The organism is Rhizobium sp. FKL33 (assembly GCF_005222915.1).
Classification (GTDB): domain Bacteria; phylum Pseudomonadota; class Alphaproteobacteria; order Rhizobiales; family Rhizobiaceae; genus Rhizobium_E.
On record NZ_STFX01000004.1, the window covers coordinates 1 to 55,281 of the forward strand.

Below are 55,281 nucleotides of genomic sequence, written 5' to 3' on the forward strand. Positions count from 1 at the left end.
CAGAACGCCGCGAAACGTCTGAAACCGAGTAGAATCAATGTCATGCGCCTTGTCCAGAAATTTAAACCGGACAGCAGTGGGCCTGTCCCGAGCATCTGCAACGCTTTGATTTTACTCGCTGGCTCAGATCCTCGGCACAAGGCCGAGGATGACGACGTAGCGGGGGAAAACCCCTCCCCAACCCCTCCCCACAAGGGGGAGGGGCTTATGCTGCCTCGCCCTCCGACCCCAATCGACCTTTCCTCCGCTAGACCGAGTTGTGGGACGCCACCATCTCCCCGGGTTAAGCCCCTCCCCTTGTGGGAGGGGTGGGGGAGGGCCTTCTCCAAAAAAAATCACCCTCTCGAAATTTTTTCATCCCCCACCATCCCACGCCCCTTATCCTGTCTCTCGTTCCATCATCGGCTACACCGCGAGGCGTCGCGGCGAGATGGGGCCGGCGCTGGGGGAAGGGGGACGACGTGAACCCTCTTTCTCCGGGGCTTCGAGAAACGACGACCCCCGAACACTGGGGACCTGGGCGTGAAAGCGTCCCCCAGAGTGGCGTCTCGCAAGGGACGTCATAGTAAGGCCCGCTTTAGAGGCGGATTACCCGCAGGCTCGACCTGCGGCGACGAGCGTCAAGTTCGAGGCACAAACCGCCGAATGCGGGGCGCGATGAGCGTCATACTAAAACTAAACAAACGAGGCGTTCTTCGCGCCCCGGCCGAGCCCGTATGGGCGAAGCGAAAGGATGAGGCAAAACTCCGGGCGGGAGCACGCGGCGGAGCGATTTGGCGCGTCCGCCGCTCTGCCTCACCCCAATTGCTTCTTCAGCGCATAGAGAGCCTCCAGCGCCTCGCGCGGGGTCATGTCGTCGGGATTGATCGCCTTCAGCGCCGCCTCGACTTCGGAGGCTTTCTGGGCCTTGGGCTCGTCGCGGCGGACCGCCGCCTGGAAGAGCGGCAGGTCGTCGATCAGCGTGGTCGCCGGGTTCTTGCGGTCGGCGTCTTCGAGCAGCGTCAGCACTTCACGGGCGCGGGCCACGACCGAATCGGGCAGGCCCGCGAGACGCGCCACCTGGATGCCGTAGGAGCGATCGGCTGCGCCGGGGCCGACTTCGTGCAGGAAGACCACGTCGCCATGCCATTCCTTGACGCGCATGGTGACATTGGCGAGCCGGGCGAGCTTTTCCGACAGCACGGTCATTTCGTGGAAATGCGTGGCGAACAGCGAGCGGCAGCGATTGACCTCATGCAGATGCTCGACCGCCGCCCAGGCGATCGACAAGCCGTCGAAGGTCGAGGTGCCCCGGCCGATTTCATCGAGGATCACCAGCGAGCGCGGCGTCGCCTGGTTGAGGATCGCCGCCGTCTCGACCATCTCCACCATGAAGGTGGAGCGGCCGCGGGCGAGATCGTCGGACGCCCCGACGCGGGAGAACAGCCGGTCGACCACGCCGATGCGCGCCTCCTCGGCCGGCACATAGGAGCCCATCTGGGCGAGAATGGCGATCAGCGCATTCTGGCGCAGGAAAGTCGATTTACCGCCCATATTCGGGCCGGTCAGCAGCCAGACGCCGCCATTTTTCTGGCCTGCCAGCGGCGAGAGATCGCAGTGATTGGCGACGAAGGGCGCGCCTTGCGCCTTTTTCAGCGCCTGCTCGACCACCGGATGGCGGCCGCCGCGAATGCAGAAATCGAGCGTGTCGTCGACATGAGGCCGGCAATAGGCCTGCTCGTCGGCCAGGGCTGCGAGGCTCGCCGAGACGTCGAGCACGGAAAGCGCATTGGCCGCCGCCTTGATCTCTTCTGCGGCGTCCACCACCGCTCTCACCATGCGATCATAGGCGGCAAGTTCGATCGCGAGCGCCTTCTCCGCCGCGTTGGCGATGCGGCTTTCGAGATCGGACAGCTCCACCGTGGTGAAGCGCATGGCGTTGGCGGTGGTCTGGCGATGGATGAAGCGGGCGCGGCGTTCGGGCGTTTCGGTCAGCGCGCCCGATGTGCCCGTAGTCATTTCGATGAAATAGCCGAGGACATTGTTGTGCTTGATCTTGAGCGATTTGACGCCGGTTTCCTCGGAATAGGAGGCCTGCAATCCTGCGATCACCCGGCGCGACTGGTCGCGCAGTTCGCGCAGTTCGTCGAGTTCGGGGATCGCGCCGTCGCGCACGAAGCCGCCGTCGCGTTTCAGGAGCGGCAGATCCTCCGCCAGCAGGCCGGCGAGAAGATCCTCGAGCGCGAAGGGCACGCCGCCGAGCGCCGACACAGCCTCACCGAGCTCCTCTGGCAGCGCGCGTCCGGCGAGGATGCCCGCGGCGCCACGGGCGGCGGCAAGACCGGAAAGAATGGCTGCGAGATCGCGCGGGCCGCCGCGATCGAGCGCCAGCCGCGACAACGCGCGCGGCATATCGGGCGCGCGCCGCAACTCGCTGCGGATCTCGTCGCGCAATCTCGCCTCGTCGAGGAAGAAGCCGACCGCGTCGAGCCGCGCGTTGATGATATCGGGCTTGGTCAAAGGCGACATCAGCCGCTCGGTCAGAAGCCGGGTCCCGCCGCCGGTCACCGTCCGGTCGATGGCTTTCACCAGCGATCCCTCGCGCGAACCGGACAGGGTGCGGGCGAGTTCGAGATTGGCGCGGGTGGCGGGATCGATGAACAGGGTGGAGGCGGTGCTTTCGCGCTCGGGCCGGCCGAGCGGCGGCCGTTCGGCGATCTGGGTCTTTTCGACATAGGCGATGGCCGCGGCGCCGGCGGCGAGTTCGGCGCGGGTGAAGCCGCCAAAGCCGTCCAGCGTGCCGACATTGAAATAGCGGGCGATGCGACCCTCCGCCGTGGCGCTGTCGAACAGAACGGACGGTTGCGGGCTGACCACCCGTCCCAGCACGTCGAACACGCCGCGCAGGTCGACATCGTGGAACAACTGGTCGGAGACGATCAGCTCCTTGGGGTCGATGCGCAGGATATCGGCGAGCAGTCGCTGCAATTCGCTTTCGGCAACGCGGAAGACGCCGGTGGAAATGTCGATCCAGGCCAGCGCATAGACGGGCTTGTCGCCGCCCTTGATGCGGGCGAGCGCCATCAGATAATTGCTGTCGCCGGGATTGAGGAGCTTCTCCTCGGTGATGGTGCCGGGCGTCACCAGCCGGATCACGTCGCGGCGCACCACGGATTTCGCCCCGCGCTTCTTGGCTTCGGCGGGGTCTTCGATCTGCTCGCAGACGGCGACGCGATAGCCGAAGCCGATCAGTTTCTGCAGATAATCGTCGGCGGCGTGCACGGGGACGCCGCACATCGGAATGTCCTGGCCGAGATGCTGGCCGCGCCGCGTCAGCGTGATGCCGAGCGCGCGGGAGGCTTCGAGCGCGTCTTCGAAGAACAGTTCGTAGAAATCGCCCATGCGGTAGAACAGCAGGCTGTCGGGATTGGCGGCCTTGATCTCGATGAACTGCTCCATCATCGGCGTGGCGGAAAGGCGGCTTTCCTCCGAGGCGAGCTGGGCGACCGTGAGCGCGTCGGTAATCGTCATGCTGTTCTTTTTGACAAAGGAGAAGTGGTGGCTGATAAAGCCAAGACACTAGACGGATTGCGTCCAAACACAATAAGGGCCGCGCCCGAAACGGGACGCGCCCACAGAAGCCTTGAGGGAGGAATTTTATGCCGAAAGAGACCAAGCGCGACCGCACCCTGCCCACCGTGACGCGGCAGGAAGCGCTGGATTTCCATTCGCAGGGACGGCCAGGCAAGCTGGAGGTGACGCCGACCAAGCCGATGGCGACGCAGCGCGATCTGTCGCTCGCCTACTCTCCCGGGGTCGCCGAGCCGGTCAAGGCCATAGCCGAAGATCCGGCGACCGCCTATGATTACACCTCGCGCGGCAATATGGTGGCGGTCATTTCCAACGGCACGGCGATCCTCGGCCTCGGCAATCTCGGCGCGCTGGCCTCGAAGCCGGTCATGGAAGGCAAGGCGGTGCTGTTCAAGCGCTTCGCCGACGTCGATTCCATCGATCTCGAGATCGACACCGAGAATGTCGACGAATTCATCAATTGCGTGCGTTTCCTCGGCCCCTCCTTCGGCGGCATCAATCTCGAGGACATCAAGGCGCCGGACTGTTTCGTCATCGAAAGCCGGCTGCGCGAACTCATGGACATTCCGGTCTTTCATGACGACCAGCATGGCACCGCGATTATTGCCGCCGCAGGCCTCATCAATGCGCTGGATCTCACCGGTCGCGACCTCAAGACCACCAAACTCGTCTGCAATGGCGCGGGCGCAGCCGCCATCGCCTGCATCGAGCTGATCAAGGCCATCGGCTTCAATCCCGCCAACATCATCCTCTGCGACACCAAGGGGGTGGTCTATCAGGGTCGCACCGAGGGCATGAACCAGTGGAAGTCGGCGCATGCGGTGAAAACCGACCGGCGCACGCTGGTCGAGGCGATGGATGGCGCCGATGTCGTGCTCGGCCTGTCGGCCAAGGGCGCCTTTTCGGCCGAGATGATCCGCTCGATGGCGGACAATCCGATCATCTTCGCCATGGCCAATCCCGATCCGGAAATCACCCCGGAAGAGGTCGCCCGCATCCGCGACGACGCCATCATGGCCACGGGCCGGTCGGATTATCCGAACCAAGTCAACAATGTGCTGGGCTTTCCCTATATCTTCCGCGGCGCGCTGGATGTGCGCGCCTCCACCATCAACGACGCGATGAAGATTGCCGCCGTGCGCGCGCTCGCCAATCTCGCCAAGGAAGACGTGCCGGACGACGTGGCCGCCGCCTATCAGGGCAACCGGCCGCGCTTCGGCGCCAATTACATCATCCCCGTGCCGTTCGATCCCCGGCTGATCTCGTCGATCCCGGTGGCGGTCGCTCAGGCGGCGATGGACACCGGCGTGGCGCGCAAGCCGATCACCGATCTCGACGCCTATGGGCGGTCGCTCAACAGCCGGCGCGACCCGATCGCCTCGACGCTGCAGCAGATCTATGAGCGCGTGCGCCGCCATCCCAAGCGGGTGGTGTTCGCCGAGGCCGAGGAAGAGCAGGTGATGCGGGCGGCCATCGCCTATGTCAACCAGCGTCTCGGCACCGCCATCCTGCTCGGCCGCGACGATGTGATCCTGGCCAATGCCGAACGCGCCGGCATCGATCTCAACCGTCCGGGCATCGAACTCATCAACGCCCGCACCTCGACACGCCGCGAGGCCTATATCGACTATCTCTATGCGCGGCTGCAGCGGAAGGGCTACCTGCATCGCGACGCCCAGCGGCTGATCAACACCGACCGCAACCATTTCGCCGCCTGCATGGTGGCGCTCGGCGACGCCGACGCCATGGTCACCGGCATGACCCGCAACTATTCGACCGCGCTGGAAGATGTGCGCCGCTGCATCGACGCCAAGCCCGGACATCGCGTCATCGGCGCGTCGCTCGCGCTCTGCAAGGGCCGCAACGTGCTGGTGGCCGACACCGCCGTGCACGACATGCCGTCGTCCGAGGAACTGGCCGACATCGCCGAGGAAGCCGCAGGCCTCGCACGCCGGCTGGGTTACGAGCCGCGCGTCGCCATGCTCGCTTATTCCACCTTCGGCCACCCCGAGGGCGAACGCTCCGAGCGGCTGCGCGAGGCGGTCAAGATTCTCGAAAAGCGCCGCGTGGATTTCGAATTCGACGGCGAAATGGCCGCCGATGTCGCACTCAATCCGAAGCTGATGGAGCAGTATCCGTTCTGCCGTCTCTCGGGCCCGGCAAACGTGCTCGTTATGCCGGCGTTCCATTCGGCCTCGATCGCCACCAAGATGCTGCAGGAACTCGGCGGCTCGACCGTGATCGGTCCGCTGCTGGTCGGCCTCGACAAGTCGGTGCAGATCGTCTCGATGGGCGCAAAGGACACCGACATCGTCAATATGGCGGCGATCGCCGCCTATAACGCCGGGACCTGAGATCCGATGGCGGCGTCCAGCGCCGCCATGCTCTCGCCGAGCTCCGCCTTCAGCCAGGCCCTGAAGGCTTTCGCCTTGGCCGTTTCGCGCCCGCCTTTCGCCGTCACGATATAATGGGCGAAACCGGTGCGGGCGCGGACGGGAAAGGGAACGGAGAGGCAACCGCCGAGAATCGCGTCGACGGTCAGCGTCTGCCAGCCCAGCATCACGCCCTGGCCCGAGATGACGGCGTCAAGACAGAGCGAGGCTTCATTGAGCCGATGCTTGGGGGTGATCGCGGCGCCCTGCAGGCCGACGGCGTCGAGCCAGACATTCCAGCCGAACATGGCCTGGCTGTCGATCACGGTGGGCACGGCAAGGAGATCGCGCGGCTCCTTGAGTTGGGTCGCCAGTGCAGGGGCGAGGACCGGGAAGATTTCCTGCTCCAGGAGCTGTTCCGCCTCGACGCCGGGCCAGTCGCCGCGGCCGACGCGGATGGCGAGATCGACGTCGGAGACGGCGGGATCGACCAGTCGGGTGGTGGCGTCGATGCGAATATCGATCTCGGGATGCAGGCGGAAGAAGCCGTCGAGCCGGCGCACCAGCCAGCGGGCGGCGAAAACGGGAGCGACGGAAATCGTCAGCGTCCGGTCATCGCCGCTGCGGGCCGACGCGACCGCGCTCGACAGCAGGCCGAAACCTTCCGTCAGCTTCGGCAAGGCGGCGCGGCCGGCTTCGGTGAGCGCAAGGCCCTTTGGACGGCGCTCGAAGATCTGTCTGCCGAGCTGCGCCTCGGCCTTGGCGATCTGCTGGCTGATCGCGCCCGGCGTGACCCCGAGTTCTTCCGCCGCGGCGAGAAGCGAGCCTGTGCGGCCGACGGCTTCGAGAGCCCTCAGGCCGTTCAGATGAACGAGGTTGAGATTGCGCATTTAGAAAACCTAAATCGACGACGTGAAGAGCTGCATTGAATGCAGGACTGCGAAGGAGAATATCTAAATCATCTCGTCAAAGCCAGATGGAGGCGACAAGATGATGGAGACAAGACGAAACGGGTTGGCGACGATTGTCGAGGCCGCATGGGCGGCGCTGTCGCGCGGCGCGGCCTGGCTGATAGAGCGCGATGAGCAGGAGGCGGATCCGTTTCTCGATCCGGTCTTTCGCCAGATGAGCCCGCGCGAGCTCGCGGATCTGCCTGTCGCTCCTTGGCCGGCGGAAGCCACTCGGCCGGCAGAAAAAGAAACCTCCCCGGTGCGGATTCCGGAGAGGTTGAAGAAAATGCCGGAGCGAACGGCCAGTCCGGCCCCGGGCCTGCCGAAGGATGGGGTGGATGTTCAGCAGGCAAAACGCTGCGCGTCTGCGCCGTAGTAATTGAGGTAGCGGGACGAGATCGCCTCGACCGGCAGCACGATCAGCACATCGGTCGTGCCGAAGGCGTGATCGACCACGGCGCCGTCGCCGACCATGGCGCCGAGGCGCAGATAACCCTTGATGAGCGGCGGCATGGCCATCAGCGCCCGCTTGGCGTTGACGGCTTCCGGCGGCATCAGGTCCATATGGCGATGATGCTGCGGCAGGGCGCTGACCGCCCATTCATCCTTGGCGAGATTGTTGTGATGCAGGAAGGACAGAGCCAGTGCATGCAGTTCCGGATAGCGGCCCGGAAACGAGCCGCAACCGAACATGACTTCGAGACCATGCTTGAGCGCATAGGCCCAGTTGCCCTGCCAGAGCAACTCCACCGTGCGCTTGGTGCGGTAGGCCGGCAATACGCAGGAGCGCCCGAGCTCCATGAATTTCTTGCCGGGATGGCGGGCGAGGAAGGGCGCGATGTCGAATTCGGAGGCTGAGTAAAAACCGCCATTGGCGAAAGCGACGTCATGGCGGAGGATGCGATAGGTGGCGACGATCTGCTCGTGGCTTTCGCCTTCGATGCCGGTGTCGAGCACGATCAGGTGATCGCAGATCTCGTCGAACGCGTCGATGTCGCGGCCGAGGCGCATGGCCGACGCCGGCAGTTCGGCGCCCATTTCCTCGACGAAGATCTTGTAGCGGATGGTCTGGGCAGCCTCGATCTCGCGGCGGGACACGGCAAGACGGGTCTCCAAAGCGCCAATACGGCCGAGAACGGGCTCGCGGGCGTTGAACAGCGAAGAAGAGGAAGGGTCGAGCGGCGGCGCGATGTCCGAATTGATCTGTAAGAGCTCCGCGGTCATGGCAGCATCCTTTGCGTCGAGATGCCGCTCTATAACCATATCTGTGAGACAATACGATGACGCAGACTGTCGACCGGCGGAGCCGCCGGTCTCTAAACGGCGGCGTCCAGCGCCGGCTTTCCGAGAAGCCTGAGGATCGCGCCATTGAGCAAATCGGGCTCCGCCGGCTTCAACAGCACGAGATCGGCGCCGCGCAGCAGAAGCTCCCGACGCGTGGCGTCCGAGGCGTCGGCGGTCAGCACGATCACGGGAGTGACCGGCCAGCCCTCGGCCGCTTCGGTCTCGCGCAGGCGGGCGATGAATTCGAGGCAGACGCCATCGGGCATATGATGATCGGTGAGGATCAGGTCGGGACGCTTTTCGACAAAGGCGGCGTCCAGCTTGCCGAATGTGTCGGCAAGACGGGCGCGGTGGCCGGCCTTTTCGAGAATGGCCTGAGAGATCATCGCATTGACCGGATCATCCTCGCCGATCAGGATCGAATAACCCGCTCCGGCCGGATGGGCCAGCGTCGGCTCTTCATCCTGCGCTTCGGCAGCGAGAACGGGGAAGTCGTCGTTTGCGGCGTCGCGGGCTTCGAGACCGCGGAGCTTGCCGGTCAACACATCGATCAGCGACTGTTCGCGGAGCGGCCGAATCAACCAGCCGTCATAGGCGCCGCCCGACATCTGGGCGGGACGAGATTCGGGATTGACGAGATAGACCCGCTTGGCCCCCGCAAGCCGGGGATCGCGGCACAGACCGGCGGTGAACTCGGCGTCCAGCCGGTGATCGACGATGATGCCAGTGAATTTCTCGCGCATGGTCAACAGCGTTTCGGCGTCGATGATCGAAGAGGCCGCATGCGTCTCTGCGCCGAGGCCCTGCAGCGTCTCGGCGAGCGCAGAGGCGGCGGGGCCGACGGGGGCGAGCAGCAGGATACGGCCGCCGGCCAGTTCCCGGCCGCTGCGCATGGGCTTGGTCTGCATGTCGGCGGGCATGCGGATGGTGAACACGCTGCCCTGGCCGAGGGTGCTCTCGACCGTGATGCCGCCGCCCATTTCGGCCATGATGCGGGCGGAGATCGCCAGACCCAGACCGACGCCGCCTTCGCGGGCGCGGCTGAGATCGCCCTGCTCGAAGGCGTCGAAGATGCGCTTGAGTTCGCCTTCGTTCATGCCGGGGCCGGTGTCGCGCACGGTGACGACCAGCTGACCCGCCTCGACGCCGACATGGACGATCACGCCGCCCTGTTCGGTGAATTTCACGGCATTGCCGACGACGTTGTAGATCACCTGCTTCAGGCGCGCCGGATCGACGCTGAGCAGTTCGGGCAGATCGGACGCCATGACGGCGCCGATTTCCACGCCCTTTTCATGAGCGCGGCTCGACAGAAGCTCGACGATGCTTTCGACCAGCGGACGGATCGGTTCGGTGCGCGGGCGCAGCCGGAAGCGACCGGCCTCGACGGTGGAGAAATCGAGGAGATCCTCGACCAATTGCGCAAGCGCTACGCCGGACGCGCGGATGCCGGCGAGGTAATTGGCCTGAACGGGCGTGAGCTCGGTGTTGGACAGCAACTGTCCCATGCCGAGCAGGCCGCTGAGCGGGGTGCGGATTTCATGGCTGACGGTGGCGATCAGCTGCGATTTCAGCCGGCTCTCTTCCTCGGCGCGCGCCCTCGCCTGCTCGCGGCTTTCGGCGTCGGAGCGTTCGGAGGTGACGTCACGGGCGATGGACTGGACGACCATGTCGCCCATGATCGGATCGCGGGTGACGATGTCGTGCCAGAGATAGGTGCGCAGACCGTCGCGCGTGCGGAAGCTCACATCATAGCAATGCTTGATCTTGCCGGGTTCGAAACGGATGCCGAGATCCTCGCAGGTGCGGCCCTCGGGCGTCTCGCAGCCGCTGACGCGGCGGAACGTGTTGTTGGCCGACAGGATGACGCCCTTGAGGCTGCGGCAGACGGTGATGTCGCCGAGCGCGTCATGGATCGCACCCATCAGGACGCCTGCGGCCAAACGGCTGTCGCCGGAGGCCGAGGACGGCTCTTCGGGCGGAGAAGCTTTTTGAAGCGAGGAAGCGGGCGTCGCGGTCCGCGACGCGGGCCGGCGCGCAGAGGAGCGGAAGAACAGGCTCGCAAGCGCTATCAGCGCCAGAAATCCGCCGAGGGCCAGCAAGCCGGCCTCCAAGCCGGAGGACAAGGCAAGAGCGGCGGCCACCAGCAGGCTGCCGGCGATCCAGTATTTTATCGCGCCCGGACCTTCGGTCTCCGAGATCGCCAGGAGCTCGTCGGGATCGGGTTCGAGGGGCGGCGAGAAGTCGCGCCGAGACGGATCTTTCACCGGATAACGCAAGTCCATAGGCTCCTCCTTCGGGCGAGGAGCCTCGGATAGGAATTCCATCGCAAGGCGATGCTGGAGTTTTTGCGGTTCGCTCATACACGATGGGCTAACACGCATCCGCTTTCAAAAGCCTTGCGGGACATTCTTAAGGCCGGGTTAATTCCCGTTCCGGGACGCTTTTGGCTGAAAAAAGATCTCCCAGACGCCGACGCAAGCGGCGCCCACCGAGATCAGCGCATCCGCCAGGTTGAAGACGGCGAAGGACCATGTCTCAGTATGAAACAACACATAGTCGACGACATGGCCGTAAACGAATCGATCGATGATATTGCCGATGGCGCCGGCGACGATCATCGCAAAGCCGAGATTGAGCAGGAAGGCCCGCCGGTCGGAGCCGCGCCACCACCACAGCACAACGCCGATGATGATGAAGCGCATGACGACGATCACCCAGCCGTCCATGTCGGACAGAAAGGAGAAGGCGACGCCTTCGTTCCAGGTGCGATAGAGCGCGAGAAACGGGATGACCGGCAGCGCCTCATGCAGCGGCAGATAAAGCTCCACCAGCGCCTTGATCAGCTGATCGAGCGCGACAGCAACGAGGATGAAGGGCAGGAAGGCGCGCGGCCGGGCGAACAGGCTGTCTTTCTCGTCCATGTCAGGCGTCCAGTTCGAGCAGGTGACGGCGCGCCTCGAACAGCATGACGGCGGTGGCGCAGGCAAGGTTGAGCGAATCCGCCTTGCCCTGCTGGGGGATCTTGACCCTGACATCGGCGGCTTCCGCCAGTTCGTCGGGGATGCCGGATTGTTCGTTGCCCATCAGGAGAACGACCGGGCGGCTCTTGTAATCGGCGCGACGGTAATCGATCGCGCCCTTGAGATGGGTGGCGACCATCGTGGCGCCGGACGTCTTGCGCCATTTGATGAATTCGGCCTGGCTGGCGCGGACGACGGGCATGGTGAAGATCGAGCCCATGGTGGCGCGCACGGTTTCCAGCCCATAGGGATCGGTGGTTTCGCCGACGAGGATCACGCCAGAGGCGCCGGCGGCGTCGGCGGTGCGGATGATCGTGCCGAGATTTCCGGGATCGCGGACGCGATCGAGCGCCACCCAGGTCTCGCCGGCCTTGGGCTTGATAGACGAGAGCGAAGTCCAGCGGGCATGGAAGATGCCGACCACCATTTGTGGATTGTCGCGGCGGGTGACGGAGGACAGCACTTTTTCGCTGACTTCGAGCACGAGACCGCCGGCGGCGACGGCGCGCGAGGCTGCCTTCTCAACCAGCGGCTTGTCTTTTGCGGATTTCGCGAAGATCAGCGTATCGATCTTCCAGCCGGTCTCCAGCGCATCGAGCACCAGCTTCAGCCCCTCGGCCATGAACAGGCCGCCAGCTTCGCGGTTCTTCTTCTGGCTGAGCGCCTTGATGTCCTTGATGATGGGATTGGCGAGCGAGGTGATTTCCTTCACCTGTCCCGGACGGCGCGGGCCGTCTTCATGGCGTTCGGTCATGGTCTGGTCCAGCGGCTGAAAAGCGAGGTGGAAAGGGCGCGGGCGGCTTGTCCCGGTTCGGACGGCGTTTCGCGGATGATGAGTTCGCCCGACTCCACCAGTCCGCCCATGCCGCGCATGGTCTCCATCATCAGCTCATGCATGGAATAGAAGCTCGCCCGGATGGAATAGGCGGTCAGCACCAGGCCGATCGGCTTGGGCGACAGGAGATCGCGGCAGATATCGAGCATGACGGGCAGATGGTCGAAAAGCTGCCAGACTTCGCCATCCGGTCCGCGGCCGAATTTCGGCGGATCGGTGAGGATGATGTCATAGGTGTTGCCGCGCCGGCGTTCGCGCTCGATGAATTTCATCGCATCGTCGAGGATCCAGCGGATCGGCTTGTCGGTCATGCGCGCCAGCTGCTGGTTTTCCTTGCCCCAGCCGATGGCCTTCTTCGAAGCGTCGACATGGGTGACTTCGGCGCCGGCGGAGGCGGCGATCAGCGAGGCGACGCCGGTATAGCCGAACAGGTTGAGCACCTTGACCTTGCCGCTGCGTTTGGCGACTTCGTCGCGCATCCAGCTCCAGTGCACGATCTGCTCGGGGAAGACGCCGGTGTGGCGAAACGAGGTGAAACGACCGAAGAAATCGACGCCGAGCAATTGCATGGGCCAGGTTTCGCCGATGGCGCGGCGCGGAAAGCGCCAGCGTCCCATGCCTTCCTCGTCGGTGTCGCCGGTGAAGATCGCATCCGCCTTGTCCCAATGCGCCTCGCCGAGCGATTTCGGCCAGAGCGCCTGCGCCTCGGGACGGACTACGGTGATGTCGCCGTAGCGTTCGAGCTTGACGCCCGCGCCGCTGTCGAGCAGGCGGTAGCCGTCGTCGCCTGACGTTTCCAGAATGAGCGGCGCGCGCTCGGCCGGCCGCGCCCCGGTTCGCAAGTCAAGCTGCGGCTGCGGTTGCGGCGCGGGCTTGGATTCACGCTTCTCCCGCGGCGCTTCGCGCACCGTTTCATGGCGGGCGGCGCGGGGCTGCTCTGGGCGTCCGCCCGGTTTTGCGGCGCGCGCGGGGGCGCGATCGGCGGATGCTCGGGGACCGCGGGGCGGATTCTTGCTCTTCACACTCTGCCTTTTCTCAATTCTGCGACAAGCGGGTGGAATAGCACCGTTGCGCCACTTGGCAAAGATGTTTGAGGGCGGCATTACATGCAACAAAACCCCGCATGGAGGAGATGCGCATGGACCTGACCGGAGAAGAACGCATTGCCGCCCCTCGTGACACAGTCTGGGCGGCGCTGAACAATCCCGATATTCTCAGCAAGTGCATTCCGGGCTGTCAAAGCCTCGAAATCACCGGCGACAACCAGATGGCTGCGGTGAGCAAGCTGAAAATCGGCCCGGTGTCCGCGACCTTCAAGGGCACGGTGACCCTCAGCAATATCGTGCCGCCGGAAAGCTACACAATCTCCGGCGAAGGTTCGGGCGGGATCGCCGGTTTCGCCAAGGGCGGAGCGGATGTGAAGCTGACGGCGGATGGCGACCACACGATACTCGCTTATGCGGTCAACGCCAAGATCGGCGGCAAGCTGGCCATGCTGGGGTCGCGGCTGATCGATTCCTCCTCGAAGAAACTCGCGGAGAAATTCTTCCGCAAGCTGAACAAGGCGGTGACCAACCAGGCGATCACCGACGACGACGACGAGGATTGACCCTCAACGGGAGGCGGAGATGAGCTTTTGCGTGGTGAGGTCTTCGACCCGGACGCGCTGGCGATCCGCCTCCTCGCGCCATTTGCGGGCTTCGAAAGCCTCGTCGCGGGCGCGCTTGCGGTGACGCCCCTGGGCGAACCAGGTGGCGAAAGAGCCGATGACCACGCCGATCATCACGGCGATGAGCAGAAAGATGAAGAAGGGCAGCGTCAGCGCCAACGCCTGATCGGCGGGATCGAAGGGGTTGAGCGCAAGCGTGGCGGCGTGCCGGTTGGCGACCGACAGAAGGATCAACACCAGAGCGACGGGGATCAAAATCACGAGTTTGAAGATGCGCATGATCATCCGGCCAGTCTCTTTCTCACTTCATCGCGCCTGAAGCGCGCCGCACCATAGATCCGGCTGATGGGCAAGATCAAGCCGCAACGCCGACGCCTCTCGCGAGAGGAAAAACAGGATCAATCCTCGTCGTCTTCCTGATCGGCCAGATCGGGATTGAGGCGCTCGCGCAGTTCCTTGCCGGTCTTGAAGAACGGCACCCACTTTTCCTCGACGAAAACGGCGTCGCCGGTGCGCGGGTTCCGGCCCGAACGGGACGGACGGTTCTTGACGGAGAAAGCGCCGAAGCCGCGCAACTCGACGCGATTGCCGTTGGCGAGCGCGTCGGTGATCTCATCGAGCACCGCATTGACGATGTTTTCCACGTCGCGGTGGTACAGGTGCGGATTTTTCGCAGCGACAATCTGCACGAGTTCAGACTTGATCACGGACGCCCCCTCTGACGGACTCGGAATTTTCCCTATTATTTCTCGTCAAACTGCCAAACCGACACAAGACCGTCAAGCAACATCTTGTCATTGCTCAGCTTCCCGAAGGATTTGAGGTCAAGCGCCCAATCGAAGCCGACCATGCCCAGCAATTGGCGAGCGATGGCCCCGACGCCGAACAGCGACGTTTCTTTCTTCGCCGTCCATTCGACGATCGGCAGATCGGCCGCGACTTTCTTGCTTTCGAAATAATCGCGTATTTCCGCTTCGCCGCCGAGGGCGTCGACGAGCTTGACCACTTTCGCCTGCCGACCGGTGAAGATGCGGCCGTCGGCGAGTTTCAGCGTGTCCTCGCGGCTCAGCTTGCGCCGTTCGGAGACCAAAGTCACGAACCAATCGAAAGAGTCCATCACGGTGCCGCGAATGGCGTCGAGCGATTCGGGCGGCGGGGCGTGGAATGGCGATGGCTCGGCCTTGAGCGGCGCGGATTTGATCTCTTCCAGGGAGACGCCGAGCTTGTCGAGCAGCGGCTTGACCTGGCCATACTGGAATATCACCCCGATGGAGCCGGTGAGCGAGGTGTCGCCCGCGACGATATGGTCGCCGGCGACCGCGATCATATAGGCGGCGGAGGCCGCGAGCGTGCGGATATCGGTGACGACGGGCTTCTTGGCGGCGACGCGGCGGATGGCCTTGTAGATGACCTCGCCGCCATAGGTGGTGCCGCCCGGCGAATTCAGCGAGACGATCAGCCCCTTGACCGAATTGTTCGCCGCAATCGCGTCCAGCCGCTCCACCAGCTCCTGGTCGTCGGTGATGACGCCGCCGATCGAGACGCGGGCGATGTGGTCGCGGCCGGTCGGCGCAGACCCGTCTTGCTGCATCCAGGCGCTCCAGCCGATGGCCAAGGCCACGGCAAGAATGAGGAAGGCGAAAATGCGCCAGCGGCCGAGCTTCCGGCGCAGGCTGCGCCTTTCCAGGATCTGCGAGGCGTCCATCAATCCCTCCTGCATCATTCGTCCGGTCCTGACATAATTCCGCCAAGCCGGCAAGGATACCCGATAACGCCATTTAAACCGTCCTGATCAAAGATTTTCAGGGCAGGAGGCTTGATTGTAATTTTATGGCCAGCCGCCTATGTGATAATGCTCATGCGACCATTCAGGATGTTCATGAAGATTCGTTCCACATTCGACGCGCCGTTTGCGGATCCGCAACTCGCCTATCGGCGGGCGATCTCGCATTCGGCTCACGTCAAGAGGCTTAAAATCCTGCTGCCTGTGCTGGCGCTGGCGATTTCGCTCGCCTTCATCGCAGTCTCCTGGGTGCGAGCGATCTTCCCCGACAATCTGTCGATTGGCGGCGCGCGCATCGAAAACGGTCGCGTGGTGATGGAAAAGCCGGCGATCTCGGGCCGCAACGACGAGGGCATCAGCTATTTCATGAATGCGGCGCGCGCGCTGCAATCGATCGCCAACCCCTCCGACATCGCGCTTGAGACGATCGAGGCGGCCGTGCCGATCCGCAGCGACCTGATCGCGCGGGTGACGGCGACGGCGGCCAAATTCGATCGGGATACGGATCGCCTCGACATGACCGCGCCTTTCGTGGTGACCTTGTCGTCCGGCATAACCGCGCATTTCAAATCTGCCCATCTCGACGTGCATGCCGGCATTCTCGCCTCCAAGGAATCGGTCACCGTGACCGCCAAGGAATCGACCCTGGTTGCGAATGGCATGAATATAACCGATAAAGGCCGGGTGATCGGGTTTTCGGGCAATGTCCGACTGACCCTCAATCCAGCCGCGTTCCGTTCCAAAGAAAATCAAGGACAATGATCCGATGAGATTGGCCCGCTCTCTTGCAAGTCTGTCCTTCCTGGCTGTTCTGGCCGCGATCTCGTCGGGGGCGCACGCGCAAACCGCTGAGAAGAAGGGCTTTGCGCTGTCCAACAACAAGCCGATCCAGATCGAGAGCGACAATCTCGAACTGCGCGAGCAGGAAAAGCGGGCGCTGTTCGACGGAAATGTGAAGGTCGTCCAGGGCGCGATGACGCTGACTTCGGACCACATGATCGTCTATTACAAAGGCAAGGGCAATTCGCTGGCCGCCGGGGGCGGCGATATTGACCGCATCGAAGTCAACGGCAATGTCCAGGTCGTCTCGGGCACACAGAGCGCGCGGGGCGAAGAGGGCAATTTCGACATGCGCACGGAACTTTTGACGCTGTCCGGCAAGCAGGTGGTGCTGGTGGACAGCGGCAACGTGCTGACCGGCTGCAAGCTGACGGTGCAGATGAAGAGCGGCCAGGCCACTATGGGCAATTGCGGGACCGGCCGGGTGCGGATCCTGATCGATCAGCAATCCAACAAGTCCAATTGATCCGGTTGACGTCTTGAAAATCCCGTTTCTCACCAAGGCGCGGCCTGACGCCATCGCGGCCGAGCCGGACGATATCGCAGCGCGCGAACGCTATCGCGGCACGCTGATCGTGCGCGGCATCACCAAGGCCTATCGCGCCCGCCGCGTCGTCAACGGCGTGTCCATGGTGGTGCGCCGCGGCGAAGCCGTAGGCCTTCTCGGCCCGAACGGCGCCGGCAAGACCACCTGCTTCTATATGATCACCGGGCTGGTGCCCGTTGACCAGGGCCGCATCGAGATCGACGGCAACGACGTCACCTGGATGCCGATGTATCAGCGCGCCCGGCTGGGCGTGGGCTATCTGCCGCAGGAGGCGTCGATCTTCCGTGGCCTGACTGTCGAGCAGAACCTCCGCGCGGTGATCGAAATCCACACCAAGGACAAGGCTGCCCGCGAGAAGAAGCTGAGCGAGCTTTTGGGTGAATTCGGCATCACCCACCTCCGGGAATCGCCGGCTGTGGCATTGTCGGGCGGTGAACGGCGACGTCTCGAAATCGCCCGCGCGCTGGCGACCGATCCGTCCTTCATGCTGCTCGACGAACCCTTTGCGGGCGTCGATCCGATTTCGGTGGCCGACATCCAGAATCTCGTCCGACACCTGACGGCACGCGGCATCGGCGTGCTGATCACCGACCACAATGTCCGCGAGACGCTCGGGCTGATCGACCGCGCCTATATCATCCATGCCGGCGAGGTGCTGACCCATGGCCGCGCCTCGGAGATCGTCAGCAATCCGGATGTGCGCCGGCTTTATCTGGGCGACAATTTCAGCCTTTGAACGGCTGAAAATCAGCCGGCGGGCGCGGGTCCCGCCGCTTTCTGCTCTCGGCGCGCATAATTTTGCGGCAAAAGCCTTCCCTCTCTTGACCCGGGGAGATTTCTAAGCAATTTTTGGGCCAGTTCGTCATCGTTCGCATCACACTGCCATTGTCCCGCTCTCGGCGGGGACGAACAGGGAGTATAGCGTAAGCCATGGCCTTGTCTGCAAGCCTCTTTTTGCGACAGTCTCAATCGCTGGTGATGACGCCCCAGCTGATGCAGTCCATCCAGCTGCTACAGATGAATTTTCTGGAGCTGAACAATTTCATCGCCCAGGAAGTCGAGAAGAATCCGCTGCTGGAGATTGCGACGCCGGCGAATGCCGAACAAGGCGATTTCGACCAGCGGGGCTTCGACGGCGGGCGAGCCGCCGATCGCGGCGAAGAGCCGCCCCTGCAGCCGAGCCGCGCGGAGCGACTGTCAGAAGCCCTGGACACCGGCGTCGAAAACGTCTTCCAGGACGATGCCGGTCCGCGCAAGGCCGACGCGCCGGAACTGTTGCAGCAGTGGAAATCCATGCCGGGCGGCGCAGGCGAAAGCAGCGAAGCCTATGATCTCGACGATTTCGTCGCCAGCCAGGTGACATTGAAGGATCATCTCGACCGGCAGATCCCCTTCAGCGTGACATCGGACATCGAACGGCTGATCGCGCGGCACCTCACCGACATGCTCGACGAGAACGGCTATCTCGGCGCGGAAGTCGACGAACTCGCCGGACGGCTGAATGCCCGGCGCGAGGATGTCGACGCGGTGCTCGCCAAACTGCAGGAGCTCGATCCGCCCGGCGTCTACGCCCGGTCGCTGTCGGAATGCCTGGCGATCCAGCTGCGGCTCAAGAACCGGCTCGATCCGGCAATGAGCGCGCTTCTCGCCAATCTCGAACTTCTGGCCCGGCGCGACTTCGCCTCCCTCAAGAAAATCTGCGGCGTCGACGAAGAAGACCTGCTGGACATGCTGGGGGAAATCCGCGCGCTCGATCCCAAGCCCGGCAGCAGCTTCGAAAGCGCGCCGTCGGAATCGATCATCCCCGACGTGATCGTGAAAGCGGCCGCGGACGGCGGCTGGACGGTCGAAATCAATCCCGACACATTGCCGCGGGTGCTGGTCAACCAGACCTATTACGAGAAGGTCGCAGGCTCGGTGGCCAAGCAATCCTCCGACCACGCTTTTCTCGCCGAATGCCTGCAGAACGCCAACTGGCTGACCCGCAGCCTCGACCAGCGCGCCAAGACCATCATGAAAGTGGCGACAGAGATCGTGCGCCAGCAGGACGCCTTCTTCGCTCAGGGCATCGCCCATCTCAGGCCCCTGAACCTGAAGACGGTGGCCGAGGCGATCAAGATGCATGAATCGACCGTCAGCCGGGTGACGTCGAACAAATATATGCTGACGCCGCGCGGCCTGTTCGAACTCAAATATTTCTTCACCGTCTCGCTGGCCTCCAACGAGGGCGGCGACGGGCATTCGGCGGAGTCGGTGCGCCACCGCATCAAGGCGATGATCCAGGAGGAAACCGCCGACAAGATCCTCTCGGACGACGACATCGTCGAGGCCTTGGGCGGCGAAGGCATCGAGATCGCCCGCAGGACCGTGGCGAAATATCGCGAAGCCATGAACATTCCGTCTTCCGTGCAACGCAGGCGCGAAAAGAGAGCCATGGCCAAGGCGGTTCCGGCCTGAGACCGCTGATTTTCCAATCAACCTGGACAATCTCTATTTGTATGATTTATCGCCTATACACAGCCTGACGGAGCGTCTGCGCTTGACTTCGCCGCAGACGAGCGATAGAGCCCGCGCCCAATCACAGCCAAACCGCGCGTTCGAAACTCCTTAAGCACGCCGCGAGAAAAGCTTGGATGACGGACCGGCTTGGAATAGACTGACCCGAATGGTTTGCCGAAGCAGAACAGGCGCGCGCCCGGCCTTGGGCGGAGCGACCGGCTCTCGCGGCGGCGAAGGCCTCACGGGAACAGAGGTCCCTCCCGGAAAGGTCGTGACCATGCGGACTTCGGAAACGAAAGTGCAGGAAGGGAAAACACCATGAGTGTGCGTGTGACCGGCAAGCAGATGGATATTGGCGATGCGTTCCGCACCCGTATCACGGGCGCGATCAGTGATGGCGTGACCAAGTATTTCGACGGCGGCTTTTCGAGCCAGGTGACCGTCACCAAGACCGGATCCCGTTTCAACGCCGATTGCCGCATCCACCTCGATTCGGGCGCGGACCTGCATGCCGCCGGCGACGCCAACGACCCGCAGGTCGCTTTCGACTCGGCGCTGGACAAGATCGAGAAGCGCCTGCGCCGCTACAAGCGCCGGCTGCGCGACCACCACAATGGCGGCGACGCCCGCCTGCATATGGAAGTTGCCTATTCGGTGATCGACGCGCCGTTCGAGGACGACGACGAGCAGGAAGTGGCGGAAGATTTCGCTCCCGTGATCGTGGCCGAAACCACCAAGAAGCTCTCGACCATGTCTGTGGCGAACGCCGTGATGGCGCTGGATATGACCGATGAACCGGTCGTGATGTTCCGCAAGCCGGGATCGGACGAGTTGAACATTGTATATCGTCGCAACGATGGCAATATTGGCTGGATTGATTCTGCCAGCATCAAGGGCTGACCCCCTCGATTGAGACCATGCGGGTCGGCCGAGGCCGGCCCGCCGATACCAAGCCGGAAGAGGACAGTGTTTATGGCTTTGGCGGATATCCTGCACCCGGAAGCAATTCTACCGGGCCTGCGCGTACAGTCCAAGAAGCAGCTCCTCATGGAGCTTGCGACATGCGCCTCCACTCTCACCGGCATTTCCGAGCGGGAAATCTTCGACGTGGTGCTGCAGCGTGAAAAGCTGGGCTCCACCGGCGTCGGCGGCGGCATCGCCATTCCGCATGGCAAGCTGAAATCGCTCGACAAGATCACCGGCGTCTTCGCGCGGCTCGAAACGCCCGTCGATTTTGAAGCGCTGGACGACCAGCCCGTCGATCTCGTCTTCATGCTGCTCGCCCCGGAAGGCGCGGGCGCGGATCACCTCAAGGCGCTGTCGCGCATCGCGCGCGTCCTGCGCGATCAGGATCTCGTCGCCCGTCTGCGCTCGTCGGAAACGGCGCAGGCGCTGCATGCCTGCCTGAACCAGGAACAGACCTCCAACGCCGCCTGAGGGCGACGCAGGAGGGTTATCCCAGAAGAAACGCCCAGAATGTGACGCTGACGACGCCGAAACCGGTGGTCAGCGTAATCGTCGACGCCGCCAGGGGTTCGCCGGTGCGGAACTGCGAGGCGATCAGCCAGGCGTTGACGCCTGTGGGAACGGCGGCGACCAGCACCAGCGCGGTGCGCCACTGGTCGCTCAGACCCAGGAGCGTCGCGAACAACAGCACCAGCGCCGGCATGGCCACGAGCTTCAGCAGCGTCGCGGTGAGCGACAGCGGCAATTGTCCCGCAAAACCGTAGCGGCGCATGGCCATGCCGAGCGAGAGAAGCGCCGCAGGCCCGGCGATCTGCGAGATCTGGTGGATCACCGTCGCGGGCACGCCTTCCAGCCGCACGCCGAGAAGATGCCAGAGACCGCCGCCGATGATGCCGAACACCAGCGGATTGCGCGAGAGATTGCGCCAGAGCGAGGCGAGGAATTCCAGCCAATTGCCTTTGGGTTTGCCTGTGTCGCGCTGTTCGGCCTGCTCGATCAGCAGCGAGGAGGCGATCATCATCACCGGCAGATGAATGGCGATGAGGATCGACAGCGCGACAAGGCCTTCCGGCCCGACGATGCGGTCGATCAGCGGCAGGCCGACGAAAACGGTGTTGGCGAAGGCGGAGGAGACGCCCACGACGGTCGCCATGCGATGATTGACGGCGAAAACCGTGATCGACAGTGCATAAGCGATGGCCCAGACGATGGCGACGGCCGAAAAATAGGCGATCCACAGCCTGACCGGGAAAGCCCCGTGAAAATCCGCCTCCGCAATGGTGCGAAACAGAAGCACGGGCACGGCCACCTTGAAGACGAAGTTCGACAGCGCGTCGCCGGCTTCCGCTCTGAGATAGCCGGTGGCGACCGTCAACCAGCCGGCGAAGATCAGGATGAAGACCGGCAGGACATTTTGCGCGGTGGCGAGCATGGTTCGCGTCTCCTCGAGTTCAAGCCCTGCATATAGGCCGGACGCATGCCCGCAAAGCCTATCTTGCGTCAGGAAAAGCCTTTTCATGGTCATGGTGCGGCTTGTGTCTCGGGGGAAGTGATGGCAGTTTCGCAACCGCGAAAGGGCGGACCATGGCAGAACAGACGGATTTTCGGGAGCGGATCGAGGCGTCCTTCGCCTCCCAGGGCGCGATGGCGCTGATCGGGGCGGAACTCACCCGCATCGAGCATGGATCGGTCGAGATCGAATTGTCCTATCGGCCCGAACTCACCCAGCAGCACGGTTTCCTGCATGCGGGCGTGATATCGGCCGCGCTTGATTCTGCCTGCACCTATGCGGCCTATACGATGATCGAACCTGAGACCTCGATCCTGACGATCGAATTCAAGGTCAATCTGATGTCGCCCGGCAAGGCGCCGCGTTTTCTGTTTCGCGGCGAGATCACCAAGCCCGGCTCCAACATCATCGTGGCGGACGGACGCGCCTATGCGCTGGGCGACGGACCGGCCAAGCTGATCGCCTCGATGACCGGAACCAAGATGGCGCTGAGAGGACGAGAGGACATTCGCGGATGAGCGACAGGCTGAAACAGACGGGCGGAAAATCCATCCTCTATGTGATGGCCGCCGAGGCGGAATATGGCCCGGCGCTGAAGGCGCTGTTCACCCCCGTGATGACCGGCGTCGGCCCGGTGGAGGCGGCGGTGCAGCTGACACGCGTGCTGACCGAACTGACGCTCGACGGGCGCAAGCCCGATCTCGTCGTCTCGCTCGGCTCGGCAGGCTCGGCGACGCTGGAACAGACCGATGTCTATCAGGTTTCCTCCGTCTCCTATCGCGACATGGACGCCTCCGCCTTCGGTTTTGAGAAGGGGCGCACGCCCTTCCTCGACCTGCCTGCGGCGATCCCCCTGCCCTTGCGCATTCCCGGCGTGCCGGAAGCGCGGCTGTCGACTGGCGCCAATGTCGTCTCCGGCGCGGCGTACAAGTCGATCGACGCCGATATGGTGGAGATGGAAACCTTCGCCGTTTTGCGCGCCTGCATGAGCTTCGATATTCCGCTGATCGGCCTGCGCGGCATCTCCGACGGCAAGGAGGAGGTTCGCCATGTCAACGACTGGACCGAATATCTCGAGGTGATCGACGAGAAGCTCGCCCGCGCCGTCGAGGCGATGGAGACCGCGATCGCCGACGGACGCCTGGTTTTTTGAGCGACGCGGCGGCGCAACCGCTTGCGCGATCCCGAGAGATTCTTTAAAGGCTCGCCATGACCCAGCAAGCTCCCTCCGACACCATTCTCATCATCGATTTCGGCAGCCAGGTGACGCAGCTCATCGGCCGGCGCGTCCGCGAGGCGGGCGTCTATTGCGAGATCGTTCCCTTCCAATCCGCCGAAGAAGGTTTTCACCGTCTTCGTCCCAAAGCGATCATCTTTTCCGGCGGCCCGGCGTCGGTGCTCGATGAGGGCAGCCCGCGCGCTCCGCAGGCGGTGATCGACAGCGGCCTGCCGATCCTCGCCATCTGCTACGGCCAGCAGACGCTCTGCACCCAGCTCGGCGGCAGAGTGGAAGGCGGCCATGCGCGCGAATTCGGCCGCGCCGATGTCGAGATCCTCAAATCGAGCCCGCTGTTCGAAGGCTTCTGGGAGGTCGGACAGAAATATCCGGTGTGGATGAGCCATGGCGACCGCGTCACCGTGGCCCCCGAAGGCTTCGAGATCATCGGCACCTCGGAAAATGCGCCGTTCGCGATCTGCGTCAACGAAGCGAAGAAATATTACACCACCATGTTCCATCCGGAAGTGGTGCATACGCCTGACGGCGCCAAGCTGCTCTCCAACTTCGTGCACAAGATCGCTGGCGTGGCCGGCGACTGGTCGATGTCGGCCTATCGCCAGCGCGCGGTCGAGACGATCCGCGAACAGGTCGGCGACGGCCGCGTGCTCTGCGCGCTTTCGGGTGGCGTTGACTCCTCTGTCGCGGCGCTCCTCATCCATGAGGCGATCGGCGATCAGCTGACCTGCGTGCTCGTCGATCACGGCCTGATGCGCAAGAACGAGGCGCGCGATGTCGTCGCCATGTTCCGCGAGCATTACAATCTGCATCTGATCCATGTCGACGCCTCCGACCGCTTCATCGGCGCGCTCGAAGGCGAAAGCGATCCGGAGACCAAGCGCAAGACAATCGGCCGGTTGTTCATCGAAGTGTTCGAGGAAGAGGCCAAGAAACTGGGCGGCGCCGACTTCCTCGCCCAAGGCACGCTTTATCCTGACGTCATCGAAAGCGTTTCCTTCACCGGCGGCCCGTCGGTGACGATCAAGAGCCACCACAATGTCGGCGGCCTGCCCGATCGCATGAACATGAAGCTCGTGGAGCCCTTGCGTGAACTGTTCAAGGACGAAGTGCGCGTGCTCGGCCGCGAACTCGGCCTGCCCGACAGCTTCATCGGCCGCCACCCCTTCCCGGGTCCGGGTCTCGCCATCCGCTGCCCGGGCGGCATCAGCCGCGAAAAGCTGGAGATCCTGCGCGAAGCCGACGCTATCTATCTCGACGAAATCCGCAAGGCCGGCCTCTACGACAAGATCTGGCAGGCCTTCGCCGTGCTGCTCCCGGTGCAGACCGTGGGCGTGATGGGCGACGGCCGCACCTATGAATTCGTCTGCGCGCTGCGCGCCGTGACCTCGGTCGACGGCATGACGGCGGATTTCTATCACTACGACATGAACTTCCTCGGCCGCGCCGCGACCCGCATCATCAACGAAGTGCGGGGCATCAACCGCGTGGTCTACGACGTGACGTCGAAGCCGCCCGGCACCATCGAGTGGGAATAATTCAGGCTCTCTCCTGAGCGAGAAAAAGGCTGCGGCGAGCGATCGCCGCAGCCTTTTTGTTTTGACCTATCAAGCCTTGACGAAGGCCAGCAGGTCTTCGTTGAGCACATCGGCATTAACAGTGAGCATGCCGTGCGAGAAGCCGGGATAGGTCTTGAGCGTACCGTTCTTCAACAGCTTCGCCGACTTCAGCGCCGAATCCGCGATCGGAACGATCTGGTCGTCTTCGCCATGCAGGACGAGCGTCGGCACGGTGATCGCCTTCAGGTCTTCCGTCTGGTCAGTCTCCGAGAAGGCCTTGATGCCGTCATAATGGGCCTTTGCGCCGCCCATCATGCCCTGGCGCCACCAGTTCTGGATCACGCCTTCATGAACCTTGGCGCCTTCGCGGTTAAAGCCATAGAACGGGCCGGCCGGAACGTCGCGGAAGAACTGGGCGCGATTGGCGGCCAGAGCGGCGCGGAAGCCGTCGAACACCTCGATCGGCAGACCTTCCGGATTGGAGGCCGTCTTGAGCATCAGCGGCGGGACGGCCGCGACGAGAACGGCCTTGGCGACGCGGCCGGCGGGCTGACCGTGCTTGGCGACATAGCGGGCGACCTCGCCGCCGCCGGTGGAGTGGCCGATATGAACCGCGTTCTTCAGGTCCAGATGTTCTGCGACGGCGAATGCGTCGGCGGCGTAGTGATCCATATCGTGACCGTCAGCCACCTGGGCGGAGCGGCCATGGCCGCGGCGATCATGGGCGACGACGCGATAGCCCTTCGACAGGAAGAAGAGCATCTGGGCGTCCCAATCGTCCGAGGACAACGGCCAGCCGTGATGGAAGACGATCGGCTGCGCGTCCTTCGGACCCCAGTCCTTGTAGAAGATGTCAACGCCGTCCTTGGTGCTGACGAAACTGCTGGTCATGTCGGTCTCTCCTTGGTTCGTGGAAGCGGTTTGGGTCTTGGCGAATGCGGGAATATTGAGGGCTGCGAGCGACACGGCTGCGCCGCCCGTGATCAGCAAGCCGCGGCGGGTGGCCATCGGGCCGAAGCCTTGTTCAATCGATGCCATGGTCGTTCCTTTCTCGGATGGTTCGCGCTCTGTCGTCGTTTCGACATGGACAGATGTAGGCCATTCGTGCTTCATGGAGAGGTGGCGAAAATGACTTTAATGATGCAGAAAGTGACAATATGACGGAACAGGCCGACGTCGTGACGGAAATCGGGCTGCTGATCTATCCCGACTGTCAATTGTCGGCGGTTTACGGCCTGACGGATCTGTTCCGCATCGCAAGCCAATGGGCGCCGCAGCAGACCGAACATCCGAGAACCATTCGGGTTTCGCATTGGCGGATTGCCGGCGACGATGTGGTGTGCGGCTGGGACAGTCACCCGGGAGCGCCGCACCGTCTCGGCTATGTGATCGCGCCGCCGAGCATCATCATGCCGGCTGAGATGCAGCCGATGCCCGTCGCGGCGCGCTGGATGGCGACCAAGCACAAGGAAGGCGCCACGATCGGCTCGATCTGCGCCGGGGCCTTCGTTCTGGCGGAGACCGGGCTGATCAATGGCCGGCGCGTGACGACCCATTGGGCGTTCAGCCAGGAACTGGCCACACGCTATCCGAAGCTCGAACTGGCGGCCGAGCAGATGGTGATCGATGACGGCGACATCATGACGGCGGGCGGGATCCTGGCCTGGACGGATCTTGGACTGACGCTGGTCGAAAAGCTCATGGGCGTCGGAACGATGCTGGCGACAGCCCGGTTCCTTCTGGTGGACCCGCCCCGTCGCGACCAGGATGTCTACAAGGCCTTCGCGCCCAGATTCGACCATGGCGACGCCGCCATTCTCAGCGTGCAGCACCATATCCATGCGCAGGCTGCGGAGGCCCATGACATTCCAGAGCTCGCCGGCCGGGCGGGGCTTGCGGAACGCACCTTTCTGCGCCGCTTCGTCAAGGCGACGGGGCTTCGACCGACGGAATATCTTCAGCAGATCCGCATCATGAAAGCCCGTGATGCATTGGAAACCACCAATCTGCCCGTGGAGCAGATTTCGTGGAATGTCGGCTACTCCGATGTCACGGCCTTCCGGCGCGTGTTTCTGCGGGTGACGAGCCTCACGCCCACCCAATACCGGCAGCGTTTCGGCGTTCGGCATGGCGCATCGGGGGCACAGCCTGAGCAGGCTGCAGTCGGCTGAACAGTCCTCTCAGCCGTCGGCCTGTTTGAGCGCAGACAGCGCCGCCTGGAGATCGGCGATCAATGTCTCGCCGGTCTCGAAGACGCCGCCTTCCACCACGACCATGTTGCGACCTGCGCCCTTGGCCTCATAGAGGCATTGGTCGGCGCGGTCGATCGCCGCCTGCAGGGTGTCGTTCTCCGCCTGCATCTTGGCGACGCCGAAGCTTGCGGTGATCTGCCGGTCAATGCCGAACTGGCGCCAGTCGCGGCCGGCAAAGCGCAGGCGGACGCCATGGGCGAGCACGCCGGCCTCGGCGAGGCTGGCCCCGGGGATGCAGATGACGAATTCCTCGCCGCCGAGACGGGCGGCGACTGCGCCGGCAGGGATCGACGTGCGGATTTCCAGCGCGAAGGCTGCGATCACCCGGTCGCCGGCGGCATGACCGAAGCGGTCGTTGACCTGCTTGAAATGATCGATATCGGTGACGACGATGACGCCGGACCAGGCGTCGCGAGCCTGGATCGGCTTCAACGCCTGTTCCAGGCCCCGCCTGTTGTAGAGACCGGTCAGGGGATCGACTTCGGCGGCGCGCCGATAGTTCAGCATCACCCGCATGACCATGGAGCCAAAGGCGGCGGCGGCAAGCAGCACGCCGAAACAGCCGGAGGTGATCTGCATGACCACGGCGTAAACCGATTCGCCGAAGGCTTCGATATCGTCGTTGCCGTCGACCAGATAACTGATGGCGGCCACGCGCGTCAGCGTCTCTATGACCACCAGCGACGCGGCGGCGACGACAAGCCGATCGGCGGTCGCATGCGCCTGCTGAACGACGGCGGACAGCGGCAGACCAAGCAGCAGCGCTGCGACGAGATCGTTGAGCAGCAATTCGGAGCGCAGGTCGGCAAGGCCGAAGACGAGATAGCTGTCGACCGCAAGATAGGCGCCGATCAGCGCCAGACGATAGCCGAGAGGATATTGGGCGTCAAAATGGGTGAGCAGCGCCTGGCCATAGAAGAAGAAAGCGAAAGCGAACAGCGCATCGCCCGTCATGGCCATGATATCGGCAGGACCCAGAGGCAAACTCACGAGAAAACCGAGCCCGGAACAGCCGAAGCCCAGGCCCCAGAACAGGGCGGCCTTCAGCCCGAACCGCCACAGCACCAGAAAAACCGCGGATACGGTCAGCGCCATGATCGGCAGGGTCAGGGCAAAACTGTCGAAAGCTTCCATGACATTCCCGGCGACGAATTCACTCTTTCCTCCAGAGCTACAGGGCCGGCCTTAAAATTCGTTTTAAATGGAGGCGGTTTGTCGGTTTTCGCCCGGTTGCAGGGGCGACGGCGGCTGGATAGAACCTAGGAAAAAGGATGAGGATCGCATGAGCGTCACGATTTACGGCATCAAGAACTGCGACACGATGAAAAAGGCTTTCACCTGGCTGGACAGCCAGGGAGTGGCCTACCGGTTCCACGACTACAAGAAGGACGCCCCGGCGCCCGAGACGATCGCCGCCTGGGTGGACGCGCTCGGCTGGGAGACGGTGTTGAACCGCGCCGGCACGACCTTCAAAAAATTGCCGGATGAAGACCGGGCGGATCTCGACCGCGACAAGGCGATCCGGCTGATGGCGGCGCAGCCCTCGATGATCAAGCGGCCGATCCTCGACAAGGACGGATCGCTGACGGCGGGCTTTAAGCCTGAACTCTATGCCGGCCTCTTCGGGGGCTGAACATGTCGAAATCGACCCGCGCCACGCTGGCGCTCAGCAAGGCCGGCGTGTCCTTCGAGACGGTGACCTATGACTACGATCCCGACGCCGACCGGATCGGGCTGCAGGCCGCCGAAGCGATCGGCGCCGCGCCATCGATCGTGCTCAAGACGCTGATGGCCGAGGTGGACGGCAAGCCTGTCTGCGTGGTGCTGCCTTCGGACGAAGAGGTCAGCATGAAGAAGCTCGCCAGCGCCTTCAAGGGCAAGTCGGCCAACATGATGAAGCCGGCGCAGGCGGAAAAGACCACCGGTTTCGTGGTCGGCGGCATTTCGCCGTTCGGGCAGAAGAAGCAGGTTCCCACCGTATTCGAGGAACAGGCGCTCGCCCATGCTCTCGTCTACATGAATGGCGGACAGCGTGGACTGCAGGTGAAACTCGCTCCCCAGGATGCAATCAAGGCGGCGAATGGCTTCGCCGCCTCGGTGATCGCCTGATTTCTCGAGCGATCAGGCCGTCTGTTCGGGAGCCGGCGCGGCGTCCGCCTTGGGGCCGCCCTTGGAGACGCCGACCATGGCGGGACGCAGCACGCGGTCGCCGATGACATAGCCGTCCTGCACAACCTGGATCACGGTGTTTGCCGGAATCTCCGGATTGGGGACCTCGAACATCGCCTGATGGAAATTGGGGTCGAATTTCTGGCCGGTCGGTTCGATCTTCTTGACGCCGTGGCGTTCGAGCGCGCCGAGCATGGAGCGCTCGGTCATTTCCACACCTTCGACCAGCGCCACGAAACCGGCGTCGCCGCCGGTCCGGGCTTCCGCCGGAATGGCGTCCAGCGCGCGACGCAGATTGTCGGAGACGCCCAGCATGTCGCGCGCGAATGCGGCGACCGAATAGGTCTTGGCGTCCTTGACGTCACGCTCGGTGCGGCGGCGCAAATTGTCCATCTCGGCGGCGAGGCGCAGATATCGGTCCTTGAGATCGGCGTTCTCGGCCTTCAGCAGCTCGACCGGATCGGGTTCGGCGGGCTGGGCCGTTTCGGCGTTTTCATGAGCGGCGGCGGCGGTTTCGGCGTCCTGCTGCGGCGCGTTCTTGGTCTCGTCGGTCATTACGGTCTCCGCATATGTGAATGCATCAAAGTGAGCTGATTTGATCGGGGATATCGAGCTTCGAGGCGAAAAAATCAAGGTGTTGCGCCAAGATTCGCGGGTTTTCGGGCGGGGCTAGACCGCCTTGCCGGCCAGTTTCGACATCAATTGCGCGGTGTAGTCGACCATGGGCACAATCTTGGAATAATTGAGCCGGGTCGGGCCGATGACGCCGACCGCGCCGATGATGCGGTCCTCGCTGTTGCGATAGGGAGCCACGACGAGCGACGAACCCGACAGCGAGAACAGCCGGTTCTCCGAGCCGATATAGATGCGCACGCCCTGCCCGCCTTCGGCGAGATTGAGGATGTCGCTCAGCGATTCCTTCTTTTCGAGATCGTCGAACAGCATGCGCAGCCGGTCGAGATCCTCCGCGCCATCGACGCCTTCCAGAAGATTGGAGCGCCCGCGCACGATAAGCCGCGTCGGGCCGTCATCGTCGGCCGCGCCGGACCAGGTCGCCAGCCCCCGTTCGACGAGGTCACGCGAGAGCTGGTCGAGTTCGGTGCGGATGGTTTCCTTCAGTCTGGCGATGCGTTCGCCGGCCTCGGTGAGCGTCAGGCCGGACATATGGGCGTTGAGGAAATTGGCCGCCGCGATCAATTGCGACGAAGTGATGCCGGCCGGAAGCGAAATGATGCGGTTTTCCACCTCGTCGCGGTCGCCGACCAGCACCGCGAGCGCCTTTTCCGGCGACAGCCGGATGAACTCGACATGCTTGACCTGGGTGTCGTTCTTGGCGGTGATGACGAGACCCGCGCCGCGCGAGGCCGATGACAGAAGCTGGCTTGCGCCGTTCAGCGCGTTTTCGACCGGCGTATCGCGATTTTCAGGACTGATCTGCCGGTCGATCTGTCGGCGCTCTTCTTCCGACAGGGCGCCGATCTGCATGAAGGCGTCCACGAAGAAGCGCAGGCCCTGCTGGGTGGGGAGCCGCCCCGCCGAGACATGCGGCGAGTAGATCAGGCCCAGTTCTTCCAGATCGCTCATGACATTGCGGATGGAAGCCGGCGACAGCGACATGGGCAGAAGGCGCGACAATGAGCGCGATCCCAGAGGCTCGCCTGTGCCAAGATAGCTTTCGACAATGCGCCGGAAGATTTCGCCAGACCGATCGTCGAGCATTTTCATCTAGCATTCCCTGTCGATGACATATTCCACCAGAGCCAGCACAGCCTGGACCAAAGGGAAATATAAGGATTTGAAGGCGCTGCGCAAAAGAAAAAACATCCCTTTTCCTTTGCAAATCCCCCCTTGCGCCCTTAATACGGCTCAGACACGCACAGCAGGAGAAGTGACGATGCGGCCATCCGGACGGAAAACCGATCAAATGCGCAAGGTGACGTTCGAACGCGGCTTTTCCAAGCACGCCGAAGGCTCCTGTCTGGTCAAATTCGGCGACACGCATGTGCTGTGCACCGCGAGCGTCGAGGAAAAGCCGCCGGCATGGCTGCGCAACACCGGCAAGGGCTGGGTGACGGCCGAATATGGCATGCTGCCACGTTCGACCGGCGACCGCATGCGCCGCGAGGCGACCTCCGGCAAGCAGGGCGGCCGCACCCAGGAGATCCAGCGGCTGATCGGCCGCTCGCTGCGCGCGGTGGTGGACCTGCAGGCGCTCGGCGAACGCCAGATCACCGTCGACTGCGACGTCATCCAGGCCGATGGCGGCACCCGCACCGCCTCGATCACCGGCGGCTGGATCGCGCTCCATGACTGCCTGAAATGGATGGAAAACCGCAATATGCTGAAGGTCGACAAGGTCCTGAAGGATCATGTCGCGGCCATTTCCTGCGGCATCTTTGCCAACCAGCCTGTCATCGACCTCGATTATCTCGAAGACTCCTCGGCCGAGACCGACGCCAATTTCGTCATGACCGGAACGGGCGGCATCGTCGAGATCCAGGGCACCGCCGAAGGCGCGCCGTTCAGCGAAGAAGAACTGTTGACGCTGATGGGTCTCGCCAAGAACGGCATCGCCGAACTGGTGGGCCTGCAGAAGCAGGCGATCGCCTGAGGAGATCCCCGATGAAGGCAGGCCGCGTGCTCGAAACCGCCGTCTACGCCGCCGATCTCGACGCGGCCGAAGCCTTCTATCGCGACATTCTCGGGCTGGAGCTCATCTCGCGCGGCGCCAACCGCCATGTGTTCTTCCGCGCGGGAGACGGGGTGCTCCTGGTGTTCAACCCCGAGGAAACCGTGACTTCGCCCGCGCCCGATCAACTGCCCGTGCCGCCGCATGGCGCGAGAGGCGAAGGTCATCTCTGTTTCGCCGCGAGCGCTGCGGAGATCGACGCCTGGGAACGGAAACTGACCGCGGCGGGCGTGGCGATCGAATCCCGCGTCGCCTGGCCGAATGGCGGCCGCTCCATCTATTTTCGCGATCCGGCGGGCAATTCGCTGGAATTCGCCGAGCCCCGCATCTGGGGCGTCTGAACCAGAGGCAATCATGCGCAAGCTCGACAGCAAGACCATCATCGTCGCCAGCCACAATGCCGGCAAGATCGCCGAGATCAACGATCTCATCGGCCCCATGGGCTTTACCGCCAAATCCGCCAAGGAATTGAACCTCGCCGAACCCGACGAGACGGGCACGACCTATGAGGAGAACGCGCGCATCAAGGCGCTGGCATCGGCTATTGCGTCAGGTCTTCCGGCGCTTTCGGATGATTCCGGCATCGCCATCGACGCGCTGGACGGAGCGCCGGGCGTCTACACCGCCAACTGGGCAGAGCGCGAGGACGGCAGCCGCGATTTCGCCTGGGCAATGGAGAAGGTCGAGCGCGCGCTCGAGGAAAAGGGCGCGATCGCGCCCGACCAGCGTAAGGGCCGCTTCGTCAGCGTGCTCTGCCTCGCCTGGCCTGACGGCCATACCGAGACGTTTCGCGGCGAAGTCGAGGGCGAGATCGTCTGGCCGCCGCGCGGAACCGCAGGCTTCGGCTATGACCCGATCTTCAAGCCCGACGGCTATGAAACGACCTTCGGCGAAATGACCGCCGAGGAAAAGCATGGTTGGCGGCCTGGCGACGCAGAGGCGCTGTCGCATCGCGCCCGCGCCTTTAAGCTGCTGGTGGAAACGGGGCTGACGCTCTGAGATGGACGTGAACGCCGCCCTGCTTCCGGATACGGGCGAACCGGGTTTCGGCGTTTATCTGCATTGGCCTTTCTGCGCGGCCAAGTGTCCCTATTGCGATTTCAACAGCCATGTCCGCCACCAGCAGGTCGACCAGGACGCCTTCGTCGTGGCCTTCCTCAAGGAAATGTCGGTGATGCGTGACATCAGCGGCCCGCGGACGGTGACATCGGTCTTCGTCGGCGGCGGCACGCCGTCGCTGATGAGACCCGAGACGATCGACGCGCTGTTGACCGGGATTTCGCGGCTCTGGCACATGCCTGACGGCATCGAGATCACCATGGAGGCGAACCCCTCCAGCGTCGAGGCCGAGCGCTTTCGCGGCTATCGCGCCGCAGGCGTCAACCGGGTGTCGCTCGGCGTGCAGGCGCTGAACGATCGCGATCTCAAATTCCTCGGACGGCTGCACAATGTCGAGGACGCGCTGAAGGCGGTGCGGCTGGCGCGCGAGATCTTTCCGCGCATGAGCTTCGACCTGATCTATGCGCGGCCAGGCCAGAGCGAAGACGAATGGATCCGCGAGCTCAATGAGGCGATCGGCTATGCTGTCGATCACCTCTCGCTCTACCAGCTGACCATCGAAGAGGGCACGCCTTTCTTTGGACTGCACCAGAACGGCAAGATCGTGCTGCCGGACCCGGAGGCCGCGGCGCGTCTCTACGAGATCACCCAGGAGGTGACGGAGGCTCATGGCATGCCGGCTTACGAGGTGTCGAACCACGCCAAGCCGGGCGCGGAAAGCCGGCACAACCTGACCTACTGGCGCTATGGCGATTATGCCGGCATCGGGCCCGGCGCGCATGGGCGCATCAGCCGCCAGGGCCACAAATATGCGACCGCCACCGAGCGGCATCCCGAAACCTGGCTGGCCGCCGTCGCCGCCAAAGGCCATGGCATGGTCGAGCAGGAAAGCCTGGAGCGCGACGAGCAGGCCGACGAGATGCTGCTGATGGGCCTGAGGCTGCGCGAAGGCCTGGATCTCGCGCGCTGGAGCGAGCTTGCGGGGCGCGGCCTCGATCCCGAACGGGAAGCCTTCCTCATCCAGCACGGCCTTCTCGAACGGCTGGGAAATTCACGGCTGCGCTGCACGCAATCCGGCATGCTGGTGCTCGACGCCGTCGTCGCCGATCTCGCCGCCTGACGGCAGTTCGGCTTGCGCGGAGCTTGAAGGCGACGCTGTCAATCGCTTGCATGGCCTTGACGAAAAGCGGATTTGGCTTTTCTAATAGGGGCCTAGGTAGCGCCAGGATGATTTTGCTCTCCGCGTTCGGAACCTGATTTCTAGCATATCGCTTTTCATGTCATCCCACACAATCGAAGGCGCCTCTGCGGGCGGCGCGAAACGGGTCCGCAAATCCATCGAATGGCCCACCGTTCTCCTTGCTCTCGTCATTTACGGCGGCTGGGGGCTTCTCACCTTCTTCTGGGCCGCACTCCCCTATCCTCTGCTCTTCGTGCTCGGAGGCTGGATCATCGCCTGGCACGGATCGCTGCAGCATGAGGTGCTGCATGGCCATCCCACCCGCTTCTGGGTGATCAACGACGCGATCGGCTGGCCGCCGATTTCGATCTGGCTGCCATACCGGCTCTACAAGCGATCGCATCTCAAGCATCACCGTGACGACTGGCTGACGGACCCGATCGAGGATCCGGAATCCTATTACTTCACCGGCGAACACTGGGCGCGGACCGGGGCTGCGGGCCGTCTGCTGGCGACGATCAACAACACGCTGCCGGGACGGCTGATCCTCGGCCCGCTGATCGCCATGGCCGCGCTGTTCGGCTCGGAGGCGGCGCTGATGCTCAAGGGCGATCTGCGCAATCTCGGCATGTGGCTTCGGCACGCGCTGGGCGCTGTGGCAGTGCTCGTCTGGGTCATCGGCGTCTGCGGCATGCCGGTCTGGATCTATCTGACCGCCTTCGTCTATGCGGGCCTCGCCTTCTCGCGGCTACGCTCTTTCGCCGAACATCGCTATGCCGGGGAAAAGGAAGAGCGCACGGCGATCGTCGAGAACACGCCCGCCTTCGGATTGCTGTTCCTGCACAACAATCTCCACATCGTGCATCACAGCCGTCCGCAACTCGCCTGGTACAAGATCCCGGCGCTCTACAAGGCCGAACGCGACGCCTTCATCCGGCTGAACGGCGGCCTGGTCTATAACGGTTATTGGGAGGTGGCGCGGCGCTATTTCTTCCGCACCCATCATCAGCCCGTGCATCCGCATCATCCCGATCGGGTGAGCGTCGGCGATCAGGCGAGGGCCGGGTAACCCAGCTCTTCGGCCTGATGACGGAGATCGTCGAGCCTCTGGTAGTCGCCGTCCGAGAGGATGGCGACGCCTTTCAGACCGAGGGTCGCAAGAATTTCGGCATTGGCGGGATCGGCGACGACATCGGCAAGCGCCGAACGAATCGCCGCGAGCTCCGCATCGCGGGTCGTCCCGCGCGTGATGAAGGGCAGACCGGGACCCCGAGGCGTTTCCGCAACGATTCGCACGCCGGACAGCCGCTCCGGCGCGTGCTTTTCGAGCAGGCCCCAAGTGACCGTGTCGACCGAGGCGATGTCGGCCAGTCCGTCCCGTACGGCGTCGATGGAGCCGACGTGGCCGCCGCTGACCGTGATCGAGCCGAAGAAGGGCCTGCCCTCGGCAAGCGGCGCGATGGACGCGCGAAACAGATTCATGCCGGAATTGGACATCCAGTCATTGATCGCTGCGCGGCGCCCACGGAAATCCTCGAGCGTGCGACCGGGATGCGTCTCATGCGCAATGACGAAGCTCGCCCGCTCCACGCCCTGCCCGCCCGAAAACTCGTAGATCGGCGTCGCGACCAGCCGCACCTTGCCCCTGAGCTCCATCACATAGGGATAGCCGCAGGTCTGCGAAAAGATGAGATCCGGCTCGCTCCAGACCGCATGATAATGCGACTGGCGGTCAAGCTGATCGCTGACAGGAAAACCGCGCTCGCGCAGGTTTTGCGAGAGCGCGGTCCAGAAGAGGTCGTTGGCCCGCCGCACAGGGCCTTCCATGTCGTACATCGACAGGGTGGCGCGGAGCGGCGAGACCAAGGCCGGATCACTCATTGATGAGGCGGCGCAGCAGCTCGACTTCCTGCGACAGCTTCTGATCGGAAGACAGGAGCTCCTCGATCTTGCGCACGGCGTGCAGGACCGTCGTATGGTCGCGTCCGCCGAAGCGACGGCCGATCTCCGGGAAGGAGCGCGGCGTCAGCGTCTTGGAGAGATACATCGCCACCTGGCGCGGCTTGACGATGACGCGGGTGCGGCGGTTCGACACCAATTCCTGGCGCGAGACATTGTAATGCCGGGCCACGATGCGCTGGATGTCTTCGATTCGCACACGCTTGGGCTCGCCGGCGCCGACCAGATGCGAGAGGAGTTCGTCGACCCGCTCGATCGACAGATCCGGCTCGAAGGAGCGGCGGAAGATCAGCTGGTTGAAGGCGCCTTCGAGTTCGCGGCCGGACGCCGTGACGTTTTCGGCGACATGGCGCAGGATCTGCTCGGGAATATCGATGCCGGGATCTTCGGTGCGGGCCTGAGCCAGCCGGATCTTCATCATTTCCAGGCGCATTTCGAAATCGGGCGCCTCGATCTCAATGGCGACGCCGCCCTGCAGGCGGGACCGCACGCGCGGATCGAGCGATTCGAGCTCCCAGGGAGCGCGATCGGCGGCCACGACCACCTGCTTGGCGCTGTCGAGCAGCATGTTCAGCAGATGGCAGAATTCGTTCTGGATCAGCTTGCCCTGCAGGAACTGCATGTCGTCGATGATCAGGATGTCGATGTTGCGCAGCGATTCCTTGAGCGTCAGCGCATCATTGTCGCGGATCGCGGTGGCGAAGCGCCACATGAAATATTCGGCCGTCAGATAGACGACGCGCGGATTGCGCGGGTTCGACAGCGCCGCAGCCGCGATGGCCTGCAGCATGTGGGTCTTGCCCAGGCCGACGCTCGAATGAATGAAGAGCGGATTGAAGCGCACCGCGCCGGCGCCCGATTCGGCGATGGTCTTGGCGGCGGCGAGCGCCACGCGATTGGATGAGCCTTCGACGAAGCTCTGGAAGGTGTAGCGGCTATCGAGCGGCGAACCGAACAGCGTGCTCTGCTGGGTCGGAGCCTGTCGAGCGGCGGGCTGCTGCGCCTGCGGCTGAGACATGTGCTGCGGCTGAGACGCGGTGAACGGAGCGCCGCGACGCTGCGGCTGCTGAGCCGGCGCCGGATCCGCAAGGTTCGCGCCAGCTTCGTCTGCCATACCCGGCCGAGAGGGACGTGCGGCGGACCTGACGAGAATCTCGACCTTGAGGATGTTGGCGTCTTCTTCCTGAAGAAGAGACGTCATCATGTCGAGATAACGATTGTTGATCCAGGATTTGAGGAAGGTCGTCGGAACCGAAAGACGGACGACGCTCTTGGAAACGGAATGGATCTTCAGCCGGCCGAACCAGCTGGCGTAAACTTCAGGCCCGACCTTGGCCTTGAGTCGCGCGCTGAAACGCTCGAACAAGGCGTCGCTCTTCATGCCGCTTTCCCCCGCATGCGCTTCAGCATTGGCTGCCGTTATGAGGGCGTCCCCGGAAGAGAACGCGCCCTTTTCTGTCATTGTCATGTGCATGTCGCCGCCTTTTTCCACGTCATGAACGACTGTCGAAGATCGCTCTCCGACACATCATCCGTCCTCCTGAAAGTCAGGCTCATCCGCCAATCCGCAGCCGTTCCCGGTTGCGAAATGTTTGACGGGCCTCGTTGGGCTTGACGATCAGGATCTAACGCTCATCTACTCACACTGTTCCCCGCATTTCCTGTCCCTGGAAAATGCCGGGATTTACGCACTCGCCTCGTCGAAACGCTCCCCGCGATAAGACGACAGAACTACGCGGGATGACTCTGACGAGTCGACCCTTGGCACGCCTGTCGGTCGAGGATTGAGCGATGTTTCCGCCCGAAGCCGGAGCTTGGTTTACCGGTGCGTCCTTGTTGTCTTCACCGGTTTTCCCTGTCTCCGTGGAAGTCATTTAGGCAAGATCGGCGGGCAAGATCAATCGCCTTTTTTACCCAATCTTAAGAGAAAACCGTTGACTTTCCCGAAGCCCAATTCGCACCCGGGACCCCCAAAAGAGAATCGCAAACAAATCAATAGGATTCCCGTGAGGCCCATTTTTTGAGGCGTCACAAACAAAAAAATAAAAAATTCACTTGACTCGATTTAGTGAGCCGCTGCCGCAGCGACAGGCTGAGACGGCAAAGTGATCCTCCCGCAACCCATTGATATTCATATATTATTTACGTCTCTCACAATCGCTCCGAAATGTTGCAAATGTCAGATCTCATGACAATTTGACGAAATTTCGGTCGAGAATCCGGAAAACGACAAAAGGCCCGGCGCGAACGCCAGGCCTTTTTCGGAATGCGATGAATGCCTAAATCAGGCGCCGATCGTCTTCACGCGCTGGGCAAGGCGAGACACCTTGCGGGACGCAGTGTTGCGATGGACGACGCCCTTGGTGGCGGCGCGCTGCAGCTCGGGCTGAGCAGCCTTCAGAGCGGCTTCGGCAGCGGTCTTGTCGCCGGAAGCGATGGCTTCCTCGACCTTGCGGATGAAGCTGCGCATGCGCGAACGACGCGCCTTGTTGACTTCCGTGCGGCGGGCGATCTTGCGGGTCGCTTTTTTCGCCGAAGTGGTATTGGCCATGTATGCCTCTCTAAATTCGATCCTGTCCGACATGCCCCTTTGCCGCGGACCCTTCCGGGGTACGGCCTCAATGCCGGGCAATGAGGGAGCATCCAGAAAAGCCGGATATACGGCTTTTCAAACTGTGGGCGGCGTATAGCGCCAAACCGGTCGTGCGTCAATGATCCCGTCAAAAGAATCTGAGGCGGTTGCGCGCATGACGAGTCCCGTCTCAGCGGTGCCGGAAGACCGGCTTGCGCTTCTCCACGAAGGCGGCCATGCCTTCCTTCTTATCTTCGGTTGCAAAAAGAGAATGGAACAAGCGACGCTCGAAGCGCAACCCTTCGGCGAGCGTGGTCTCGAAGGCGCGGTTGACGCTTTCCTTGGCCATCATCACCGAAGGGCCGGAGAAGGAAGCGATCTTCTCGGCGGCGGCAAGCGCTTCCTCTATCAGACGCTCCGCAGGCACCACGCGGGCGACCAGCCCGATGCGCTCTGCCTCGGTCGCGTCGATCAGGCGGCCGGTCAGCACCATGTCCATGGCCTTCGCCTTGCCGACGGCGCGGGCGAGCCGCTGTGTGCCGCCCATGCCGGGCAGGATGCCCAGGGTAATCTCCGGCTGGCCGAATTTGGCGGTGTCGGCCGCAATGATGAAGTCCGCCATCATCGCCACTTCGCAGCCGCCGCCGAGCGCGAAACCCGCAACAGCTGCGATCAACGGCTTGCGGAAGCCGGTGACGCGATCCCAGCCGGCGGCGTAATCGACGCCATAGGCTTCGGTGTAAGTAAGGTCTTTCATCTCCTTGATGTCGGCGCCTGCCGCAAACGCCTTTTCGGAGCCGGTCATCACCACGGCGCGCACGCCGTCATCGGCGGCGAAGGCCGAGAGCGCATCGACCAGTTCCTCAAGCAGTTTCGCATTGAGCGCATTCAGCGCCTGGGGGCGATTGAGCGTCACGAGGCCCACGGCTCCGCGCGTTTCGACGATCAGCGTTTCATAGGCCATGTGCCGTCTCCCAAGTCATGTCTGGCATTGTGAACAAAAGAAGGTCGAGCGACCGGCCTGGACGATGCGGCCGACGGTTCCCGCGCAGCCCGGCGTCGGACAGGACTGCCCTTCGCGGTCGTAGACGCGGAAGCGATGCTGGAAATAGCCGAGCGAGCCGTCCGTCTGGATATGGTCGCGCAGCGACGAGCCGCCCGCCTCGATCGCCTCGGCGATCACGGCGCGGATATCGTCGGACAGCCTGATCAGGCCCGCCTTTGGCCGGCCTGCGGCGTCGACAAGCGCGCCGACAGGCGTTTCCGGCGACAGGCCGGCGCGATGCATGGCCTCGCAGACATAGATATTGCCGAGCCCGGCAATGATCTTCTGGTCGAGAAGCGCGCCTTTGAGCGGTTGTTTGCGGGTCTTGAAACGCGAGGCGAGATAATCGGCCGACAAGAGATTGCCCGTCGGCTCCGGTCCCAGTCCCTGGAAGGCGGGATAGTCGTCGAGGAGATGATCGCTCCAGAGATGCATGAAACCGAAGCGGCGGGGATCATTGTAAATGATGCGGACCGGTCCCGCCTCGCCTGTAAGATCGAACACCACATGGTCGTGGGTTGCGTCCTTGGAGCGGGGATGGTGAAACTCACCCGGCGTTTCGCTCGCCTCCGCCTCGATGCGGAACGAACCGGACATGCCGAGATGGGCGATCACCGTGGAGCCGCCCTCGACATGGATGAGCAGATATTTCGCGCGGCGTCCGAGCGCATCGATGCGACGGCCCTGCAACGCCTCGGCGAAGCCTTCGGGAAAGGGAAAGCGGAGATCGGGCCGGTTCAGCGTCACGCGGTCGATGCGCGCCTTTTCCATGAAGGGCGCGAGCCCGCGGCGCACGGTCTCCACTTCAGGCAATTCGGGCATGGGCGGCAGGCTTTCTCGGGCGGTGGCTCACGTCGCCTATATAGACAAGCCGAACGCCCCCCGCCAGCCCGGCCGATCAATCGGTTGCCGGCTGATAGGGATCGGCGAGCGCCGCGCCGGGGCGGCTGATCGGATATTTGCGAACCGAGATCTTGGCCGCCATGCGCTTTTCGCCATAACGCGACAGCAGTTCGCGGAAGCTCTTGTGCATGCCGCCATCCTGATAGGCGTAAGCGGTCGACGCCGCAGGCATGGAGAGCGGCGCAGACGCGAGCGCCGGTTCGGCGAGGCAGGGCGCGAGCGGATTGGCGGGCAAGCTTTCCGCCGGCTGGTTGAACACATAGCGGCCGGAGCAGGCGCCGACCGCAGGTTCTCGTCGCGTCGTCTCGAAGGAATCGTAGCCGAGTTTGATCGCCCGCCAGAACTCCATGTTGGGATCGCCTGCATGGCGGGCCATGTTGTCGGCGGTCAAGCGGAACGGATAGGACTGGACCTGGAAGGACGGTTGGCCCGCTTTCAGCGCCGCCTTCACCAGCGGATAGATTTCCGCCATCTGCTGGTCGGTGAGCGCGAAGCAACCCGAGGACGAGCAGGCGCCGTGCACCATCAGCGCTTCGCCTGTATAGCCCAGCGCGCTTTCGAGCCGGTTGGGATAGCCGAGATTGAAGGACAGATAGAATTGCGACCTGGGATTCAACTGGCCGAGCGAGACCTGATAGAAGCCCTCCGGTGCCTGGCGGTCGCCGATCTTCTTCTTCGGACCGAGTTTGCCGGACCAGCGGCAGATCGGATAGGTCTTGAACAGCGCATATTGCCCCGACGGCTTTTTCTTCCAGACCTCGAATTCGCTTTCCGCCTTGAAGATGCGGATCAGCACCGGGTCCTCCTCGCGGAAGCCCTTGGCGCGGATTTCGCGGGCGAGTTTGGGCGAAATGGAGGTGTCCGGCTCGATGTCGAGCGCTGATGTCGTGCAGCCGGCAAGCGCCGCAAGCGATAGGAGACTGATCGCGGCGAAAGCGGAGCGGAACGGAGACGACTGCATCTTGGCCATCGGATATTTACTCGGGACTTCTGACCTCCCTTATCCGGGGACGATCTTTCCGGTTCGTTAATCACATGTCTCGATAGGGGAACATGAACAGCCTCTACACGACAACGTGACCGTATTATGCCCGGCAAAGCCTGCGCGAGGCCTTTTTTCCAATCGCCGCGTCCGGACCCCGCGACCATTTTGCCCTTCGCGCCTATGGCGTCGGCCGGACCGATCCGGTATGGTCCGCCGCATTCTGAAGCAAAAAGACGACAAAGACAGAGATGGAGCGCCTCATGACGACGGAACGCGCAAGCGCCGATGGCGGCATGGAAACATCCTATGGTTTTCGCCAGGTCAATCCCGGCGAGAAGCAGGGCCTGGTCAATGACGTGTTCCACAAGGTCGCCAAACGCTACGACATCATGAACGACCTGATGTCGGCCGGCCTGCACCGCGTCTGGAAAGACGCGATGATCGCAGCCCTCAATCCGCGCAAGAGCGCCGATTACAAGGTGCTGGACGTCGCCGGCGGCACGGGCGATATCGCCTTCCGCATCGTCGAGGCCTCCGGACGGCAGGCGCAGGCGACCGTGCTCGACATCAACGGCTCCATGCTCGGCGTCGGCGCCGAGCGCGCCGAAAAGAAGGGACTCGCCGGCAACCTGACATTCGTGGAAGCGAATGCCGAGGAACTGCCCTTCGAAGCCAACACATTCGACGCCTATACGATCGCCTTTGGCATTCGCAACGTGCCGCGCATCGATGTGGCGCTGTCGGAAGCCTATCGCGTGCTGAAGCGCGGCGGCCGTCTGCTGGTGCTGGAATTCTCGGAAGTCGAACTGCCGCTGCTGGACCGCGTCTATGACGCCTGGTCGTTCAACGCCATCCCGAAGATCGGCAAGGCGGTGACGGGCGAGGCCGAACCCTATCAATATCTGGTGGAATCGATCCGCAAATTCCCCAATCAGCGTGATTTTGCCGAAATGATCACCAAGGCCGGCTTCTCGCGCGCGACCTACACCAATTATTCGGGCGGCATCGCCTGCCTGCATTCCGGCTGGAAGCTTTGACCCGATGAGCACTGCCGGAGCTTATCTGCGCCTGATCAATCTGGGTTGGGTGCTGACGCGCGAGGGCGTGATCTCCGCCCTGCCCGCCGATCACCTGCCCGCCATATTGCGCTTCGGCCATTCCCTGGCCGGACTGCTCGCCAAGAAGCGGGCGAAGACGTCGGCGCAATCGGACAATCTCGCCCGCGCCGTCGACCGGCTGGGACCGTCCTATGTGAAGATCGGCCAGTTTCTCGCCACGCGCCCCGATGTGGTGGGCAAGGATTTCGCCGCCGACCTCGCGCAGTTGCAGGACCGGATGTCGACCTTTCCGATGGAGGCCGCCAGGCGACAGATCGAAGATTCGCTCGGCCGCAGCATCGAGGATCTGTTCGAGGAATTCCTGCCGCCGGTCGCCGCCGCCTCGATGGCTCAGGTGCATCCGGCCATTGTGATGGACAAGGACGGGGGGCGCCGCAAGGTGGCCGTCAAGGTGATCCGACCGGGCGTGCGCGAGCGCTTCGCCCGCGACCTCGAAACCAATTTCGTGGTGGCGCATCTGCAGGAGCGGTTTTATCCGCCCGCCCGCCGCTTGCGGCCAGTGGAAGTCGCCAAGACGCTCGAGCAGACCACCAAGATCGAGATGGATCTGAGGCTGGAGGCGGCCGCGCTATCCGAACTCGACGAGAACACGGTCAATGACCCCGGCTTCCGCGTGCCCAAAGTGGACTGGGAGCGGACCGGCCGCGACGTCGTGACCATGGAATGGATCGACGGCGTCAAGATGTCCGACATCGCCGGGCTGAAGGCGGCAGGCCATGACCTGTCGACGCTGGCCCAGACGCTGATGCAGAGCTTTCTGCGCCATACGCTGCGCGATGGTTTTTTTCATGCCGACATGCACCAGGGCAATCTCTTCGTCGATCCCACCGGCGAGATCGTCGCGGTCGACATGGGCATCGTCGGACGACTCGGAAAGAAGGAGCGCCGCTTCCTTGCCGAAATCCTGTTCGGCTTCATCACCCGCGATTACCAGCGCGTGGCGGATGTGCATTTCGAGGCCGGCTATGTGCCCGCCCATCACAATCATGCCTCCTTCGCGCAGGCGATCCGGGCCATCGGCGAGCCGATCCACGGCCAGCCGGCCGACACGATCTCCATGGCGAAACTGCTGACGCTTCTCTTCGAAGTGACCGAACTCTTCGACATGGAGACGCGCTCCGAACTGATCATGCTGCAGAAGACCATGGTCGTGGTCGAAGGCGTGGCCCGCTCGCTCGATCCGCATTTCAACATGTGGAAGGCGTCCGAACCCGTGGTCGGATCCTGGATCCGCGACAATCTCGGACCCAAGCGCATCGTCGGCGACCTGAAGGACGGTTTGAAAGCGGCGATGCGCATCGCCGAGGCCGTGCCTGAGATCGCCGCCCGCGTCGAGAAACTCGCCGTCAACATCACAGACATGACCGAGCATGGGCTGAAGTTCGACGCCGAGACCGCCGAGAAGATCGGCAGGTCCGAAGCGCGGCATTCGCGTTCCGGGCGGATCGCGCTCTGGGTGATCGCCGTCGCTCTTCTCTATATCGCTTGGCGCATTTCGGAGTTCTGAGCGGAGATCCCGGTTCGGCAACGCCGTCGCCTGCTTGAAGCGTCGGGACCAAAACAGGGCAATCCCAGATGGCGGCTGTCGCGGCCGGCGCGATCAGGCCGGCGCGACAGATCCTGAAACCGGCTATTTGGCGGCGAAGAAGTCGAGAACGGCCTTGGTGTAGCCATCCGGGTCCTGAAGCATGGCGAAATGGCTGGCGTCCTTCAGGATGATCAGTTTTGCGCCGGGAATCATGCTCGCGATATAGTCGGTATGCTTGCGGTCGACCGCCTCGTCATGATCGCCGAGCACGATGGCGGTGGGGGTCTTGATGGACTTCAGCTCGGAATCCGGCCAATTGGGCTGGCTCGCCCACATGCCGCTGATTTGCGTGACGAAGGCGTCATACTCGTTCGGCGTCGGGGAGATCTTCTTGTAGATTTCGCCGCTGCGCTCGATATAGGTGGTGAAGGTCTTGTTCTCCATCACATCCGCCTTCACGCCTTCCACCTTGGTGTTGGCGGCCTGGGCGAACAGCTTGTTCAGGCGCTCAGGGTGATGGATGGCAATATCGAGACCGATGATTCCACCATCGCTCCAGCCCACCAGATCGACTTTGTCCACCTTCAGATAATCGAGAAGCGCCAGATAATCCGACGCCATCAGGTCATAGCCAAAGGGCTCGGCGTTTCGCGTCGAGCGGCCATGGCCACGGCTGTCGGCGACGATCACCCGGTGATCCTTCGAAAGAGCCTTGACCTGATTGGCCCAGATATCGGCGTAACCCAACCCGCCATGAATCAACAGGATCGGCGTGCCCGTCGCCTCGCCATAGACCGCATAATACATCTTGATGCCATTTACGGGCGCAAGGCCGGAAGTAACGGCTGCAGGCATGGCTGGCGGCTCTGGAAGCTCCGTCCAGCGATCGGTCGCCGCAGCCATGGATGCGGTCGCCAATCCCAGAGCGCCGACGACGGCAAGCAACAATTTCCTCATGTCATTCCCCTTTCTTGTGTTGCATCAAACAGATTCCGGACGGCTTGCATGCCGCCGCCTCCCCGACCATACTCACCCTCGCGAAAGGCCGGTTATCCGTTTTGCGCAAGGGGCGGCGATGCAGACGCAGACCAAAGCCACAGACCTCCATGTCCGTCGCGATCGCTATTCCGACATGGATCGGCAGGCGGCGCAGCTGAGCGGCTATGGCCAAATCTACCGCCAACTGAGTCGCGGAACATTTGACGGCAGCTTCACCTCCATCGAGAGCGGCAACGGCGCCGCCGGCGTCTATGTCGAAAAGGTCAATCAGACCATCGAGCAGGTCAGCGCTGCGCCGCAGGATCAAGCGGGCCTGGTCTTTCTCTGCGGCGACCAGCCCTCCGCCCGCTTCGGATCGCGGCCATTCACCCCGGGGACGGCGATGCTGCTGGGTCCGGGCGTCGAAGTGGATTTCCAGAGCTTCGCCGGAACGCATATCTGCGTTCTGACGCATGACCACCAAGCCCTGATCCAATCTTCAGAAAGCACAGGCGCAGCGCTGCCGGCTCGAGGCGAAACCAGGCTCATCGACAATCCGGCAGAGGTGGGGCGGCTCGTCCAGCGCATCAATGCGATCCTGCGCTGCGCGCTGCTGGCGACCGGCCACGGCGCAGAGGCGATCGACGGCCAAATGCTCGGAGCGGAGATCGCCACAATCATGGGGACCATGACCGCATTGGCCAGCGCCTGCGTTACGACCCGCCTGCCGCCGTTCCCCACCAGGACGGCGCTGTTTCGCCAGGCGCGAGACATGATTCATGACGGGCTCGATATTGTCTCGGTGACACGACTTAAAACGCAACTCAATGTCAGCCGGCGAACTCTGGAATACTCATTTCAGGAGGCGACGGGCATGACCCCGCACGCCTATATCGCCGCCATCAGGCTCGACGCCATCAGGCGGGGGATCAAGTCGAGCGGCGACAGCATCGGCGACATTGCAGGGCGCTACGGCGTCTGGCATCTCAGCCGCTTCGCCCAGCAGTTCCGGGACGCTTTCGGCGCGCTGCCATCGGAGATGCGGATGCGTGCGGCGCCCGCGAAGCCTGATATGGAGGAACCATCGACAGTTCCAAGGCGCGACAGGTCCGCGACTACCTAGTCGCGCTCTGGGTGATCGCCGGCGCTCTTCTCTATATCGCCTGGCGCATTTCGGAGTTCTGAGCGGCGGCCCAAGCCGGCAGGGCAGCGATCGCGCTTTCGGCGCTCATGACTGCGGCGATCTTGTCGGTCATGTAGCGCAGCGACACCGAAGCGTGTTCGTCGTCATAAGAGGCCACGGCGTCCTCGACGATCACCACATCGAGATCGCGCTGATAGGCGTCGACTGCGGCCATGCGGATGCAGGCATGGGTGTTGACGCCGGTGAGCACCAGCCTGGTGACGCCGCGTTCCGCGAGGATTTCATCGAGATTGGTGCGGAAGAAGGTGCTGTAGCGCTTTTTCACGATTTCGATATCGCTCCCGTCGCACTCGAAGCCCGGATGAAGGGCGGCGCCGGGCGTTCCCTCGATCGAGACGGCAACCTGCTTACGGCGCATTTCGAGGAAGGCGTCGCTGAGATCGGCCTTGAACTCGCCACGCACCAGAATCACCGGCAGGCCGCGCGCCCTGAAGGCGCGGGCGAGGCGGTTCTGTCGGTCGATCAACTGCTCCACCCGTTCGGGCGTCAGCGCCTCGAGCGCGTCGTTCTGCATATCGATGATCATCAGGGCTACGGTCATGGCCTCGTCTCCAAATCGCGCCCGATCCATGACGCTCGCGGGCGACAGGCCGATGACAGAAACCAGGCGATTTCACGGCGCTCAGAAGCGATCCACAGCCGATCGCACATGATCGCGGATGGTGGTGATCATGATCGACAGGGCGAGACTGGACTCACGGTCGGCGCGCGTGGTCAGGCCGACAGCCCCCCGCGTCTCGGACGTGTCGACATCGAGCCGCGCGAGACGCCCCGCAGCGATATCGGGCGAGGCGACGCCGCGCGAGATGATCCAGACGGCGTCGAAACGGTCGAGAAAGGCGCGGGCGAAACTGTCCGACACCGTCTCGATCGTCTGCGGCAGGTCGGCGATGCCGTTGGTCAGCAGGAAGCGATCGACCAGGGGACGGATGACTGCGCCCGCAGGCGGGATCAGCACCGTGTATTGAGCGAGTTCGGTGAGCGAGAAATGAGGACGCGCCGTCAGCGGATGGTCGGCGCGAACAACGAAGCAGACCTCTTCCGAATAAAGCGGCTCGAAATGCAGGCCGGTCATGCGCTCGGGCGCGGCGAGACGACCGACGACGAGATCGAGGTCGCCGAGCCTGAGCGCGTCGAGAAGGCCGCGATTTTCTCCCGAGACGATGGTCACGGGGCTGCCGGTTTCGGCCATCAGGAAGGCATGGACGGCTTCGGGCAGGAAGGTGGCGGAGGCGGTCGGCAGCGCGCCGATGCGCAAGGGCGGCCCGAGCGATTTGCGCGCCAGCGAAATGGAATCGACGCCGCGCTGCACGGCCGCAACGCTTTCGCCGGCATGGCGGAGAAAGACTTCGCCGAAGCGGCTAATGCGAATGCCGCGACCTTCCTTTTCGAAGAGATCGACGCCGAGCGCCTCTTCCAGTTCGCGGATGGTGCGGGTGACGGCCGGCTGGGTGATCGCCAGCACATCGGCGGCGCGGCCAACGCTTTTCTGTCGCGCGACCTCTATAAAGGTCTGCAGATGGCGAAACTTGATTCGGCTGTCCAATTCATAGCTCCATAGTTATGAATAAAGCCGTAAATATCATTATTCTCGCCAAAATCCATTCGGTATCTTTTATCCCAGTGAGGAGCGCATCATGGCATTCGCCAAAATCAACGGACAGGTTCTGCATTACGAATTCCTGACGGAATCAAAAGACGATCCCGTCGTCGTGCTGATCAATTCGCTGGGCACGGATTTCCGCATCTGGCTGCCATTTATTGATGAAATCGCCGAGGAATGGTCGTTCCTGCTCTATGACAAGCGCGGCCATGGCCTGTCGGAGACAGGTTCGACGCCCTATTCGATCGGCGATCACGCCCAGGATCTGATCGGTCTTCTCGATCACCTGAAGGTCAAGAAGGCCACGCTGGTCGGCCTGTCGGTCGGCGGTCTGATCGCCCAGGAGATCTGGCGGCAGCGCCCCGGTCTTATCGAAAAGATCGTGCTTTGCGACACCGCCCATAAGATCGGCACGGCCGACGGCTGGAACCAGCGGATCGCGGGCGTCACCGAAAAGGGCATTGCCTCGCTCGCCGATGGCGTGATGAAGCTGTGGTTCACGCCGGATTTTCACGCCAAGCGCGCCGATGATCTAGCCGGCTATAAGACCATGCTGACGCGCCAATCGGTCGAAGGCTATGCGGCGACCTGCGCGGCGATCCGCGACGCCGACTTCACCACTGTGGCGCCGACCATCACCGTGCCCGTGCTGACCATCGTCGGCGACCAGGACGGCTCGACGCCGCCGGATCTGGTGCGCTCGACGGCCGCTCTCATTCCCGACGCCCAGTTCGAGATCATCGAGGGTTGCGGCCATATTCCCTGCGTCGAACAGCCGGCGGCGCTCGCCGAACTGATCGTCGATTTCATCAACGAGGACTGACACGTGACGGACGCTTCCCAGACGGAACGGCATCGGCAAGGCATGGCGACGCGGCGCTCGGTGCTCGGCGACGCGCATGTGGACAGGGCCGAGGCGGCCAAGACCGCCTTCGACGAACCCTTTCAAGCGCTGATCACCGAAGCAGCCTGGGGGCATGTGTGGTCGCGGCCGGAATGGACCAAGCGCGAGCGCTCGATGGTGACGATCGCGCTTCTGGCCGCGCTCGGCCAGGACGAGGAGGTGGCGATGCATGTGCGCGCCACCGCCAATACCGGGGCGACGCCCGAGGATCTGCGCGAGGCCATGCTGCATGTGGCCATTTATGCCGGCGTGCCGGCCGCCAATCACGCCATCAAAATCATAAAAAAAGTGCTGGATGAGATGAACGCCACTCAATCTCATGGAGGAAAAGCATGAGCAGCAATCAGAGGCCCGAAACCGGCGCCTTCTACGCCCGCGACCGCGCCTGGCATCCGCCGGCGCTGACGCCGCTTTACAAGACATCGGTGGCGCGTTCGCCGCAGCGCGCGCTGCTGTCGCTCGACGGCACCAAGAGCGAGATCACCGGGCCGGTCTTCGGCCACAACATGCTCAACGAGCTGGATAACGACCTGATCGTCAATTACGCCAAGCCCGGCGAAATGGCGATCGGCCAACGCATTCTCGTGCATGGCCGGGTGCTCGACGAGCGCGGCAAGGGCGTGGCCGGCGCGCTGGTGGAATTCTGGCAGGCCAATGCCGGCGGCCGCTACCGCCACAAGAAGGAAACCTATCTCGCCCCTCTCGATCCCAATTTCGGCGGCTTCGGCCGGACGATCACCGACGAGGACGGTTACTACTGGTTCAAGACCATCCAGCCGGGCCCTTACCCCTGGATGAACTGGGTCAATGACTGGCGTCCCGCCCATATCCATTTCTCGGTATTCGGCCATGGCTTTGCCCAGAGGCTGATCACGCAGATGTATTTCGAGGGCGATCCGCTGATCTGGAAATGTCCGATCGTCAAGACGATCCCGGATGAGGAGGCCATCAAGCAGTTGATCGCGCCGCTCGACATGAATTCGACCATTCCGATGGACATGCGCGCCTATAAATTCGACGTGGTGTTGCGCGGCCGCCGCTCGACCCTGTTCGAGAACCGCAAGGAGGGCAACTGACATGGTGCAGAAGCTCGATTATCTCAAGGAAACCGCCTCCCAGACCGCAGGCCCCTATGTGCATATCGGCTGCACGCCGAATTTCACCGGCATTCACGGGGTCTATGACAGCGATCTCGGCTCCGGTCCGCTTTACAACGACAAGACACGCGGCGAGCGCATCACCATCAAGGGCCGGGTGATCGACGGAACCGGCACGCCCTTGCGCGATGCGCTGGTGGAGATCTGGCAGGCCGACGCCGACGGCTTCTACAACAGCCCGTCAGAGACGCGCGGCAAGGCCGACCCGAACTTCTTCGGCTGGGGCCGCTGCCCTGCCGACATGGACAGTGGCGAATTCACCTTCCAGACCATCAAGCCGGGACGCGTTCCCTTCCGCGACAAGGACCCGCGGCTGATGGCGCCGCATGTCACGCTCTGGATCGTGGCGCGCGGCATCAATATTGGGCTCAACACACGGATGTATTTCTCCGACGAGCCCGAAGCCAATGCAGAAGATCCGATCCTCAAGACGATCGAGCATCGCGTGCGGGTGCCAACGCTGATCGGCCAACGGGATGGCGATGTCGTGACCTTCGACATCCATCTGCAGGGCGAGAAGGAAACGATCTTTTTCGATATTTGAGCGGATCAGAAAAGGCTCTGTGGAGCAACTCTCATGCGCCCACCTCCAGTCTAGTGGGCGTGTGATTGCACTTTGAAGAGAAGACAGCATAGAATGCCGCGTTGCTCCGTGTAACGTCGGCGGAGCAACTGCATTTGGCTGTTGGACCTTTCGGCGAAGCGGAACTCATAGGACCATTGTCATGGGCTACGCATTGTTTAATGTCGTGTTCTTGATCGGGCCCTTGCTGGCTTCAGCCTTTGAAGTTGTCTCGCCATCTGCGACGGCGCTGCCGGAAATAGCGAGGAACCTGCCCTACGATTTTAAAGAAGCAACAGACGAGTTCGAGCGGCGGCTCAAAGAGAAATTTCCCGTCTCAATGTCTGCAGCAGAGGTCAGGTCTCGCCTCGCAAAACAAGGTTTCAAGGTAGACGCTGCAACCAACACTGCAGAATTTGAGACAAGCGGGCACCTTTGCATTTTGAGATGGCGCCTCATCTGGGAGGAGCAAGGTGGGATCGTTACCGCCCTGCATGCAGCTTATGGTGGGATTTGTCCGTAGAGAACAAAGTTCCAATGAGTGGGCTTAAAAGAGCGTTTGCTGTCGGATCATACCAGCACATGTGATAGTTCCGCTTTCACTGATAGAAGCGCTGGCAGGTAACGTTCAAGCATCGCAGAGACCGGCTCGCCGCTTGCCGCGAGGCCGACATTCAGGGACGCAACCACCTTTCCTCTGGCGCTTGTCAAAGGCACAGCAATGGAGCGTAGGCCGATTTCGACCTCTTGATCGTTGATGGCATAACCCTGAGTGCGCACCTCGCCGAGCAATGTCATCAGTTGTTCAATGTCGACTATCGTGCGGTCTGTCCGCTTCTCGCGCCGAGAAGCTTGGAGCAGTAGCCTGGCCTCCGCCGGATCGAGCGCCGCGAGCAGGATGCGGCCCATGGAGGTGCAATAGGCCGGCAGGCGCGAGCCCGGCATCAGCGCGATCGACATGACCCGCCGCTGAGCGGCGCGCGCCACATAGACGATCTCGGTCTCATCGAGAATGCAGACGGAACTGCTTTCACCGATCTCCTGGCTGAGCCGATCAAGCACCGGCTGCACGATGCGTGGCAGCGGCATGGCGGCGAGGCTGCCGACGCCCAGACGCAAGACCCTCGGCGTGAGCGTGAAGAATTTGCCGTCGTAATCGGCGTATCCGCCTTCGGCGAGCGTCAGGAGACAGCGGCGCGTCGTGGCGCGGTCGAGCCCCGCCAGCGTCGCCGCTTCGGTGATCGACAGGCGGGGACGCTCGGCGCTGAAGGCTTCGATGACCTTTAGCCCCTTCATCAATCCGCCCATGATGTCACGCGGTTCGGCCATGGCGATGCCTCCTCTCCATCAAATTGTGCGATATTCGTACAAATATCTTATATCGCACAATTTGATGGACGTCGATCCGGGACGGGATTATTTCTTCTCTGCAAGCCGACCGGTTCTCCGTGCGGTCGGGATGGAGGTTCCGAATGGACAAGACAGTTTCCAGCGCGGCTGACGCCGTCGCCGCGATCGGCGATGGCGCGACCGTGATGATCGGCGGCTTCGGCGGCTCCGGCGCGCCGATCGAACTTATTCACGCGCTGATCGACAAGCGGCCAACCGGCCTGACGGTGATCAACAACAATGCCGGCAATGGCCGCATCGGCATCGCGGCGATGATCGACGCCGGCATGGTCAGGAAGATGATCTGCTCGTTTCCGCGCTCGTCGGATCCGCGCGCCTTCACCGACCGCTATCTGGCCGGCCAGATCGAACTGGAACTCGTGCCGCAGGGCACGCTCGCCGAGCGCATCCGCGCCGGGGGCGCCGGCATTCCCGCCTTCTACACGCCGACCGCCTTTGGCACCGAACTCGCCAATGGCAAGGTGATCGCCGAATTCGACGGCCGCTCTTACGTGCAGGAGCGCTGGCTGAAGGCGGATTTCGCCATCGTCAAGGGCCATATCGGCGACCGCCACGGCAACCTGACCTACAACAAGGCCGGCCGGAATTTTAATCCGCTGATGTGCATGGCGGCCAAGACCACGATCGTGCAGGTCTCGAAGATCGTGGAAGCCGGCGAGATCGATCCCGAACAGGTCGTGACCCCCGGCATCTTCGTCAACCAGGTCGTCGAGATCCCCAACCCGCAACAGGAAGAAGAGCTCATCCGAGCCGGAGTGGCCTATATATGAGCATCGACACGCGCGAAGACATCAAGCTTTCCAACGCCCAGATCGCCTGGCGCGCCGCCCAGGACATCGAGGACGGCGCCTATGTCAATCTCGGCATCGGCTTTCCGGAAATGGTCGCCAAATTCCAGCCGCCGGGCCGGGAGGCGATCTTCCACACCGAAAACGGCATTCTGAATTTCGGCGAAGCGCCGAAGCCCGGCGAGGAAGACTGGGACCTGATCAACGCCGGCAAGAAGGCCGTGACGCTGAAGCCGGGCGCCGCTTTCTTCCACCATGCTGACAGTTTCGCCATGGTGCGCGGCGGCCATCTCGATGTGGCCATCCTCGGCGCCTATCAGGTGGCTGAAAACGGCGATCTGGCCAATTGGCGCGTCGGCTCCAAGGGCGTGCCCGCGGTGGGCGGCGCGATGGATCTGGTGCATGGCGCCAAGCAGGTCTTCGTCATCACCGAACATGTAACCAAGACCGGCGAGCCGAAGCTGGTGGAGCGCTGCGCCTTCCCGCTGACCGGCGTCGGCTGCATCACCCGCGTCTACACCAGCCATGCGGTTATCGACATCAGGAACGGCCATTTCGTGGTGCGCGAGAAGCTTGCGGGCATGACCATGGGTGAATTGCAGGCTATGACCGGTGCCCCCCTCCATATCGAGGGCGAGGTCGCCGATCTCATCGTGCCCGCGCTTTAAGGACAATGACCATGACCGACGCATTTATCTGCGCCTATATCCGCACGCCCATCGGCCGTTTCGGCGGTTCGCTGTCTTCCGTCCGCGCCGACGATCTCGGCGCCGTGCCGCTCAAGGCGCTGATGGCGGCGCATTCCACGGTGGATTTCGCCGCCGTGGACGAGGTGATCTTCGGCTGCGCCAACCAGGCGGGCGAAGACAACCGCAATGTCGCGCGTATGTCCGCGCTGCTGTCCGGCCTGCCCGTCTCGGTGCCCGGCACGACGATGAACCGGCTCTGCGGCTCCGGCATGGACGCGGTGATCACCGCCGCCCGCGCCATCAAGGCCGGTGAAGCCGAATTGATCATCGCCGGCGGTGTGGAAAGCATGAGCCGCGCCCCCTTCGTGATGCCGAAAGCCGAGAGCGCTTTTTCGCGCGCGGCGGAAATCCATGACACGACCATCGGCTGGCGCTTCGTCAATCCGCTGATGAAAAAGCAGTATGGCGTCGATTCCATGCCGGAGACGGCGGAGAACGTCGCCAACGATTACAAGGTCAGCCGCGAGGACCAGGACGCCTTCGCCGTGCGCTCGCAGGCCAAGGCGTCGGCGGCGCAGGCCAATAGCCGTCTCGCCCGCGAAATCACGCCGGTGACCATACCCCAGAAGAAGGGCGACGCCATCGTCGTGGACAAGGACGAGCATCCCCGCACCACATCGATCGAAGCGCTCGGCAAGCTCCGGCCGATCGTCCGCGCCGACGGCACGATCACCGCCGGCAACGCCTCGGGGGTCAATGACGGCGCGGCCGCCCTGATCATCGCCTCGGAAGCGGCGGCGAAAAAGCATGGCCTGACCCCGATCGCCCGCATTCTCGGCGGCGCGACCGCCGGCGTGCCGCCGCGCATCATGGGCATCGGCCCCGCGCCTGCGACCCAGAAGCTTCTCGACCGGCTGGGCCTGACCCAGGACCAGCTCGACGTGATCGAACTCAACGAAGCCTTCGCCAGCCAGGGCCTTGCGACGCTGCGCCAGCTCGGCGTCGCCGACGATGACGACCGCGTCAACCGCAATGGCGGCGCGATCGCGCTCGGCCACCCGCTCGGCATGTCGGGCGCACGCATCGCCGGCACGGCGGCGCTGGAACTCACGCTGACTGGCGGCCGCTATGCGGTGGCGACGATGTGCATCGGCGTCGGCCAGGGCATCGCCATCGCGCTCGAACGCGTCTAAGCTTACGAGGCGGGCGTCACAGCCCGCCTTTCGCATTTTCAAATCGGACCATCCTCATGAGCCAGATCGCCCTCGCTTTTCTCGACGCCCTCCTGACGGATCAGGAGATGGCGAAGCTGATGGGCACGGAGGCCGATATCGCCGCCATGCTGCGGTTCGAAACAGAACTCGCGGCGGCGCAGGCTGAACTCGGCATGATCCCCGCCGATCACGCAGAGGCGATCCGCAGCGGCGTAGCGACCTTTTCGCCCGATGTCGCGGCGCTGACCCGCGCGGTTCTGAAGGACGGCGTCGCGCCGCCCGATCTTATCCGGCAATTGCGCGCCCATATCGGCGGCGAGGCGGCCAAGAGCCTGCATGTCGGGGCCACCAGCCAGGATGTGATCGACACGGCGCTGGCGCTGAAGCTGAAGCTGGCGCTCGAGCTGCTGGAGAGCCGGCTGGGCGCCGTCACAGCGGCGCTGTCCGCCCTCGTCGCCAGCCAGGGCGATCACGCGCTGATGGGCCGGACGCGGATGCAGGCGGCGATCCCGATCACCGCGCGCGACCGCATCGAGGCCTGGCGGGCGCCGCTCGCCCGGGCGCTCCACGATCTCGCTGATGCCAGCGCCAGAAATCTGATCCTGACGCTGGCGGGCGCGGCGGGAACATCGGACAAATATGGCGACAAGGCCGAGGCGCTGCGGGCCTTGC

The 55,281-nt window shown here is 63.1% G+C and carries 56 protein-coding genes and 1 pseudogene (1 of these 57 only partly in view); 32 read left to right on the forward strand and 25 right to left on the reverse strand.

Translation table 11 applies throughout. The features are described 5' to 3' along the window. Positions 1-795: 795 nt before the first annotated feature. A complete protein-coding gene (gene mutS / locus E8Q41_RS01965) occupies positions 796-3,510 on the reverse strand; it encodes a DNA mismatch repair protein MutS (RefSeq protein WP_137153826.1) in 2,715 nt (904 codons plus the stop codon). Positions 3,511-3,638: 128 nt separating this feature from the next. On the opposite strand from mutS, the gene E8Q41_RS01970 reads away from it, so the two are divergent. Beyond that, positions 3,639-5,924, forward strand: a complete 2,286-nt coding sequence (locus tag E8Q41_RS01970) for an NADP-dependent malic enzyme (RefSeq protein ID WP_137153827.1) — start codon at positions 3,639-3,641, stop codon at positions 5,922-5,924. Here the strand turns inward: E8Q41_RS01970 and E8Q41_RS01975 are convergent. Beyond that, positions 5,906-6,832: a LysR substrate-binding domain-containing protein gene (locus E8Q41_RS01975; protein WP_137153828.1), complete on the reverse strand. Its 927-nt coding sequence runs from the start codon at positions 6,830-6,832 to the stop codon at positions 5,906-5,908. The two genes, E8Q41_RS01970 and E8Q41_RS01975, sit on opposite strands and share 19 nt — an antisense overlap. Positions 6,833-6,932: 100 nt before the next feature. Between E8Q41_RS01975 and E8Q41_RS01980 the strand changes: the two genes are divergently transcribed. Further along, positions 6,933-7,268, forward strand: coding sequence for a hypothetical protein (locus E8Q41_RS01980; RefSeq protein WP_170976330.1), 336 nt, complete (start codon positions 6,933-6,935; stop codon positions 7,266-7,268). Here E8Q41_RS01980 and E8Q41_RS01985 read toward each other — a convergent pair. The 5 genes from E8Q41_RS01985 to E8Q41_RS02005 form a co-directional block, all read right to left on the reverse strand. Next, positions 7,235-8,116, reverse strand: coding sequence for a GNAT family N-acetyltransferase (locus tag E8Q41_RS01985; protein WP_137153830.1), 882 nt, complete (start codon positions 8,114-8,116; stop codon positions 7,235-7,237). The genes E8Q41_RS01980 and E8Q41_RS01985 overlap by 34 nt on opposite strands. A 92-nt stretch (positions 8,117-8,208) precedes the next feature. Further along, positions 8,209-10,461, reverse strand: coding sequence for an ATP-binding protein (locus E8Q41_RS01990; RefSeq protein WP_170976331.1), 2,253 nt, complete (start codon positions 10,459-10,461; stop codon positions 8,209-8,211). A gap of 138 nt (positions 10,462-10,599) precedes the next feature. Next, a complete protein-coding gene (lspA, locus tag E8Q41_RS01995; protein ID WP_137153832.1) occupies positions 10,600-11,100 on the reverse strand; it encodes a signal peptidase II in 501 nt (166 codons plus the stop codon). Between the two features lies 1 nt (position 11,101). After that, a complete protein-coding gene (locus E8Q41_RS02000; protein ID WP_137153833.1) occupies positions 11,102-11,953 on the reverse strand; it encodes an RNA methyltransferase in 852 nt (283 codons plus the stop codon). Further along, positions 11,950-13,056, reverse strand: a complete 1,107-nt coding sequence (locus E8Q41_RS02005; protein ID WP_246660049.1) for a class I SAM-dependent rRNA methyltransferase — start codon at positions 13,054-13,056, stop codon at positions 11,950-11,952. The genes E8Q41_RS02000 and E8Q41_RS02005 overlap by 4 nt, the downstream gene beginning before the upstream one ends. A 116-nt stretch (positions 13,057-13,172) precedes the next feature. Between E8Q41_RS02005 and E8Q41_RS02010 the strand changes: the two genes are divergently transcribed. Continuing rightward, positions 13,173-13,643 carry a carbon monoxide dehydrogenase subunit G gene (locus tag E8Q41_RS02010; RefSeq protein WP_137153835.1) on the forward strand — a complete coding sequence of 157 codons (471 nt, stop codon included), beginning with the start codon at positions 13,173-13,175 and terminating at the stop codon, positions 13,641-13,643. Positions 13,644-13,646: 3 nt separating this feature from the next. Here E8Q41_RS02010 and E8Q41_RS02015 read toward each other — a convergent pair whose 3' ends face one another. The 3 genes from E8Q41_RS02015 to sppA form a co-directional block, all read right to left on the reverse strand. Continuing rightward, complete coding sequence (locus E8Q41_RS02015) at positions 13,647-13,988, reverse strand: LapA family protein (protein ID WP_137153836.1); 342 nt, start codon at positions 13,986-13,988, stop codon at positions 13,647-13,649. A 113-nt stretch (positions 13,989-14,101) separates the two neighbouring features. Next, positions 14,102-14,410, reverse strand: coding sequence for an integration host factor subunit beta (locus E8Q41_RS02020; RefSeq protein WP_137153837.1), 309 nt, complete (start codon positions 14,408-14,410; stop codon positions 14,102-14,104). A gap of 35 nt (positions 14,411-14,445) precedes the next feature. Continuing rightward, complete coding sequence (gene sppA / locus E8Q41_RS02025; protein WP_137153838.1) at positions 14,446-15,408, reverse strand: signal peptide peptidase SppA; 963 nt, start codon at positions 15,406-15,408, stop codon at positions 14,446-14,448. Positions 15,409-15,576: 168 nt separating this feature from the next. On the opposite strand from sppA, the gene lptC reads away from it, so the two are divergent. The 6 genes and pseudogenes from lptC (at position 15,577) to ptsN (ending at position 20,809) form a co-directional block, all read left to right on the forward strand. Then, entirely contained in the window at positions 15,577-16,248 is a 672-nt protein-coding gene (gene lptC, locus E8Q41_RS02030; RefSeq protein ID WP_137153839.1) for an LPS export ABC transporter periplasmic protein LptC, read from the forward strand. A 4-nt stretch (positions 16,249-16,252) separates the two neighbouring features. Beyond that, on the forward strand, positions 16,253-16,792 hold the full coding sequence (locus E8Q41_RS02035) for an LptA/OstA family protein (RefSeq protein WP_137153840.1): 540 nt from the start codon (positions 16,253-16,255) through the stop codon (positions 16,790-16,792). 88 nt (positions 16,793-16,880) lie between these two features. Next, positions 16,881-17,609, forward strand: a pseudogene (gene lptB, locus E8Q41_RS02040) (LPS export ABC transporter ATP-binding protein); the annotation flags it as partial. A gap of 194 nt (positions 17,610-17,803) precedes the next feature. Next, positions 17,804-19,330, forward strand: coding sequence for an RNA polymerase factor sigma-54 (gene rpoN / locus E8Q41_RS02045; RefSeq protein WP_137153842.1), 1,527 nt, complete (start codon positions 17,804-17,806; stop codon positions 19,328-19,330). A 360-nt stretch (positions 19,331-19,690) separates the two neighbouring features. Further along, positions 19,691-20,272: a ribosome-associated translation inhibitor RaiA gene (gene raiA / locus E8Q41_RS02050; protein ID WP_137153843.1), complete on the forward strand. Its 582-nt coding sequence runs from the start codon at positions 19,691-19,693 to the stop codon at positions 20,270-20,272. A 72-nt stretch (positions 20,273-20,344) separates the two neighbouring features. Continuing rightward, positions 20,345-20,809: a PTS IIA-like nitrogen regulatory protein PtsN gene (gene ptsN, locus E8Q41_RS02055; protein WP_137153844.1), complete on the forward strand. Its 465-nt coding sequence runs from the start codon at positions 20,345-20,347 to the stop codon at positions 20,807-20,809. A gap of 16 nt (positions 20,810-20,825) precedes the next feature. On the opposite strand, the gene E8Q41_RS02060 is transcribed toward ptsN, so the two are convergent. Continuing rightward, a complete protein-coding gene (locus tag E8Q41_RS02060) occupies positions 20,826-21,770 on the reverse strand; it encodes an AEC family transporter (RefSeq protein WP_137153845.1) in 945 nt (314 codons plus the stop codon). Between the two features lie 152 nt (positions 21,771-21,922). On the opposite strand from E8Q41_RS02060, the gene E8Q41_RS02065 reads away from it, so the two are divergent. Genes E8Q41_RS02065 through guaA form a run of 3 tightly spaced genes read left to right on the forward strand, consistent with a single transcriptional unit; the run spans position 21,923 to position 24,620 of the window. Continuing rightward, a complete protein-coding gene (locus tag E8Q41_RS02065; RefSeq protein ID WP_137153846.1) occupies positions 21,923-22,366 on the forward strand; it encodes a PaaI family thioesterase in 444 nt (147 codons plus the stop codon). After that, on the forward strand, positions 22,363-23,001 hold the full coding sequence (locus tag E8Q41_RS02070; RefSeq protein ID WP_137153847.1) for a 5'-methylthioadenosine/S-adenosylhomocysteine nucleosidase: 639 nt from the start codon (positions 22,363-22,365) through the stop codon (positions 22,999-23,001). Before E8Q41_RS02065 ends, E8Q41_RS02070 begins: the two co-directional genes overlap by 4 nt. Before the next feature lie 56 nt (positions 23,002-23,057). Beyond that, a complete protein-coding gene (gene guaA, locus E8Q41_RS02075) occupies positions 23,058-24,620 on the forward strand; it encodes a glutamine-hydrolyzing GMP synthase (RefSeq protein ID WP_137153848.1) in 1,563 nt (520 codons plus the stop codon). A gap of 69 nt (positions 24,621-24,689) precedes the next feature. On the opposite strand, the gene E8Q41_RS02080 is transcribed toward guaA, so the two are convergent. Further along, complete coding sequence (locus E8Q41_RS02080) at positions 24,690-25,532, reverse strand: alpha/beta hydrolase (protein WP_205910353.1); 843 nt, start codon at positions 25,530-25,532, stop codon at positions 24,690-24,692. A 266-nt stretch (positions 25,533-25,798) separates the two neighbouring features. Between E8Q41_RS02080 and E8Q41_RS02085 the strand changes: the two genes are divergently transcribed. Continuing rightward, complete coding sequence (locus E8Q41_RS02085) at positions 25,799-26,812, forward strand: GlxA family transcriptional regulator (RefSeq protein WP_137153849.1); 1,014 nt, start codon at positions 25,799-25,801, stop codon at positions 26,810-26,812. 9 nt (positions 26,813-26,821) lie between these two features. Here the strand turns inward: E8Q41_RS02085 and E8Q41_RS02090 are convergent, their stop codons facing one another. After that, positions 26,822-28,027, reverse strand: coding sequence for a GGDEF domain-containing protein (locus E8Q41_RS02090; protein WP_137153850.1), 1,206 nt, complete (start codon positions 28,025-28,027; stop codon positions 26,822-26,824). Between the two features lie 148 nt (positions 28,028-28,175). On the opposite strand from E8Q41_RS02090, the gene E8Q41_RS02095 reads away from it, so the two are divergent. Continuing rightward, entirely contained in the window at positions 28,176-28,526 is a 351-nt protein-coding gene (locus E8Q41_RS02095) for an arsenate reductase (RefSeq protein WP_137153851.1), read from the forward strand. A 2-nt stretch (positions 28,527-28,528) separates the two neighbouring features. Then, positions 28,529-29,002, forward strand: coding sequence for a Cys-tRNA(Pro) deacylase (gene ybaK, locus E8Q41_RS02100; RefSeq protein ID WP_137153852.1), 474 nt, complete (start codon positions 28,529-28,531; stop codon positions 29,000-29,002). Positions 29,003-29,014: 12 nt separating this feature from the next. Here ybaK and grpE read toward each other — a convergent pair whose 3' ends face one another. Both grpE and hrcA read right to left on the reverse strand, forming a co-directional pair. Continuing rightward, the gene (gene grpE / locus E8Q41_RS02105; RefSeq protein ID WP_137153853.1) at positions 29,015-29,617 is read right to left on the reverse strand and encodes a nucleotide exchange factor GrpE; all 603 of its coding nucleotides are present in this window, start codon (positions 29,615-29,617) and stop codon (positions 29,015-29,017) included. Between the two features lie 114 nt (positions 29,618-29,731). Continuing rightward, positions 29,732-30,787, reverse strand: a complete 1,056-nt coding sequence (gene hrcA / locus E8Q41_RS02110; protein WP_137153854.1) for a heat-inducible transcriptional repressor HrcA — start codon at positions 30,785-30,787, stop codon at positions 29,732-29,734. Between the two features lie 169 nt (positions 30,788-30,956). Between hrcA and rph the strand changes: the two genes are divergently transcribed. From rph to E8Q41_RS02135, 5 genes are all read left to right on the forward strand, one after another. Beyond that, on the forward strand, positions 30,957-31,673 hold the full coding sequence (gene rph, locus E8Q41_RS02115) for a ribonuclease PH (RefSeq protein ID WP_137153855.1): 717 nt from the start codon (positions 30,957-30,959) through the stop codon (positions 31,671-31,673). 11 nt (positions 31,674-31,684) lie between these two features. Then, a complete protein-coding gene (locus E8Q41_RS02120) occupies positions 31,685-32,092 on the forward strand; it encodes a VOC family protein (RefSeq protein ID WP_137153856.1) in 408 nt (135 codons plus the stop codon). Positions 32,093-32,105: 13 nt separating this feature from the next. After that, positions 32,106-32,750, forward strand: a complete 645-nt coding sequence (rdgB, locus tag E8Q41_RS02125; RefSeq protein ID WP_137153857.1) for an RdgB/HAM1 family non-canonical purine NTP pyrophosphatase — start codon at positions 32,106-32,108, stop codon at positions 32,748-32,750. Between the two features lie 7 nt (positions 32,751-32,757). Continuing rightward, the gene (gene hemW, locus E8Q41_RS02130; protein ID WP_246660050.1) at positions 32,758-33,930 is read left to right on the forward strand and encodes a radical SAM family heme chaperone HemW; all 1,173 of its coding nucleotides are present in this window, start codon (positions 32,758-32,760) and stop codon (positions 33,928-33,930) included. A gap of 157 nt (positions 33,931-34,087) precedes the next feature. Further along, positions 34,088-35,059, forward strand: a complete 972-nt coding sequence (locus E8Q41_RS02135; RefSeq protein ID WP_137153859.1) for a fatty acid desaturase — start codon at positions 34,088-34,090, stop codon at positions 35,057-35,059. Here the strand turns inward: E8Q41_RS02135 and E8Q41_RS02140 are convergent. The 6 genes from E8Q41_RS02140 to E8Q41_RS02165 all read right to left on the reverse strand — a co-directional run bounded on the left by E8Q41_RS02140 (position 35,041) and on the right by E8Q41_RS02165 (position 41,430). Further along, complete coding sequence (locus tag E8Q41_RS02140) at positions 35,041-35,856, reverse strand: PhnD/SsuA/transferrin family substrate-binding protein (RefSeq protein ID WP_246660051.1); 816 nt, start codon at positions 35,854-35,856, stop codon at positions 35,041-35,043. The two genes, E8Q41_RS02135 and E8Q41_RS02140, sit on opposite strands and share 19 nt — an antisense overlap. Before the next feature lie 7 nt (positions 35,857-35,863). Beyond that, positions 35,864-37,423: a chromosomal replication initiator protein DnaA gene (dnaA, locus tag E8Q41_RS02145; protein ID WP_137153861.1), complete on the reverse strand. Its 1,560-nt coding sequence runs from the start codon at positions 37,421-37,423 to the stop codon at positions 35,864-35,866. 810 nt (positions 37,424-38,233) lie between these two features. Next, positions 38,234-38,500 carry a 30S ribosomal protein S20 gene (gene rpsT / locus E8Q41_RS02150; protein WP_137153862.1) on the reverse strand — a complete coding sequence of 89 codons (267 nt, stop codon included), beginning with the start codon at positions 38,498-38,500 and terminating at the stop codon, positions 38,234-38,236. Between the two features lie 211 nt (positions 38,501-38,711). After that, positions 38,712-39,485 (reverse strand): enoyl-CoA hydratase, encoded by a 774-nt coding sequence (locus tag E8Q41_RS02155; RefSeq protein WP_137153863.1) that lies wholly within the window; start codon positions 39,483-39,485, stop codon positions 38,712-38,714. 15 nt (positions 39,486-39,500) lie between these two features. After that, positions 39,501-40,388 carry a bifunctional DNA-formamidopyrimidine glycosylase/DNA-(apurinic or apyrimidinic site) lyase gene (mutM, locus tag E8Q41_RS02160; protein ID WP_137153864.1) on the reverse strand — a complete coding sequence of 296 codons (888 nt, stop codon included), beginning with the start codon at positions 40,386-40,388 and terminating at the stop codon, positions 39,501-39,503. Between the two features lie 76 nt (positions 40,389-40,464). Then, positions 40,465-41,430, reverse strand: coding sequence for a murein L,D-transpeptidase family protein (locus E8Q41_RS02165; protein ID WP_137153942.1), 966 nt, complete (start codon positions 41,428-41,430; stop codon positions 40,465-40,467). A 284-nt stretch (positions 41,431-41,714) separates the two neighbouring features. Between E8Q41_RS02165 and ubiE the strand changes: the two genes are divergently transcribed. Together ubiE and ubiB are read left to right on the forward strand one after the other, a co-directional pair. Beyond that, a complete protein-coding gene (gene ubiE / locus E8Q41_RS02170) occupies positions 41,715-42,491 on the forward strand; it encodes a bifunctional demethylmenaquinone methyltransferase/2-methoxy-6-polyprenyl-1,4-benzoquinol methylase UbiE (RefSeq protein ID WP_137153865.1) in 777 nt (258 codons plus the stop codon). A 4-nt stretch (positions 42,492-42,495) separates the two neighbouring features. After that, on the forward strand, positions 42,496-44,079 hold the full coding sequence (gene ubiB, locus E8Q41_RS02175) for a 2-polyprenylphenol 6-hydroxylase (RefSeq protein ID WP_137153866.1): 1,584 nt from the start codon (positions 42,496-42,498) through the stop codon (positions 44,077-44,079). Between the two features lie 123 nt (positions 44,080-44,202). Here the strand turns inward: ubiB and E8Q41_RS02180 are convergent, their stop codons facing one another. Beyond that, positions 44,203-45,057: an alpha/beta hydrolase gene (locus tag E8Q41_RS02180; protein ID WP_137153867.1), complete on the reverse strand. Its 855-nt coding sequence runs from the start codon at positions 45,055-45,057 to the stop codon at positions 44,203-44,205. Positions 45,058-45,175: 118 nt separating this feature from the next. Here E8Q41_RS02180 and E8Q41_RS02185 point away from each other — a divergent pair, with 118 nt between their 5' ends. After that, positions 45,176-46,201: an AraC family transcriptional regulator gene (locus tag E8Q41_RS02185; protein ID WP_170976333.1), complete on the forward strand. Its 1,026-nt coding sequence runs from the start codon at positions 45,176-45,178 to the stop codon at positions 46,199-46,201. Positions 46,202-46,232: 31 nt separating this feature from the next. Here the strand turns inward: E8Q41_RS02185 and E8Q41_RS02190 are convergent, their stop codons facing one another. Both E8Q41_RS02190 and pcaQ read right to left on the reverse strand, forming a co-directional pair. Next, complete coding sequence (locus E8Q41_RS02190) at positions 46,233-46,823, reverse strand: isochorismatase family cysteine hydrolase (protein ID WP_137153869.1); 591 nt, start codon at positions 46,821-46,823, stop codon at positions 46,233-46,235. Between the two features lie 81 nt (positions 46,824-46,904). Then, positions 46,905-47,828 carry a pca operon transcription factor PcaQ gene (gene pcaQ / locus E8Q41_RS02195; protein WP_137153870.1) on the reverse strand — a complete coding sequence of 308 codons (924 nt, stop codon included), beginning with the start codon at positions 47,826-47,828 and terminating at the stop codon, positions 46,905-46,907. Positions 47,829-47,919: 91 nt separating this feature from the next. On the opposite strand from pcaQ, the gene pcaD reads away from it, so the two are divergent. The 5 genes from pcaD to E8Q41_RS25455 all read left to right on the forward strand — a co-directional run bounded on the left by pcaD (position 47,920) and on the right by E8Q41_RS25455 (position 51,031). Then, complete coding sequence (gene pcaD / locus E8Q41_RS02200; protein WP_137153871.1) at positions 47,920-48,708, forward strand: 3-oxoadipate enol-lactonase; 789 nt, start codon at positions 47,920-47,922, stop codon at positions 48,706-48,708. Between the two features lie 3 nt (positions 48,709-48,711). Then, positions 48,712-49,125, forward strand: coding sequence for a 4-carboxymuconolactone decarboxylase (pcaC, locus tag E8Q41_RS02205; protein ID WP_137153872.1), 414 nt, complete (start codon positions 48,712-48,714; stop codon positions 49,123-49,125). Beyond that, positions 49,122-49,865 carry a protocatechuate 3,4-dioxygenase subunit beta gene (gene pcaH, locus E8Q41_RS02210; RefSeq protein WP_137153873.1) on the forward strand — a complete coding sequence of 248 codons (744 nt, stop codon included), beginning with the start codon at positions 49,122-49,124 and terminating at the stop codon, positions 49,863-49,865. The genes pcaC and pcaH overlap by 4 nt, the downstream gene beginning before the upstream one ends. Before the next feature lies 1 nt (position 49,866). Beyond that, positions 49,867-50,490 (forward strand): protocatechuate 3,4-dioxygenase subunit alpha, encoded by a 624-nt coding sequence (pcaG, locus tag E8Q41_RS02215; RefSeq protein WP_137153874.1) that lies wholly within the window; start codon positions 49,867-49,869, stop codon positions 50,488-50,490. 181 nt (positions 50,491-50,671) lie between these two features. Then, positions 50,672-51,031: a hypothetical protein gene (locus E8Q41_RS25455; protein WP_170976334.1), complete on the forward strand. Its 360-nt coding sequence runs from the start codon at positions 50,672-50,674 to the stop codon at positions 51,029-51,031. Between the two features lie 47 nt (positions 51,032-51,078). On the opposite strand, the gene E8Q41_RS02225 is transcribed toward E8Q41_RS25455, so the two are convergent. After that, the gene (locus E8Q41_RS02225; RefSeq protein WP_137153876.1) at positions 51,079-51,843 is read right to left on the reverse strand and encodes an IclR family transcriptional regulator C-terminal domain-containing protein; all 765 of its coding nucleotides are present in this window, start codon (positions 51,841-51,843) and stop codon (positions 51,079-51,081) included. A gap of 137 nt (positions 51,844-51,980) precedes the next feature. Here E8Q41_RS02225 and E8Q41_RS02230 point away from each other — a divergent pair, with 137 nt between their 5' ends. The 4 genes in view from E8Q41_RS02230 to E8Q41_RS02245 are tightly spaced (at most 56 nt apart) and all read left to right on the forward strand, a layout consistent with a single transcriptional unit that may run on beyond the window. Further along, complete coding sequence (locus E8Q41_RS02230) at positions 51,981-52,688, forward strand: 3-oxoacid CoA-transferase subunit A (RefSeq protein ID WP_137153877.1); 708 nt, start codon at positions 51,981-51,983, stop codon at positions 52,686-52,688. Further along, complete coding sequence (locus E8Q41_RS02235; RefSeq protein WP_137153878.1) at positions 52,685-53,374, forward strand: 3-oxoacid CoA-transferase subunit B; 690 nt, start codon at positions 52,685-52,687, stop codon at positions 53,372-53,374. Before E8Q41_RS02230 ends, E8Q41_RS02235 begins: the two co-directional genes overlap by 4 nt. Positions 53,375-53,385: 11 nt before the next feature. Further along, on the forward strand, positions 53,386-54,588 hold the full coding sequence (gene pcaF / locus E8Q41_RS02240) for a 3-oxoadipyl-CoA thiolase (RefSeq protein ID WP_137153879.1): 1,203 nt from the start codon (positions 53,386-53,388) through the stop codon (positions 54,586-54,588). A 56-nt stretch (positions 54,589-54,644) separates the two neighbouring features. Then, positions 54,645-55,281: the 5' portion of a 3-carboxy-cis,cis-muconate cycloisomerase gene (locus E8Q41_RS02245; protein WP_137153880.1), read on the forward strand. It continues 425 nt past the right edge of the window; only the first 637 of its 1,062 coding nucleotides appear in the window; the start codon lies at positions 54,645-54,647; the stop codon falls past the right edge of the window.

Excerpts from the sequence above, each read along its gene's own strand:
- mutS (WP_137153826.1), bottom strand. The coding sequence starts at position 3,510 with ATGACGATTACCGACGCGCTCACGGTCGCCCAGCTCGCCTCGGAGGAA.
- E8Q41_RS01970 (WP_137153827.1), top strand. The coding sequence starts at position 3,639 with ATGCCGAAAGAGACCAAGCGCGACCGCACCCTGCCCACCGTGACGCGG.
- E8Q41_RS01975 (WP_137153828.1), bottom strand. The coding sequence starts at position 6,832 with ATGCGCAATCTCAACCTCGTTCATCTGAACGGCCTGAGGGCTCTCGAA.
- E8Q41_RS01980 (WP_170976330.1), top strand. The coding sequence starts at position 6,933 with ATGATGGAGACAAGACGAAACGGGTTGGCGACGATTGTCGAGGCCGCA.
- E8Q41_RS01985 (WP_137153830.1), bottom strand. The coding sequence starts at position 8,116 with ATGACCGCGGAGCTCTTACAGATCAATTCGGACATCGCGCCGCCGCTC.
- E8Q41_RS01990 (WP_170976331.1), bottom strand. The coding sequence starts at position 10,461 with ATGGACTTGCGTTATCCGGTGAAAGATCCGTCTCGGCGCGACTTCTCG.
- lspA (WP_137153832.1), bottom strand. The coding sequence starts at position 11,100 with ATGGACGAGAAAGACAGCCTGTTCGCCCGGCCGCGCGCCTTCCTGCCC.
- E8Q41_RS02000 (WP_137153833.1), bottom strand. The coding sequence starts at position 11,953 with ATGACCGAACGCCATGAAGACGGCCCGCGCCGTCCGGGACAGGTGAAG.
- E8Q41_RS02010 (WP_137153835.1), top strand. The coding sequence starts at position 13,173 with ATGGACCTGACCGGAGAAGAACGCATTGCCGCCCCTCGTGACACAGTC.
- E8Q41_RS02015 (WP_137153836.1), bottom strand. The coding sequence starts at position 13,988 with ATGATCATGCGCATCTTCAAACTCGTGATTTTGATCCCCGTCGCTCTG.
- sppA (WP_137153838.1), bottom strand. The coding sequence starts at position 15,408 with ATGGACGCCTCGCAGATCCTGGAAAGGCGCAGCCTGCGCCGGAAGCTC.
- lptC (WP_137153839.1), top strand. The coding sequence starts at position 15,577 with ATGTTCATGAAGATTCGTTCCACATTCGACGCGCCGTTTGCGGATCCG.
- E8Q41_RS02035 (WP_137153840.1), top strand. The coding sequence starts at position 16,253 with ATGAGATTGGCCCGCTCTCTTGCAAGTCTGTCCTTCCTGGCTGTTCTG.
- rpoN (WP_137153842.1), top strand. The coding sequence starts at position 17,804 with ATGGCCTTGTCTGCAAGCCTCTTTTTGCGACAGTCTCAATCGCTGGTG.
- raiA (WP_137153843.1), top strand. The coding sequence starts at position 19,691 with ATGAGTGTGCGTGTGACCGGCAAGCAGATGGATATTGGCGATGCGTTC.
- ptsN (WP_137153844.1), top strand. The coding sequence starts at position 20,345 with ATGGCTTTGGCGGATATCCTGCACCCGGAAGCAATTCTACCGGGCCTG.
- E8Q41_RS02060 (WP_137153845.1), bottom strand. The coding sequence starts at position 21,770 with ATGCTCGCCACCGCGCAAAATGTCCTGCCGGTCTTCATCCTGATCTTC.
- E8Q41_RS02065 (WP_137153846.1), top strand. The coding sequence starts at position 21,923 with ATGGCAGAACAGACGGATTTTCGGGAGCGGATCGAGGCGTCCTTCGCC.
- E8Q41_RS02070 (WP_137153847.1), top strand. The coding sequence starts at position 22,363 with ATGAGCGACAGGCTGAAACAGACGGGCGGAAAATCCATCCTCTATGTG.
- guaA (WP_137153848.1), top strand. The coding sequence starts at position 23,058 with ATGACCCAGCAAGCTCCCTCCGACACCATTCTCATCATCGATTTCGGC.
- E8Q41_RS02080 (WP_205910353.1), bottom strand. The coding sequence starts at position 25,532 with ATGACCAGCAGTTTCGTCAGCACCAAGGACGGCGTTGACATCTTCTAC.
- E8Q41_RS02085 (WP_137153849.1), top strand. The coding sequence starts at position 25,799 with ATGACGGAACAGGCCGACGTCGTGACGGAAATCGGGCTGCTGATCTAT.
- E8Q41_RS02090 (WP_137153850.1), bottom strand. The coding sequence starts at position 28,027 with ATGGAAGCTTTCGACAGTTTTGCCCTGACCCTGCCGATCATGGCGCTG.
- E8Q41_RS02095 (WP_137153851.1), top strand. The coding sequence starts at position 28,176 with ATGAGCGTCACGATTTACGGCATCAAGAACTGCGACACGATGAAAAAG.
- ybaK (WP_137153852.1), top strand. The coding sequence starts at position 28,529 with ATGTCGAAATCGACCCGCGCCACGCTGGCGCTCAGCAAGGCCGGCGTG.
- grpE (WP_137153853.1), bottom strand. The coding sequence starts at position 29,617 with ATGACCGACGAGACCAAGAACGCGCCGCAGCAGGACGCCGAAACCGCC.
- hrcA (WP_137153854.1), bottom strand. The coding sequence starts at position 30,787 with ATGAAAATGCTCGACGATCGGTCTGGCGAAATCTTCCGGCGCATTGTC.
- rph (WP_137153855.1), top strand. The coding sequence starts at position 30,957 with ATGCGGCCATCCGGACGGAAAACCGATCAAATGCGCAAGGTGACGTTC.
- E8Q41_RS02120 (WP_137153856.1), top strand. The coding sequence starts at position 31,685 with ATGAAGGCAGGCCGCGTGCTCGAAACCGCCGTCTACGCCGCCGATCTC.
- rdgB (WP_137153857.1), top strand. The coding sequence starts at position 32,106 with ATGCGCAAGCTCGACAGCAAGACCATCATCGTCGCCAGCCACAATGCC.
- E8Q41_RS02135 (WP_137153859.1), top strand. The coding sequence starts at position 34,088 with ATGTCATCCCACACAATCGAAGGCGCCTCTGCGGGCGGCGCGAAACGG.
- dnaA (WP_137153861.1), bottom strand. The coding sequence starts at position 37,423 with ATGCACATGACAATGACAGAAAAGGGCGCGTTCTCTTCCGGGGACGCC.
- rpsT (WP_137153862.1), bottom strand. The coding sequence starts at position 38,500 with ATGGCCAATACCACTTCGGCGAAAAAAGCGACCCGCAAGATCGCCCGC.
- E8Q41_RS02155 (WP_137153863.1), bottom strand. The coding sequence starts at position 39,485 with ATGGCCTATGAAACGCTGATCGTCGAAACGCGCGGAGCCGTGGGCCTC.
- mutM (WP_137153864.1), bottom strand. The coding sequence starts at position 40,388 with ATGCCCGAATTGCCTGAAGTGGAGACCGTGCGCCGCGGGCTCGCGCCC.
- E8Q41_RS02165 (WP_137153942.1), bottom strand. The coding sequence starts at position 41,430 with ATGCAGTCGTCTCCGTTCCGCTCCGCTTTCGCCGCGATCAGTCTCCTA.
- ubiE (WP_137153865.1), top strand. The coding sequence starts at position 41,715 with ATGACGACGGAACGCGCAAGCGCCGATGGCGGCATGGAAACATCCTAT.
- ubiB (WP_137153866.1), top strand. The coding sequence starts at position 42,496 with ATGAGCACTGCCGGAGCTTATCTGCGCCTGATCAATCTGGGTTGGGTG.
- E8Q41_RS02180 (WP_137153867.1), bottom strand. The coding sequence starts at position 45,057 with ATGAGGAAATTGTTGCTTGCCGTCGTCGGCGCTCTGGGATTGGCGACC.
- E8Q41_RS02185 (WP_170976333.1), top strand. The coding sequence starts at position 45,176 with ATGCAGACGCAGACCAAAGCCACAGACCTCCATGTCCGTCGCGATCGC.
- E8Q41_RS02190 (WP_137153869.1), bottom strand. The coding sequence starts at position 46,823 with ATGACCGTAGCCCTGATGATCATCGATATGCAGAACGACGCGCTCGAG.
- pcaD (WP_137153871.1), top strand. The coding sequence starts at position 47,920 with ATGGCATTCGCCAAAATCAACGGACAGGTTCTGCATTACGAATTCCTG.
- pcaH (WP_137153873.1), top strand. The coding sequence starts at position 49,122 with ATGAGCAGCAATCAGAGGCCCGAAACCGGCGCCTTCTACGCCCGCGAC.
- pcaG (WP_137153874.1), top strand. The coding sequence starts at position 49,867 with ATGGTGCAGAAGCTCGATTATCTCAAGGAAACCGCCTCCCAGACCGCA.
- E8Q41_RS25455 (WP_170976334.1), top strand. The coding sequence starts at position 50,672 with ATGGGCTACGCATTGTTTAATGTCGTGTTCTTGATCGGGCCCTTGCTG.
- E8Q41_RS02230 (WP_137153877.1), top strand. The coding sequence starts at position 51,981 with ATGGACAAGACAGTTTCCAGCGCGGCTGACGCCGTCGCCGCGATCGGC.
- E8Q41_RS02235 (WP_137153878.1), top strand. The coding sequence starts at position 52,685 with ATGAGCATCGACACGCGCGAAGACATCAAGCTTTCCAACGCCCAGATC.
- pcaF (WP_137153879.1), top strand. The coding sequence starts at position 53,386 with ATGACCGACGCATTTATCTGCGCCTATATCCGCACGCCCATCGGCCGT.